We start from the raw sequence: 54,985 nt of genomic DNA, 5'->3' as shown, positions 1-54,985 counted from the left end.
ATTTCTTCGAAAGTCATAAGATCGACGTGATGCATTATAAAGCACTGTCTTTCCCTATCCGAAAGATCGCGCATCACCTCATCAATCCGAAGCCTATCATTATCGGAAAGCCCTTTAATGGTTGTATCTCGTTCGATCGTATAACCAGCATTTTTGGAGTTGTAGGCTTCAATCCATTTCGGATCCCAAAGTACCTTTCGATACCGGCGTTCAATTCCCCGTTTGCTTCCCGGCCGTCTGCCGGTAGATAACCAGTTAAGAGCAAGGTTAACGTCAGTTATTGAGTCCGTAAGGCTCTCGCGCTCCCCTTCATCTGTACTCAGCGTTCTAAGCGCTCTGAGCGTCCTATATGCTTGTCGATAGCTTGCGGGCGAAGCTTCATAGATCAATTTGTTGTTCTTCCCCATCCCGCATCCCCCGCTTCCATTCAGCTATCTTTTTCTTGGCCCTTGAAATGCATGTTGATACCGTTGTTTTTGCGACTCCGATCGTATCGGCCGCTCCAGCAAATGAGAATCCTTCCCCGTATACCGCAATAAAGCATTCCCTTTCCCGTCTGGAGAGTAAACTCATGATTTCGTTCAATAGCGCGGTTTGCTCGTTGGATGGTCCCTGCTCCACGGAATCGTACATATTCTCCCGAAATAGTCCATTCAGTATCTTCGGCTCCATGAGGATGATTCGTTGCCACATTGATCGTCGTTCGATCGGCCGACGCGGTTTCTTAAAATGTCCGTCTTTCATGTAATCTATAGTCCATGAACAGTTATGGATCATTTCCTGAATGGTTTCCCTGTCCGCCGTGATCGTGCTAAGTGTGCGGAGCGCCCGCAAACCTCTACGTGTCCGTTTATAACTTTCTATTAAGTCCTGCAAGCGCCCCGCCCCCTAATCTCTAGTCCCGCCGTAGTCGAATGATCCATCCAATATCTCTTGCCGCAAGTTTCCGAGTACCTTGGCCGTTCGTTCATCGTCCTTCTTGCTCTCGATCTCAATACAAGTTTGCAAGTGTTCAACGATTTGCTGCTTGTCCACTTGCATCTATAGACCTCCCGCCTCTGGATCGTCATTTAGTTCCATTCCGGTAATGGCTTCGATTTGATCGACATCGATATAATTCAAAGTTTTTTTTCCTTCATGGTTCATCCAACTGATTTCTTCAAGCTTTCCGGTAATGCCCTTTCGATATTCAAACTCATTTGTTTCGATCTCAACGACGTTTCCCGACTTCAAGTAGATTACAACTCGATGCATCCTATAACCCTCCCATACCTAGCTGCAAGAGCATCATATTAAGCGTGAACTTGTCTAAATTAAGCCGACGCGCCAGTTCTTTCCGGGGTATGCGGTCATAATGTAACCGGATGTAGTCCTCGTACCCGTCTGGAATAATGACCTTCATCATCCCGTCTTTATCCTTCAGCGTCCCGGCAGTGTCATCCAATATTTCGTAATAGTCCAATAAAATATCGTATCCCGGTTTACCTGGTACTGGCCGTATTATTGCTGATTTCTCTACCAGCCTGCCGATGATTTTACCTATTGTTCGCTTACTCATTCCGGCTTTAACTGCCATTTGTTGTTGAGTCATCTTGAGACGAATGAGTTCAATTACTGTTGATTCTACTTTTGTAAGAATCATAGCTTCACCCGCTTTTTATTGAAATCATCCACTGAAATAATCGCGGTTCGCGGGTGGTATTTCTGATTGTCCCGGTAGCTCGCCTTCTTTTCTGTTTCCCTCGCGATCACCTTCATGTCCTTAAGCAATTTGTCGTTATTCGAACGGATAAAATCATATATAGGCTTCAAGACAAGGTTCTCGTCCTTGCATATCCGACGAGCTCGCCTATTTTCTCTGACATTCTTAACTAGTTGATAGCCTTCCGCAGCATTATAGGAGGTTAGTTCAATCATATGGTCCAAGTCCCCGCGCTCGCTATCATAACGGCTTACCGCTAAATCGTTCTGTTCAAATCTCTTAATCACAGCCTCAAAGATGAAGAGAATATTATCTGCAGCCGTTTCCGGATCAAAATGAAAGTCCTTACTCATGCCCCTCGCTCCCTCACTTTAGATTCACATTTCTTGTTGTATTTCTCTTTCAATAGGTTCGTAACGCCCTGCCAGCTCCTTGAGTAATTCCGTGACAGCGGCCATATGCGGCATTAAATATTTGTCCCGCGCCTCTTCATAGTCAGCCTGTGACGCCCATGACAGCCGCCCGGACGAATCAATGTCGGGTTTGAGCGTCCAACGATTTCCGTTTGATGTCCTGCCGACTTTCAATCGTGTGCCGCCACAACGAATGCCATTCAATACGCCGCACAATTCTTCGCTTTTCATAAAAGCCAGCTTCAAAAGAGTTGTCCATTGCTCTGTGTCCTGTTGAAGTTCTGGACGTGGATCTACTTCGATAAATGGCGGTTCTAACTGTGTCAGTCCGGGTGTTGTTTGTGAATCAGGAGTGGATTCAGGTTTCAATGCGGCCAAATCCGCCCGGAGCTTGTCCAAGTTCTTCTCAATTTTGGTCCGCTTCGGATCTTCTGGCTGTAACTTGTTTAGTTGTTCCTCACCCACAGCAATCCGATTAAGAGTATCTTGGTATTTGGCCGGCATCGTTTTCCCTCCTGCTTTATAAATCCCATTCATGTGCCTTAAATTCTTCTGCCAGCTCCCGGAGTGTTTTTACGTACTTGTTTAATGATTCCCGTTCTAACTGAGTCAAATTGGGAGATTGCAAGCAGGTTTCAGCAGCGGTAATGGATTCGAATATACCGTCATACGCCTCATTAGAATCAATTTCACCGACCAACACCTTACCGTTCCGTAACAGGTGAGCTAGTTGGTCCTCAGAAAGCCTATCAACCATCCGATCGATGTTATCTATCAAGAAGTCTTCATAGGCCAATGACATTGCTCCACCCGTTACCGCGAATCTGCAAGCCTGCAGCACTAGGGCTTTATACTTTTGCTTAAGCTCTCTCATCGGATGATCTCAGTCATGTACATTTTGTCTTTGTTAAAGCTTATCCAAAGTTTCTTGTTTTTCTCGCCACGCCGCGCTTTGGCAGAGGTCAATTTATGTGTCGTTCCTCGGGGCGCTTCGTTGTATTCCTCACCTTCCAGTGGTTCAAGGTACAATACACCGTCGCACTCGTTTGCTATCGCTCTGGCCCCTTGAAGCTTACCTTCTTCGGTCATTTGGCTGATGAGAAGCACCGCTGTATCAAGCTCCTGTGCAAGGCGCTTGCCCTCTTTAGCAATGTCCCGTAGAACTTGCCATTCCTGCTTGCCCTTGCTGTTCTCTAACTCCATACGACCGATGTAGTCAATAACGAGAAGGTCAAGGTTTCCGTATTTCATCTTGAACTGTCTCGCAAGTCCTCGGCTACGTTCCGGTGTGAGGATCGGCAGCGTGGAAATATAGATTCGTGACTCACAAAATAGATCGAAATATCTTCGCGCAGACCCTCTATCCCATGAGCTTAAACCACCGCCGTCTATTCCCTCGAAGCTTATTCCGGACATTGCTGCAACAAATCTAAAAACGATCTCGTTCTCATTCATCTCGGTATTTTGATAATAAGTCTTGTATTGCTGATGGATGCTTGCATGGCGAACTAGGTTCTGAGCGAGTGCCGTTTTCCCATCCCCGGTCCTGGCTGCGGCAACAATAAGATCACCGCCCCTTAATCCCCTAAACATTTGATCGAGCCCTGGAAACCCGTCAATCGATGGGACGCTGCCTGTTGCAATCTCTCGTGATAATTGGATGCCGTGAATTCGTTTATCGCTTGCTTGACGGCGCTCAAATTCTTCAGCGGCTTTTTGTCCTGATTCTTGCGGCGTGACAATCCGGTCCGTTCCCTCTTGGGTATGAGCCTTCATGATTTTTTGCTCGACGATTTCAGTGATTTCTTTCAACGGCCTATCGGTATCGCAAATATTCCAAATCTCCCGTGCAGCTATCTTGTAGGTTCTTCGGACAAACGTCTCATGGAGCTTTTTTATCCAGAAAGGGAACGTTGATTCGGAGATAGTAGTCGTTTGTAGCCCGTTCAACTTGGCAATGTCAATCTTGTTTCGCAACTCCTTATAAACCGTTGTAAAATCTGGCCTGCCTTGTTTAGATTGGAGATCGATCGTATTGAATATTTCGCGATAATCTCCGTCTTGGAAATGTTTTTCGCTGAGCCTTCCCAAACCTTCTTGCAATAGGGCTTCGGATAAGATCATCCCGGCCAGTACGTACAATTCCGATTCATAATCAACGCTCATGCGGTAATCCCCCCCTCATGTCTGCCGGGGGCTCAAGTGGAATAATACTATCGGGATCGAATGCCGCTCGAGATCGGCTGATTATGTCGTGAGGCGTTGGAGCAAACCGGCTTTCCTTGAAATGTTCATCAAGGTGCTTCTCAGCTTCCAAATATGTCATGCTTCCAAGAATCCGCCGCCATGTCTTAGGGGCTGTTGGTGAGGGTTGATAATTCGGTACACAATCCCGAATCGTCACAAGTAACATTCCTGCTTCCTTTTCTGTCAAAGTCTCATTCCTCCTTGAGATTCGCTAGAAATGCTTCACTATCGAACTGATTCGTTGATATCTTCCTAGTCATTCCAGTTAGAAGTTTTTGTTGCGCTTCAAGTTCCGACGTTTTCCGAACGATCCCGAATGTGTATTCCTCTTTGGCGCTTCGTTTGCTCTCGTTGTTCATATGCGTCCTAATGGCATATTCCACTTGAGCGGAAGAATACTTGCTGAAATAAAGCATGATTTTGTGAACGATCGTATCCGCTATTTGCTTTCCTTTTCTCGTTTCGCGAATGAATTCCAAATATGAATCTATGATTTCTAAAAGTTCAGGAGAGTAGATAGAGCGGAAATTGAAAATTTCGGCGGATATATCTTTACTATCTTTATCATTCTTTACATTCTTTAAATTCTTTACATTCTTGTTTGTATGTTTCTGTGTCGTTTCTCCGTCGTTTTCGTGTCGTTTCTCCGTCGTTTCTTCATCTTCTTCACCTTGATAAAACCCATATTTATCAATGGTTATGAGCGTCTTTTTGCTGTCGTTTTTTCTTGTTGCCATACCTTCGCTTTCGAGTACATCCAAAAATCGGCAAACTTTCGTATTACTCCACTTCCAACGCTCTTGTAATTTGCGAATTGAGGTTATAAAACTCCCTCTTTCAACATCGATTAACTGCCCATCGATCAATACTTTATTGTCCGAATGATTGGCATTTAATAGCAGATACTCCCACGCTTCATGTCTGCTGAATACACGAGATTCCGAATAAAAGGGATGATCCATTATTTGACGATGAAGTTTTATCCACCCTTTAGACATGTCTCCACCGCCTATCGAATCTCACTTAAATGTTTAAGCCCCGACATTCTTGATTGGAGAATTGCCTTATCTGATCGTGTTTTTGGGCAATCCAGGAAGCGAATGAGTGTATGATCTTCATATTCTGACTTGTCGGTTGCCCCGATGAAGTGCCACGCATTCTGGATTTCTTCATGGTTCCTCCAACGAACATAAAATCGAATATCTTTTTGAGAATCGAAAAGATGCGTTAACCAATGTTCCATATATAGTGTACGGCGCTTAAATTCACGCTTGCCAAAGTGCTTGTTTAGGTCGGAATAGAACCCTTTAGGTCTGTTAAGTTCCCTCATACCTCCCCACCACCTGTAGGCCCAAGAAGCGCCCTCACATCGTTCGCGAGACGAAGGCCCTCAGTAATACCAAGGCGAAATGCTGCCGATGTATCGGCTGATCTAGCGGCATTAATAGCTTCTTCCACAGGTACATATAGTTCATAACCCAATACTTTTTCAAGTATGGAAAGCGTGGCATTCAGCTCTTTATCCGCATCTATAACTCTAGGATCCAAATCTACTTTTTTCGCGACATCGTCCATAACTGCATTCATTCCCTTGGTCAAAAGAGACATCAGACACCCCTCCAAGCGTTCAGCCCGTCAAGGAAGCCGAGGCGGTAATAATGCTCCGAATTCCGTGTCTCATGTTCCGTCATATCTGAGGAAAGGGCGCTGTACGCCTTTTTTTGCTCAGGAGTTAGGGATTTAATGAATTCAGCTTCTGAATCAGTAACGCTGATTTGAAGCGGCGTTGTCGTTGGTGCAGACGATTCAAGATGATGGTCAAATGCAGACGTGATAGCTCTTTCAAATATTTTTGAAATTGAATTATTTCGCATGTAAGTTCCCCTTCGCGTTTAGTGTCCGCAAAGTCTCTCTTGTGCTAATGACTGAAATTATGTAGAATACTCGCATAAGAGAGCCTTTACGGCTTGAATCAGATGATCATCCTCGCGGCCCGGCCAAAGGTTTATGCGATGGATGATTTTTTTATGGCGTTATCGATAAGGACGGTTTCTTCCTGGTGCATACCCTTGGCAATCTTTAATAGTTCAACTGCCGCTTCTTCGGGTGAAGATTCTCCAGACGTTAAGTCAAAAGCCACCTTGATGATTGCAGCTTTTTCCTCGGCTACCGTGTAAAGCTTTAAGATTTCCCCAGTCATTTTACAACTCGCCTCCTTTTTTATATTTGCGAAGCTCCGCCTCTTCCAATTCGCAAAGCATTTCGACAACTTCCATTATTTCCTCAACAGCTTTTTCGCGTGTAAAAAACTGATCGGATGAAAGCGTTGATGCTGTTTGAATTAAGCGGTTTTTCATGTCTGAAGCAAACCCAACTCCTGATAAATCTCTCATTGGAAACGAGCCTCCTCACTTATATCCCGAATAGGGAGAATTTCTTGTCAAACTGGATAAAAATTATTCAAATATTATTCCTTAGTCGCACCCGGACGATTTTTGTACCATTCCTCAAATTCTTCACTCAAGCCCTTTTGCTCAACGAACGCGATATAATCGACGACGATATCCTTCAAGTCGCTTGCGAGTTCCAAAGCTTCGTTTGCTTTCACTTTGTAACTACCTCCTCATATTTTGATAGAATGGCTTCCCTCTCCGTCCGGAGTTCCTCAATCCGTTCCTTCAACAAATCCTTTTCACCGGCACTGTAGCCACCCGGAGAAAGGATAAGACTTTTAGCCAGTTTTATGTGCTCCTTCATAATCTGTTCAAGTCGCTGACCGTCAGGAGAATCATAGGCGTTAGTAACTGTGCGGTGGTTAAATAAGCGTTGTATTATCATTGCTTTGTATCCTCAATGTCAGGGTTAATGTGGGCACGATAATCGGCGTTAGCATCCCCAAGCAGTTCGGATAGCTTTTCCAATATTTCTGCCCGCTCTTCGAATCCTCTTGCGTTGTAATGTCTTCCTTCCGAATGCAATTCATGGCTCATATTTTTAGCTTTTTCTATCGAATGCTCAATTCCAAACGTGGCGTCAAGAACATCTTCAAATTCGATAGAGCGAATGAAAGTGATAAGGGCAGCTTCTTGAGGCGTAAGCTCGATATCCGAGGGAATGTTTTTCGGGTCCAAACCATAATGAATTTCCTTGTAGTTCTTGGCTTCATCAATTCCTTCGGGAGAAATCACGTCGCTATTGAACCAAGCGGAATAATGATCACTTGCGATACAAATAAGAATTTGACAGTCGGAAATCTCTTTATAGAATGAGTGTATGCCGAGATCAAAACCCAAACTTAAATCACCCAGTTCGACAACCACAGCATCAGGGCCGCCTTGACGCTCGAAGTATTCAATAAGATCAACAGATTGCAAAGTTATTCCACATAGCGGATCCAAAGAAGCGTCTTGCTTAAATTCCATGCTGCATTTCACGCCGTACTTTTGCATGACTTCGAAAAGATGGACGATTTCACCAGAATTTGAATCTAGCATTTTAGTTACACCTGGTACTTGGGGTTCGAATTTCATTGATCATTTCTCCTTTGTATTTGGGTATTGTCTCGCTTCGCCTTTGCCATCAATCCGACTAGTATCGAATGGAACTTGTCTAGCACTCCCATCCGAACCATTACATCAATCCCCGTTGCCTTTCCCTTCAAAGTGCTTTCAGCGAAAGGTTTCCCAGTCTTGGCTATGCGCTCTTCATTGATGCGTTGACGTTCATTTTTCACTCGTCGCCGAACATCAATCCCGTATTGATCAAGCAGGATGTCATATATCTTGTTATAAGCTTGGTCATGTTCGATATGTGCCCATCTAGCTAAATCAGCAACCATGTCTTTAACTTTGGAAGCATCCGGGATCGCCGTTAGATTCTCGGTTAAAACGTTGAAACCACTGTTTAACACCGCAACCTCTTTTTTTAATTCTTTTTGCGCGAGTTCGGTTTTGATCATGAATTGGAGGATCGGACTCAAGTCGTCAATGTTCGCTGATTCCTTTGCTCGGAAATAACCATCAAGGATCTCTTCGTATTTATCCCATGCCATGTCATCATCGAAAATTTTTAGTATTTTGGCGTATCCTCGTTCCGATAAAAGATATACATTGTTCGCAGCGTTTAAAGCATTCTGCGTCAATATTCCGCTGTCGACCAAATCGACCGCAAATGAAGTACCTTTAACATCCATCAAATCGATACCATTTTTGAAGCGATCGCGATTATTGTTAACAGCTTCATTCACATGCTTTAGATCCTTACGGTGAATGTCTGAAACAGTCTTCGCCAGTATCGATTTCCTGTCCCTACCAAATCCTCCGGCAATATTCGGAACCTCGATTCCTGAAATAATGACCTTGCCGTTAATTGTTGGCTTGTCCACTCGCTCACCTTCCTTATAGGCTTGTCCTTACTGCCTTATGAAAGTAATCCAATTTGGTTGAAATTAGCAATTCTCAAAAATAGCGATTTTGCTTTTTTCTTACTGGAAAATCTTCTGTATCATCGTGATACATTTCGTTACAAAATGTCCATTTAAGATTTCCTTGTCCGTGTAGTCCGCCAAGTTCGGTGATAACTTCCAGTTGTGGATAAGTACGTTCTTACAAATCCTCGCGATTACGCTATCGTTCTTGTATTATTGAAAATGACTTTTCCTATTGGGCTACCTGTTCCCGCTCACGCTCATTGGAAGAGGTAATCAATCTCGCTTCGTACTCTAGCAGCCACTCCCGTTTGATTCTCCGCAATCTACCATTCTTGTAGCTTTTAAGTTCCCCCGTCTTTACCACAGCCTTAAGTTTGGTTTCCCCCATGTTGAGGTATGCCGCAGCCTCTGGGACGGAAAGGTTGTCCCGTAATTCGTATGTTGTCATTGAAGATACCTCTTTTCTATCAAGAAATTATTGTTCAATCCGTTTCTATTATTTGTCCGCAACTTGTATTTCCGTCATTTTAAGCATATTTAAATCAAGTTCCAAACAGACACCCAATCTCGATAAAGCATCAATACTGGGCGCATATCGACCATTTTCAATATCAGAAATATAATTACGAGACAATTTTGTTTCTGATGAAACTTCGTTCTGTCTTTTTTTCATAGCTTTTCTCTTGCCTTTGATAACTGCACCCAATGCTTTTTTATCAATCACTCTTATCACCTCCAGCACTTAAAATGTACAGTAATCACGACATTTTTGTAAATTAGCAAAATAGACCATTTTCAAGCATTTAGGTGCAAAGATGGCATTATATCTTGTATTCACGACTTTATGCTTAATAATACTTGTATTTCCGTCATTTAAGAACTTGTAAAGCCGACATAATACAAATATAATCGAATCAATAAGTCGGTTTATCCGACAATCGGAGGGAAAGCCGCAATGTCTATAGGAAAGAATGTTAAAATGTATCGCAAACAAAGAAAGCTTACTCAACACGAGTTAGCCGAAAAGGCTACGCTCTCCCGTTCATATTTGGCTGATTTAGAAGCGGACCGGTATAATCCAAGCGTCGACACTTTAAAAACAATAGCTGACGCCTTACAAATCCGTGTTCATGAACTACTAGATGAAGGGAATGAACAAATGCTATCCCCAAGAGAAGAACGTGATATAGCGACAAAATTAGAGTCCATGATGAGTGAGTTAGAAAGCGATGTAGCTCTTTCATTTCATGGAGAACCGATGGATGAAGAAGAACGTGAACTACTTCGGATTTCTCTTGAGAACTCTTTACGTTTGTCCAGACAAATGGCTAAAAAGAAATTCACCCCTAACAAATATCGTAATTAGCTTGGAGGACACGGGATGGGCTTTGTTCGTTTAGAAGTTCAACGCCTACTTAAGGCATACAAAACCAATGATCCTCTAACGATAGCAGCTCAGAAAAACATCACAGTTCTTTATGAGGTTCTTGGGCATAACACGTGGGGGTATTTTTCCTGCATGAATCGGATACCCATCATCCACGTCAATAATAAGTTAGGTGAATTCGAAACACGCTTTACAATCGCTCATGAGCTCGGCCACAGAATTCTGCACCCGAAGCTCAACACACCGTTCCTTCGTCGCAATACATTATTCTCGGTCGATCGAATAGAACGTCAAACTAATCGGTTTGCAATTTATCTACTAATCGGCCACGAACAGCCAGATATCGGCGAGTCTGTTGGATCATTCCTCAGTCGATGTGGCATTCCGGAAGAAATGTACAACTTTTACTCCTGACAAGCTTGGGGCATCCCGCCACAAGGCGGTTTCCTATATCCATTAACCGAACATACATTCCCATTGGAAGGAGGTGAAAACTAAATGGCGAAGAAGGTTAAAAACATCCGTGAGCGCGATGGTAAGTTCTACTTCCGCTACAGCATACCTGCAGAAGTGAACGGCAAGCTACGTCGCAAGCAAAAGGAAACAATCGGCTACGATACCCTGAAAGAAGCCGAAGATGAAGGTATCCGAATAAAAGCGAAATTGCTGCTGGGAACCTACATTGAGGAAAAGGAAAATCTATTATCTGAATGGGCTGACATATGGATTGAATCCTATGCAGCAACCGGAATAGTAAAAGATTCTACGGTAAAAGTTCGACGGGATAATCTAAAGCCAGCAAAAAGGTATTTTACCGGAATGAAGTTAAAAGATATTACCAACCTTCAATACCAGACATTCCTTTATGATCTAAAGACCATGAAACAAGTGAAAAATTCAAACCGCAAGAAGCCGGGATATACTCAGAAAACAATCCGAATGATTCACGAAGCAATGAGTATGATGTTTCGCGAAGCCGTCCAGATGAAAATCATCTCTGAGGACATCACTTTCGGAGCAAAAATGCCCGGCTTTCAACAAACAGTTGAAGAACTCGAAAATGAAGAAGAATTACCTGAGTTCATGGAAAAGGGACAACTCGCTCATTTCCTTCGGACGGCCAAAGCATTCGAGGACCCTCAGATATACCATGCATTAACTGTCCTGGCTTATACCGGCCTTCGGATCGGAGAACTGTGTGCCTTGAAAACGTCAGATATCGACGAAGTAAACAAGAAGGTTAGTATTACAAAGACGTTACACCTCAGAGGTGCTGTTGAAAATTTTAAACTTGGGACTCCTAAAACAAAAAGTTCGAGGCGTAAGGTTGATATCGGAAAGATTGCCCTCAAAGCATTCAGCTCGCAAGCAGCTTGGCGAAAGGAGTATAAATTTTCCGAATTACAAAACTATTACAAGAAAGCAGAGTTTGTATTCATAAACCATAAACAGTTCCCTGGAACGCCGTTATCCCCGAGGGAATTGAACAGGGACATGAAAATCATACTTGAACGCGCTGGGCTCTCTCCTGTACTCTCTCCGCATTCCTTGAGGCACACCTATACAAGCCTCATGGCAGAAGCCGGCGTCGAATTACCGGCCATCCAGCGTTTGCTAGGACACCAAAATGATGCTGTTACTCGCAGGGTTTATCTTCACATAACAGAACCGAAGAAACGAGAAGCTGTCGATCGTTTGGATGAACTCATGGAGGACTTAATATGAAATCGAAGTATCGTACCGAATCGAGTGTGGGGGGAATGTGGGGGAAAGCCGTGAAATCATTGATGTAACAAGGCATTACTGACATCATACACATATCCGTTATCGTATCCGGCACATCCTCCAAGCCGTTGGCATGAACCGATGTGATACTCCCCTCATGCCCGCGAGTGCATGCGCGTACGTAGATGTTCGCATCTTCATCCCTTATTTCCGCATGGCAAATCCGCTGAGGCGATTGGCGAAGCGCAAGCTTAAACGCCTGGCGCGGGCCATGTATGGGATCATCCTCATCGGATTCGTACTCCACGACGTTCTTGTCGGGGAAATCCCGGGCCAACATGAGCTCGTAACGGCTTTCGATCGTCACGATCCTCTCTTCATCGGGCATCGCCGATATTAAAGCTTTGATCAGGTGTGTTTTACCGGTATTCGTCGCTCCGATCACGACCATGTTAAATCGGCTTCGCACGATGACCAGCAGAAGCTCGCGAACGCGATCATCAATCGTTTGATACTTCGGCATGCATAACGTTTCTAAATTAAACCGTTTCACTGTGTACAAACGAATGGTCATCGTAGGCTGAGCGGTAAATCCAAAACCGGTCAAGGTGACCCGCGAACCGTCCAACAGGAGCACCTCCGCCCATCTTTTGCGCGGGTTGATCCTATCATTGTTGAACAGCACCAGGTTTTGCTGGATCCGTTCAACATGGCTAAGCTCCTGAAACCGATAAGGCGAAGCTACGGCTCTTCCGTCCCGCACTTCGAATATCCGGGTACCGACCACTTGAACCTCCTCCAAGCCTTCGCGATTTCGCAGAACAAGCTCCAGTACGTTCATTCCGATGACTTCCGCGAACAAAGCCTCGGCTAAAGTAGCATAAGGTAGGCCTCCGAAGGAAAGGTGCTGAAGCCGTTTCTTAATGATCCAATCGGAGATGACGGCAAGCATCTCAGCCCGCTCCTGCGGAAAGCCGATGACCGCCCGGTTCAGCTTCTCGGCATAACGCCGGCGTTCCTCTTCGCTCCAACCGCGGGGAGCCGCAAGCATATGGCGAACTTCTTCCGCATAAGCCTGCAGGTTATTCAATCCATCGGGCTTATCGCCGGTAGTTGCCGCTGCCTTGACGGATAAGTTTTGCAAGTTCGCTGCATAGGCAGTAGAAGAAAACCGTTTGCCCGTAACTTCAGCGCTCATCCCCCCCTCCGCCTGTGCACCATCAAGCGACGCAGCCAAGGCCGATCCGTCTTCTGCAGCCTTTGCGACCAATTCATCTTCGCGAGCAAGGGATTCGCAACCGCATCGAAAGCTGCCGCATTTCTTTCCTCAGAAGCCAGCCACTCGTCCAACCTGCCGCTATCCAGCTGCAAATGAACGCTTTCGGTTAAGCGCAATTCCGTATAATCGGTACACCCGGCTTCCTTGCGAATCTCCTTCATCCGAAACCCTCCCGTCGATCGATTATTATTATGCAGCAGCACCAATTGAAACTGCTCCGGCAACATCCCGAATTGCGACCCGACTTGACCGGTCCAACGATGGATGTCCTCTTGGAAGTGACTCAAACTGTCGGTGGTGACAAGAAACCGGTCATCGGCTTCCCTCATTGCGCAAACGGTAGCCGCATTGTCCCAATAAGCGCTCACGTCGGCGATCGTTAGATCGAACGCCTCTCGGGACGCAGCAAGTAATTGCTGCATGTCCTCCGGCTCGTAATATTCGGCCTGCTCTCTGGCCATATTGCCGAATAAGACGTGCAGTCCGCCGAGCTTAGGAGAACGGAATGAGTATTGGCGCAATTTATCCCCGGTCAGCGTACCCGCCCGAAGCTCGGGGCGCACTCCGTCCAATGTAACGTCAGGCTTGTCCACCCCGAGGTACAAGTGGGTTTTGGCGCTTTTCAAATTGAGACATAAATAACCGACCTTCCTGCCTGTCTGCGCAGCTATGCGATAAGCCGTACCGAAAGCCGTCAAAGAGGTTCCGATATTCGGCGTAGAGCCTGCGAATGCCGCTAATCTTCCCGACATTATTGTTCATCCTCCTTAATAGAAGAAGCTTGGAAGGCAATAATCAGCTTCGCGGTTCCGCCTTTGCAAGCGGAATCCATTGTAAGCCATTGCGCTTCCGTCAAATTCAAATTGATGGAGTCGATCGTGCCGTTGGCATCCCGTCTGGAAGCGTACATTCCTTCTTTGTCATCGTTAGCCATGGAGAGCACATTCGGATTTTTCGGATTATCGATCTCCAAGTTTGCCGCCGTCTTGACGCCAGCAACCCTGATCGGATCGGGATACAGCTTGCGCGAAGCGGTCGTCTCATCCGACAAATAAACCGTGACCTCATCCCCTGCTCGAATGCCGCTGGAAACCGACTTCACATATTCCCTCGGAATTTGGAAAGTGGATTGTCCGCTGCCGGGCAGTAGGCGATATTTATCGACCTTCCACCTTAACAACGGCTCTCCGCTACCAAGCGGCACCGAGGTTTCCAGTCCGATCGCTTCCGCCATATCCGTCATCATCTCCGGCAACACTGCCGCGCGCGGCAAGGGAATGATCTTCAGATGCTCGGCACCGAGTTGGGTCCCCGTCGCGATAAATTGCTTGGGGACAACAACTTCTACCGTCTCTTGCAATTTAATTTGCCTTAATTGAAGCAAGTAGACGCCATACACGAGTATCCCTGATATTACCGCAGCCGATAAACTGATTACGGCCTGTCTACGCCGATTCATCGATCCACCCTCATCTCTCCGGAAAATAAAAAACGCAGGCGCAAGAGGTTTCCCTCCATCGCCTGCGTTCTTCGCAGTCAAATCTTATAAACATTAGCCTGTATGGGCTTGACAACGATCACTATATCAAATCCAAATACGTCTGTAAATACTTTTTTTTACAATTTACCGCAAAACTTGCCTTTTATCTAACAAAAGGGTTCTCGCGCCGTTCATCTCCGATGGTCGTTTCCGGTCCATGTCCGGGCAGCACGAGTACGGATTCCGGGAGAACGTAAAGCTTCTCGCGAATAGAACGGAATAACTGATCCTGATTGCCGCCAGGTAAATCCGTCCGACCTACTGATCGATGAAATAACGCATCCCCGGCAAATAGAAGGTCGCCGACCAGAAGGCTGACGCTTCCCGGAGAATGACCCGGCGTGTGCTTCACATGAAACGTTTCTCCAATGAACTCCAGCGCTTGCCCATCCTCGAAATGATGGTCCGGCAAGGCCGTCGTGATCGGCGGCGTAACGTCCGCCCAGCGGTTGGAACCGTTTTTCCCGGCATCGGTTAGCCAGTCTTTCTCCAGTGCATGAAGATAAACGGGGCAGCCATACTTGTTGCGTAAAGCATCCACTCCGCCGATATGGTCGAAATGAGCGTGAGTAAGCAATATGGCTTCAACCTTTAGCCCGTCAAGCTTGCGCATAAGCGCTCCATCGGCAGTTCCCGGATCGATGACAATGGCATGCGTCCGTTCCGTGTTCACGACCACGTAAGCATTCGTCTGAAGAGCCCCTAACGAAAATCTCTGAAAAGTCAGCATCGTCTATTCGACCTCAAACGCCGGACAAAATGTCGCGTATTTCCTGCAAAATAATCGTTTGGTACCCTGTATCTTCACCGTAGCGACGTCCCATCTCTTGCCGGGCTACCGTGATTTTCTCCTGATAATCCGGCGCTTCCCTGTCCGGGTTCGCTGCTTTGAAAGCATTCATGACTTCTTGAACGTGCTTCGGACGAGCTCCCCACTTGCCAAGCAAATGTCCGCCCGTGTCCGTGAACAGAACGACCGGAATCGCGCGCCCGCCCATCGTCAAATGCTGGTCCATCAGATCTAAATGCTGCTCCATGATCAACACTTCGGTCGGTATACCCGCCTTTTCCATAGCCTGAAAGACAACCGGCACATTGCGCACGACATCTCCGCACCAATCGGCGGCTATGATCAAGCAACGCAGATCGTCGCGGTTGTTCAACGATTCGTAAAACTCTTCCAGCTCCGCATCATTCCATTGGAATTGATTATACCAGGAAGAAAACGCGTCTTCGTTTTTGGTCATGCTTTCCACGAATTGACGGGGTGAAAGGCCTTGATTTAATTTACTGGCTAGCAATTGGCTCATGCGTAAATCCCCTCTCATGTTCCGGTTATGTAGCTTATTTTAGATGCTTTTGCCTCTCTTGCGCAAATATTGGTACAGGAAATAAGCAACTAAAAGCGCAATGGCGATCAGGATGATCGGTTGGACGTACTTGGCCGCCTCGCCTTTGATATTCTCCCAATTTTCGCCAAGCGACGAACCTAACCAAACGAATAGAATTGACCACGGGATAGAAGCAAGCACCGTCAGCAATGTAAATTGGCTTAGCTTCATACGAGCCATTCCCGCCGGTATGGAAACGACCTGACGCATAACCGGTACGAAACGGCCTGTAAATACGATAACGGGACCGTACTTGGCAAACCATTTTTCCGCGATATCGACGTGCTTAGGCTTCAAGTGCAAAAATTTCCCGAACTTGTCCAGGAAAGGCCTGCCTCCATAACGTCCGATCGCATAAAGCAACCATTGCTGGAGAATCGCGCCGATCGTTCCGCAGATTACTGCGCCAAGGAAAGTAATATCTCCTTTGTAAACGAGGTAGCCGGCATACGCTAACACGATTTCGCTTGGAATGACTTCAATGGCAAGACCGATAATAATGCCCCAATAACCCAAGCTCTCTATCCATACGAGAATTTGGGACAACCATTCGTGCAACGTATCCATCATGGCTAAAACCCACTTTCTATCCCTTAATAACCGTTTCTATTCTAGCATACGTCAACGCCCTTCTTCCAGTTATGCGAACAGATAGGAAAATCATCGCGGGCTTGTCATGCCGGGACGGGCCCGCGCATACACTGCGATAGGTGGACAAAGTTGAAGAGGAGAGAGCGGCATGAGTAAAATCGTTATTCTAAACAGGAAAAAGATTCAATTCTACACGATTCTAGCAGTTGTCGTTATTCTGGCCGGCGCTTATTTCGGTTGGCAGCAGACCAAGCCAACGTTGGCGCCCGCGGGAGAAAACACGCAGGTCATTCAACTGGTGACAGGGGAATTCACGGCTACGTCCGACAGCGGCAAAAAGCTGGAATCGTACGTTTTTTACCCGGGTACGGTCATCGTCCATAAAGGCCAGCCGGTCGAGCTTCGCATTTCCGGGGTAAATGGGCAGTCTCATCCTTTCGTCATCGAAGGTCTAGATGTTTCCGGCGAGATCCACAAAGGAAAAACAACGATTGTTCGGTTCACGCCGAAGGAAGCGGGTGTATACTCCATCATCTGCCAAACCCACTCCGATCCGAAATCGGGCGGGCCTATGGTTGGCTATCTAGTCGTGCAGTAACCTGTGACCTCCTCTTTCTCCCCTGCATAGGGTATGGGAAGAGAGGTTGGGTGACGCCCGATGAAAATGTTTCAGGAAAAGCATGCCGCCCCGCTCCCTACTCCCCGCAGCATTCGCAGGGCTTGCGGCAATGAGTTGTACCGTACCGTAAAAAGGTTAAAGTTGCACATTCCCGCTCCCCTGGTGAAGCAAGCCGAACAATTATACGTAGACCGGGTCATCGGCAACCTCATGTGGATCGCGGAAAATCGCAGCAACCGCAAAGCTTTGGCCGACTGGTGGGACGATGAAATCAGCGAGGAAATCGCGGCATTGTGGAACGTGGACCGGGTAAAGCTCATGCAAGCTTTCCGCGATGCTTTTGGCGGGTAGCGCAGCAAAAAACGGAGACCGCTTATGGCGCGTCTCCGTTTTTGTTGCATGCATAGGCTCGCATCGCATTAGCCGATAATCGCGAAAGTAAGACGGGCAAAGATCGGGCTACTGCTCGTACTACGGGAACGATTGGATATTTTAGGGAGAATGATGCGGGACTTTTTGGAATCTCCTAGGAGAGGTTTTCTGTGTTGGACAGCCATTGGATCACTTCTTTGTCACGTTTGCTTCAATGTATGTGACAGCAGAGCTCGTCATCACGGACATCCTCCCAATCCCGCGTCCATTTTTCCGGTTTTTCCTCGAATGTCTTGCAGTGAAGCGGCTGGATTAGAGATTCGGCAAGCTGTTAAGAAGCTCGCGCGCCTGCTCCTGCCAGTCCTCGTCGCCTTCGTCGATGACTTCCCGCAAGAGGATTCCCGCTTCATCTGTTCGCGACAGCAGGATTAAGCATTGGGCGGCATGCAGCTTGGACGCTATGGTCAGCCTGAATTTCTTGCCATTGGCCGGATTACGCATAGCAGTAACTTGACGGTCGAGCGCTCGGTATTGCTCGAACATAGACATCGTCGCTTCAGCGGCCTCGCGCGCTTGCTCCGCGTCCCCGCCCTCTTGGCGAGCCTTCGCCAAGCTCGCCATAGCCGCGATCGCGGCGGTTTGCCCCTCGCGGCTAAAGCGCTCGAGCCGCAACGCCTCGCGCAAGCGGCTGCGCGCTTGCGCAACATCGCCAAGCTCGGCATAAGCTATGCCGAGCTTCAAGAGCAGCGGCGGGGCCTGCGGTTCATACCGCAGCCCCGCCTCCAGCAGGCTCGCCTGCTCCTGCAATGGCAGGAGCGGCGCGAGCTCTAGGCGAATCCGCGACCACGCGGGATTCGCCTCAAGCGCCGCGCGCAGCTGCGCTTCGCGCGCGGCAGGCGTCGCCGCCGATGCGGCGGCGGCGCGGGCGCTTTGGGCGGCGTCGGATCGCCACGCCGCCCAAAGCGCTATCATAGCGCTGCCGACAAGCAGCAGCGCAAGCCCTAGGCGGCCGATCGGTCGCCAAGCTCCCGAGAGGATAGCTGCCCTCTCCTCCGAAGGAGCAATATGCAACATAAACCAAGCAAGCAACAGCAGCCATACGAACCCATATGACCAATCGAAATCAACCGCGGCATGAATGAGCAAAACCGCAGCCGGGGCAACCGCGGCCTTCCGGTGCTTCCCTATTTTCGACAAATATACGATTATCATGATCAGCAGCAGCGATAACCCAACCAGTCCCGTATCGAGCGCGATTTCGATATAGCCGCTATGAACTTCATTGCCTACATACGGCTGGCTTTGATATAAACCAAACAACATTCGCCAGCTCTCCCCGCCATATCCTAGCCAAGGAGAATGCTTGAACATTTCCCAAGCGTCCGCATAGAACAGCTTTCGCGAGGCTACCGTTCCATAATGACCGGCAATCCGCGCTCCGGCGCTTCCGAACGCGGCCCATGCGGCGACCGCCATTCCCGATCCGGCGACGATCCATGAAACAGCCAGCCACGCTCTATTTTCGATAGAGTTTAATCCATTGCCGCTAGCTTTCCGATTCTGATAGATTATAAGTCCAATGAGCACAATTGTTCCAGCAAGCGCACTTGCAACAGATATCCAGAATTGTCCGCTAGCCCATGTTTGATACTTGACCACGCCTTCGAATTCATTTACCGCTTCCATCCAATTCCATGCAGCCTTAGCCATAAGCGCGGATCCGATCGCCGTAATGCCTGATATAAGCAGCAGTTTCCTACGGCCTGGGCGGTCTGCAAGGAGGAAAGCCAAAAAGAGTCCCAGCGCTAATGCGACGACAGCCCCTCGGGATTCCGTTAGCAAGATAGCTCCTCCGTAAGGTATGACCGTCGCGGCCGCCAACCACGAATATCCTTTATGCTTTCCGGAGCTTGTCCATGCTTGGAGCTGCATCAATAAAAATGCAGCCATTACGGCACCGTATGCGTTAGGATATTGCATAAAGCCGGCTAAACGCGCTCCGGTCGCCGATAATTCCGCATCATTGAATTTGAGCACGATTTCCGTGAAGGAAGTCCAGCCATACCAGCCCGCCCAGCCGCCGGCAAGCAGCAATAAACCTGCGGACTGAATGGCGGCCAAGCCCCAAACCCTGCTCTCCGGCTTGCGCCATAATCCCCATAGCAGCAAGGTCCACGAGCTATAAGCTAACCAACGCAGCATGGCATCGATCGTTCCTTTGACGGAAGCGGGTCCAAGCGACAACTCCAAAGCATATACGGCAAACATCCCGAAGGGCAGCAGCGCCCATAGCGGAATTGCTCCAACACGCCGATTCACCGAATGAAACACTATCCAAACGATCAATCCAATATACAAAAATGCCTCCAGCCGATAGAAATCATTCTCGAAAAACATTCCGTAACGATACGCCGACCATCCGAGAACTGCGGCAACTCCCAAGGCGATCAACAAAGATTTGGTTAAGCCATTCGTCACTAATCCAGGCATGACTTTATCCACCTCCCAGCTCATCGCACACTAAACGCAAAAAAACAGGCCGCATTTACGGGCCTGTCGATTGTCCACTCGCTTCATCCTCTTAACCTGCCCGATGTGACTCATTGTAACATGAATCCCTTGTTTCCAGAACGTTATATTCCGTTACCGCTCAGCCGTTAAAAGTACGCTTACTGACTAGGTCCCTCCGAGTTTGCGCATGCTTCTCGACCTGTTGACGAAGAATCAAAGCTCTTAACGGGCGCAACATTTCCGGTTCCAGTACTCGCATCTTGGCACCGCAATGCAGAACATCCTCATGACGCTCGCGACGGACGATTTCAAGCTCGCAGCTGAACCCGAAGCCGATTTCTACCATTGCCTTCAAGCGAGAGTTCGGCAACAAATGAGGCGCGTCTTGACCCGAAAAGCTGATTCCCGAAATGCTGATATCATGAACGATAAAAGGTTTCGCATTTTCCGGAACGAATTCTTCGCCATTTTCATTAAACACGTGCACGATTTGAGCTTTGCCGGTTATTTCGACCCGCGGGTGCTCCCGCCTCTCCTTAAAACGCTTGACTACATCGGGTGGCTGCAGAAGGGCGATCGCCCCTTCGTATTTGGCGAATACGACCGAAGGCATCGATTGAATACCTATCGGGGAATATATCGTCAGTTTTACCGTTTCCCCCAACTCAAACTGATCGTACTCATGAATCTCGACTTCAAACAGTTCGCCTTCTAAGTTGGTCATTACGCCGGTCGTCACGAAGTTTTTCCCTTCTACTACGGTTCGGCAGTGAAGCAACGCGTTTAGGGGAAGCAGTTCATTTTCCCGATCCGACTTTATGTTCCTGGTATCTCCGTTTTGAGTCATGCCCGCCAAACCACCTTTCTAGCCTTGTAGCCCATAAAAAAAGGCAGCTCCCGATCGGAAGCAGCCTGATTTGCCTAATGAATCCCTGCAAGGGATTAATCGGCAGCCAGGCTGTCATCGTCCTTGCGAACATTAGACCCTGTAGCTTTGCGTCCTTGCTTTTCAGCAAGTTTGCCTTGTTCGAATTTTTGTTTTCTGTTGAAGAGATTGTATCACATTATGTTTTCATCCGTCACCTTTAGGGCTGACCCTATCGGCGGATACCTTGCTTCACCGTGCCATGACGACACGATTCCGTCCCTCGTTCTTTGCTTTGTACAATGCCGAATCCGCGCTGGAGAACACTTCGCGCAAGTATTCCTTCGGATCGTCGAAGCTTAAATCCTCGCTTGATTCCGAAAGAACGCCCATGCTGATCGTTACGTGGACCTTTTCCGTTCCGGCGTCCACCCAATTGTCCCCGACGGCTAACATGATTCTTTCCGCCAACAGCTCCGATTGCTCGCGATTCGTATGCGGCAAATAGATCGTGAACTCTTCTCCTCCGTACCTCGCCAAAATATCCGTCCTCCGAAGTTTTGTCCGTACGATATCGGCGGTGCTTCGAATGACTTCATCGCCTACGAGGTGTCCGTATTTGTCGTTAATCTGCTTGAAATGATCGATGTCGAAGAGAAATATGGAGAACGGAATTTGGTATCTCATATTGAGCAGTACTTCATGCTCAAGCTGCTGCATGAGGTACCTGCGATTAAAGCAGCCGGTGAGGCCGTCCGTTACGGCCATTTGCTCGAGCTTCTGATTGACGCGGAACAGCTCTTCCTGAATTGTGATCAATTCCAAATTACGTTCATGCAGAGCTTCGTTCTTGCGGTTCATCTCCACAACCAGCTTGCGCAGCTCCGTTACGTCATGAAACGTAATGATACGTCCCAGCAATGTTTTGCGGTCGTCCAGCACCGGCGAAATCTGAATCGATACGTGTCGCCCGGCGTTTTCGTGCAAGGAAAACTCCATCTGCATTTTCTCGTACGGATGATGCAAATAGCGATACAAAAACTCGTACACTTCCCCTTGCGTCTGCAATGGGGCGAGAAACTTCTCCATTTCGAACGTTTCGCCTTTGGCCGACTGCACGAACGGAGAAGCGCCGCGATTGACCTCCAGCACTTTGCCGTTCTCATCCACGACGATAATACCCGTAGTCATATGTTCGAAGATATCCCGTTGCGCCATGCTAAGAATATCAAACATACCGAAGCGGTAAATGGCAATGACGAAGCACAAGTCCGATAATAAAATTCCAGACGCCAGCAACCCGGGAACTACAGGAAGCCATTGGGCAAGCAGCACATTGACGAGCACGTCGAGAAGCCCGAACCCCGTCAGCACGAACATTCCGATCAAAGCGGTTGCCAGCTGTTTCCTCTGGTTGATGGAACTGACGGTTTTGAGAGCGTGGAACATATTCATCAAAGCGGTGAAGAAGTAGGTGAATTGAATGAGCACGAGCAGCCAGAATAAAGGGCCGTAAATGCGGTCAAGGTAATTGCCCGCTACCGGAGACATGAAGAGCTCATGGGGATTCCAAAGCGCTCCAATAATACACAGTAATGCAGGCAGGATGTAGATAAATATTCGCCCTGCCCTTAGCTGCTCGACCCGACCCGTAAGGAAAAAAACAAAAACGAGCCATCCAGGACCGAGCATTCCCATCGCGACGAAAGACATATTAATGAAAAATAACTGGACGCCGGAAAAATCGGTCATTTTGACGGCAAATTGACCGAGCGGCCAAAGCATCATTATAAAATGAAAGACCAAATACACTTTGTGAGTTTGAGTAATCCGATTAAACGCGATAACGCTTACGAATAAAATAAACAACAATACGAACAGGGTAAAATCCGTCCACGGAAATGCCAAGTCATTCACCTTTTCACAGAATGGCTATAATCAGAAAATGGAGACAGGCTATGCTTGATTTTACCATAATGTAGCTTTTTCCGACAATAACAATACTATTAAATGGCATTATTTTATTCGAAATTAACGCAAAATTAAGGACTTTTGTACCTGTTTTTCGTGACTTTTGACATAATCATTTCGTTTTATTTTCCATAAAAGGGGAAACACCCATAAAGTCCCTGAATTGTTCATATTCATGTTTTAATTGATCGTTGTCGGTTTTATGACCTTTAACGGCACGAATGAGAATATTTTTAGGTGTATGCTCCAAATCGATGAACTCGAGCAGCTGCGTCCGATATCCCGCCAGCTCAAGAAGATTTGCCCGAATAGCGTCCGTTACCAAAGCGGAAAAACGTTCCTTGAGAATACCGTGCTTCAGCAACGGTTTCAGCAGCGGTTGCGAAAGCTGACGAAACAATTCATGCTGACAGCAGGGGACGGACAAAATTACGCTTGCTTCCCAGCCTATCGCTTTGAGCAGCGCAGCATCGGTTGCCGTATCGCATGCGTGAAGCGTGACGACCATATCAACGGAAGTGTGCCCTTCAAATTGAGCTATATCTCCAACGGAGAAAGACAGGTTATCCCATCCCAGCTCAAGGGCGAGCTTAGAGCAGGTTGAAATGACGTCTTGTTTCAGGTCCAAACCGATAATTCGGACCGGAAGCCGCTCTTTAATGGCTAACAGATGGTAGAGGGCAAACGTAAGATACGACTTGCCGCAGCCGAAATCCACGACCGTCAGTTCTTTGCCCCGCGGAAGATCCGGGATCACATCCGACACCATCTCAAGAAACCGATTGATTTGCCGGAATTTATCGTACTTCGCTTTGACGACGCGCCCTTCGGCGGTCATGACACCAAGAGAAATTAAGAAAGGCACGGGCTCCCCATCCGGAAGCACGTACGCTTTATTGCGGTTATGCTGTTGAGGAACGGCTTCTCTTTTCGATTCCTTGGCATGCGTAATGAGAGACAGCTGCCCCTTCTTATTGGCCAAAACTTGAACGTCGGCGTCCGGAGTTTTGAACAAAGCTTGCTTGTACCGTTCCATCGTCGATTGAAGCTGTTCCTTCACCTTCTCCGGAGACACGTTCTCATGAAATACTTTGTTATTCTGATGACGCTCGAATTGATAGAAAAGACCGGTTTTCAGTTTAATCGGACGTACCGTGAGCTTTCTTGGCGTATCGTCGTCTTTGCGCCGCGGCGCACTGAAGGATGCTTGAATGAGCTGACCTTCCGTTGCGATCTCCTCCAGCAAATCGAGCCATTCCCCAGGTTGGGCCTTACCGTTCATTAAGCATTCTCCTTCATTAAAGCGCCCCATTGCCTGCGCCCTTCTTCCATTTCGTTGCGCGGCAATCCGCCTGATTCGAGTACAGAGTCGTCATAAGCCGATAACCTCTCGTAGAAGGTAAAGCCCTCCTCCGCGGAGACGGCTTCATCTTCCTGCAGCTCGTACAGTAAATTTTCCGCTTCCGCGAGTTGTCCATTGGATTCATGCCATTGCCACAAGGCCAATTTCGTATCGACACCGAGTTCATAGGGGGATAGAGCCGCAAGCAATTGTTCGACGCGTTTGCGAACATCCCACCCTTCGAACTCCATATCATTCCGAAGTATGTATAGATTTAGACGCAATGCCTTCGCATAACGCGGAACGCTCAGCTCCGTTTGTCCGAGGTCCGAGAGAAGCTCTGCTTCTTCCTGCAGCATTGCCGCGACGACGGCAACGGATTCGGCATTGGGCGAGCCCGTAACCGAGAGCATGGACAACAGATCCTCGTCCGACAAGCCCATGGCTAGACGGGAACGGAGCCTTAGCTCCCTCCCTAGAAACTCGTCTATGAGATCAATAGCTTCCTGCTGCTTATGCTGCTCCCGCAATCGCATTGCCTTAGCGAGCACGAGCCCTGCTTGCGTAATTAGTCTGACTAAGTAATCGCGTTCAAACACTGTCTTTCACCCGTTTCTGTTCCAGAAAAGTACCGATCGCGCCCGCGAATGCCTGCGGATCTTCCATCATTCCCATATGGGCAACACCTTCAAGGGTGATCGCGGTAACATTGATTTTGGATACCGGGAATCTCTTCTCCGGCGGGATTACGCCATCTAATTGTCCGGCAAGCAGAAGAATGGGCAGGTCAAGCTTCTCCAGCACATAACCGCGATCCGGTCTTTCCCTCATGCCAAGAGCACAGCCCACGGCTCCGTCAGCCGAAGTCTCGTAACCGATTTCTTTGGCCTTCCGCAATAGTTCGGGCTTGTCCGTGCGGCTGCTGTCCGCGAATAGCTTCGGTATCAAATCATCCACGAACGCTGCGATTCCTTTGGTCCTGATCGTGTCCGCCGCTTTCAGGCGATTGGCTTGCGCGGCCTCGCCGTCCGGGAAAGAGGTGGAATGCGCCAAGCCGAGCGCGAGCAGCCGCTCAGGGTACTTGTCCGCGAAGGCCAACGCTATGTAACCGCCTAAGGAATGACCGATCAAATTCACCCGGGACAATTTTAGTTCATCCAGCAAAGCAGCTAAATCATCCGCTAGTTGCTCCATCGTATATACGCCTTCGCTCGCAGACGAAGCGCCATGCCCGCGTAAATCCGGTGCAATAACGCGGCCTTGAGCGGCTAGCAGCGGCATCGCTTCATCCCAATAACGATGGCTCCCGCAATACCCGTGCAGCAGAACGATCGGGTGACCGCTTCCGGCTTCCTCATATGCGATTGTCGTACCGGTAGAAAGTTTAACTTTTATCATCTGAATCATCCTTTCTTATATCGCCCATTATTAGATGTTAAATTAGCCATTGCTTGCTTATCGCATTCGAAATCTCTCTAGCCATTCCCATAACCTTGTACAGCGAGGTGGACTGCAACGTCCAATAGGGCTTTAAGCTTGCGGCGTTTACGACTCCCGCGATACTATAAGCTCCAACGGCTGGAAAACCTCTGTTTACGGATTGGGCGGGAATGAGGGGTCCTTTTCTGACCAAGTACGCTCCTACGTTATCGGGTCGACCCAAGCACGCATCCACGGCAACGATCGTACCCATTTCTTCCATCGCGGGAACAAGCTGCGGCAAGCGGTCCGCGTCGCAAGGACGCTGCAAGGTGCCGATGACGCGGGTAATTCCATGTTCCTTAAGCATCGTTCCGACCCAAGGTCCAAGGCTGTCGCCTGTTGAGCGATCCGTTCCAATGCATAAGAATGTCAATTCGTCCTTAGGGTGGATAGAAGTGATTTGACTCATAAAATCAAGCAATCCCGCGGCGTCCACCCGCTCCGCTGTCTGCGATTTCCGGTCAAGCATGCAATCCTCCCCCACGCAACGAAAAGCGGTCTTGCCCGCGTTGCAATTCATTGTCATATGCGACTTCCGACATCTTTCCGGCATCTTCTTTCAGGTTACCATTCCCTCATAAGGAATGCTACTTATGCGTTTCATCGATGCGATAGACGGCGAAGCCGTTTTACTTGGCGGCATTCCTCCCCTCTATGGTACAATAACGTCATCCCTATACCTATACCCGTAAGAGAGGAAGTCGACCTATGGACTTAAGCCAGCCGACACAACAAAACGTTGAATATATGATCGAGGCCATCAAAACCAAGCTGCGCATGGCAACGGGAGCGGCAATGCAGGCATCCAGCTTCACCAGCGACAAATACGAGGACCTTAAAGACATTTACGACATGGTAGCTTCCAAAGATAGATTCAGCATTAGCGAAGTCGAAGCGCTAGTATCCGAACTGGGTAAATTGCGTTCTTGAAATCAGATTGCTTAACGGCATCGTACGGCACGGACTGCTATTGCAGTCTGTGCTTTTTTTGTTTGAATCGAAGTTGTCGCGTCGCTGAAATATGGTTGCGTTTCCATCGATAATAATGATCGTAGTCATGAAAAAGGCTGAATAACTCGTTCTGCCGCGGTGCTGTTATGATGATTAACAAATACGGACCGGGAGGCGAAAAAGATGTTGATTCATGACTACACTGCCTATAAAATATGGGAAAGCGATCAGCGTGAACGCGAGTTGGAATTAGCTAGACGGATTGGCGGGTCGGGCATCAAGGTCTCTACCCTCCCTGTCTTTTGGCTGATCGCGCTTGCGTCAAAGCTATCGAACCTTAACCGGTAAAATAGTTCTTGTTCGTGAAGGGGCGGTGAAGCAGCGTGGATTTAATTTACATGAAGTCTTTCCTGGAGGTCGCGCGCTGTCAAAGCTTCACGAAAGCGGCGGAAAACCTAGGATACGTGCAGTCGAGCGTGACCGCGCAAATTCAAAAGCTGGAAAGCGAGTACGGAGTCGTGTTGTTTGAGCGTTTCGGACGAACGATGCGGCTTACATCCGCGGGCGAGCAGCTTCGCGACACCTTCGTCAGGATATTGGAAATATACGACGATTCCAAACGGTTAATCGCAAGGCAGGCAAAAGGAAATTTAGAAATCGGGACGATCGAATCGCTGATGGCGTTTTTCCTGCCTCCCGTTTTTCACCGCTTCTTGCAAAGCTTCCCTGAGATCAACCTTCAGGTCAATGAGATTAACGAAGCCAACATCCTGCAATCCATTAGATCGGGCCTCTTGGACCTAGGCATTCTGCTAGACCGTCCGATCGTCGACGACGATATCGAATCGATCGCGATTCGGAAAGAACCCCTTGTTCTGGTCGCCAAGCCTGAACATCCGTTGTGTTCTGCGGATCAGGTAAGCATCGCGGAGCTGGATGGTCAATTCCTGATCGTGACGGAGCAGGGATGCACGTATCGGGCGGCTTTCGAACGGCTGCTCGGCCAGCATGGAGTCACCTATCATATCCATCACGAGTTCGGCAGCCTTGAAGCCATTAAACAGTGCGTCGGCTACGGACTCGGAATCGCGCTCGTGCCGCACATTGCGGTAACCCGCGAGTTAACTGATCGGCGACTGGTCGCTTTGCCGTTTACTCATCCGGACATCACTTTCTTCACGCAAATCGTTCACCATAAGAAAAAGTGGCTAAACCCCGCGGTCCGTCATCTGATCGAGCTGCTCACAGAGACGGGAAACACAACTTTGGCGTCTGCACAGTCTTCGTAGCATGGACTAAAGCTTAAAAAGCAAATCCCACCCGATTATCACTGGGTGGGATTTGCTTTTTCGAAGCGGTTACTTCCGAACGTAAGGCTGCAACAGAGCGACAGCATCATTCAGCGCTATTTTCCTAAGCTCCAGTCCTTTAACGACCTGCCATGATTCCACGTGCTCAACGGTATGTCCGGATTCTACTTCTTGCAGTTCGCCGAGCGTCTCCAATTCCAACATCAAACTGTTCGTATACAGCTCGAACGACACGCCGAAGTCGGGGTAAGTTCCGCCCACAACGGGCTCATAACTTTTAATGAACGTATCGCCATGATTGCTGTAAGCAGCCCATCCCGCTTCGTTATCGCTTCCGAATTTGTAAGGGGAAGGCCCCTCTCCCTGATCGACCACCAATTCCGACTCGGTAAATGAAATACGGGAATCGTTCAACCGGTTATAAGGCCACAAGATGAATCGGCGATTCGGCAAAAGCCCGTTGTTGGACCCCGTCATCGGAACGACTGCACGCCCTCCTGCCCCCATAACCGACAATGCCCACGGCGCGAAAGTAATTGGCCAAGCGCCATTATTGGTCACTCGATGCACGACCTTGATTCCTGTCCCGGATGGATCGAGCTGAACCTCGATCTCTTTCGTAATCTGATTCCAACGCTCTTGAGCGGACCGTAAAACGATGGCAAAATCGCCGATTCGTTCCCAAGCGACAGGCTCGTTATCGGGATACGTCGTCCGAGGTATCCGTTCGGGGCTCGTCCATAACCGATGGCCGCCATAGATGTTCCAGCTGCCACCGCCAACAGGTGCGAAGGCATCCCCGCCCTGGGTGATTTCGGAGTCGCTATCCTCGAAAAAAAGATTGTTCCCGCCTTGCGAAGAAAGATGAATAATACGAGGACCGTATTCCAACGTAGCAAGCAATTCGACGCTGCCATTACTCAAGGAAACGCAACGCCCCCACTTGTCATGCTTTATTTCCCGTATCAAAATCGATGACATAAAATTTGTCCTCTCCCTCTTGGAATCATAGAAATGTTTACCCGTTTAGATTAACGAAGATGCCGTAAGAAATCGCCTAAACGCTGCCCGGCCGCTTATATCGCCTTTATACACGCCGGCATCCTTCAGCACCGCGTGGAATTTATCGCCCACGTCGGCTTGCAACAACAATTGAACGGCGGCTTCGGAGCCATCCGTGCCATAGAGGTCCACTAGCGTCCACACCCAATCCGCATGTTTGTTCAGGGGGTGCTCCGGTGCGGCAATCGCCGTTTCATCGTAAGACGTATGTCCGGTCAGGATATCGGCGATCAGTCCCAATTCAACCTGCAGTCGACCCGGCAATACCGCAAGTCCCATGACTTCAATGAGGCCGATGTTTTCTTTTTTGATATGATGAAGCTCTTGATGAGGGTGGAAAATGCCGTCAGGATGTTCGGAGCTCGTCCGGTTGTTTCGCAGAACGAGGTCCAGCTCGTAGACGCCATTATCTTTGAATCTGGCGATAGGCGTTATCGTATTGTGCTCTACCTGTCCGCCCTCTTTGTCGCTGAACGCGAGAATTCCTACGGAAGAATCGCTGTAAGCTCGCCATTTCGCCAACGTATGGGCCGCTACTCTAAGGAGCGCCGCGCGATTATTGGACTGCAGACGCAGCACGGACATCGGCCATTGGACGATACCGATCTTCACCTCCGGCTCTTGCGAACAAACCTGCCAATCGAGCACGGCCGCAGTCTCCATAGGAAACACATGCCGTCCCGCTTGGAAATGGTCATGGTTTAATATCGACCCGCCTACGATCGGCAAATCCGCATTGGAGCCGATAAAATAGTGCGGGAACTGTTCGACGAAATCGAGCAGCCTAGAGAAGGTGGCCGGCGATATTTTCATCGGGATGTGTTCACCGCAGAAGACGATGCTATGCTCGTTATAGTAAACGTAAGGCGAATATTGGAAAAACCATGGCTCGTTCTGCAGCGTTACCGGTACAATACGCAAGTTCTGCCGCGCAGGATGGTCGGGGCGTCCCGCATATCCGACATTCTCTTTGCACAATAGACACTTGGGGTAATTGGACTGCGGAAGTGCTTTGAGTAAGGCGATTTCCCTAGGGTCCTTCTCCGGCTTGGATAAGTTGACCGTGATTTCCAAGTTGCCGTCCGCCGTGCGATGTTTCCAGTAACCGTTCTTCTTGATGCGGTCCATGCGAATGTAGTTGGAATCGATATTCAACTTGTAGAACCAGTCCGTTGCGCCGACAACACCCCGTTCGCGCGTCAATTGTTGGAATCGCCGATCGGTTTCCGATGGTCTTGGCATCAGCAGCCCCATGATGCGGGCATCGAAAAGATCTCGAAACATCAGCGTGTCATCCGGCAGCAAACGCAGATCGACAGCCGCATCCAGCAAAGGCTCGAGAAGAGGAACAGGGCTTGCCGGAAGCGAATCGGCGTCAATCGCAGCAGTGACGCCTTCCGCGGGTTCTTTCAGGTGGTATAAATCCAGTAAAGCATTACGCGCTGCTTCTATATCCAAGGATTCGATAAGTCTATTATAATGCGCGAACGCGATAAGCCTCTCGATTGAGAGCGATAGCGATTTCTCGGATGATTCAGACGGGATGGATGTTGTTTCCTTCATTCCTTGACCTCCCAATTACTTCTCATAACCGTTCGGATGCTGGCGATGCCAATTCCACGAACTGGTGACGATGTCTTCCAGCTTCTCGCGGCGCGGCGCCCAACCGAGCTCTTTGCGTGCGCGGTCCGAGGAAGCGATTAGAACCGCGGGATCCCCTGCGCGTCGAGGTTCGATCTTAGCCGGAATCGGATGGCCAGTTACTTGTCTGGACACATCTATAACCTGCTTAACGGAGTAACCGTTGCCGCTTCCTAGATTGTAGATCGCGCTATCTTCGCCTTTGCGAAGCCGCTCAAGCGCAAGGATGTGCGCATCCGCCAAATCGCTGACGTGAACGTAATCGCGAATGCACGTGCCGTCGTCGGTCGGGTAATCTTCACCGAAGACGGAGATGTACTCGCGTTGGCCTAACGCCACTTGCAGAACTAGAGGGACCAAATGGCTTTCCGGACTATGGTCCTCGCCGATACGACCCGATTCGTGAGCACCGGCCGCGTTAAAGTAACGCAGCGACACGAACTTGATTCCGTGGGCAACGTCGAACCAACGGATCATTTTCTCCATCGCAAGCTTCGTTTCTCCGTAAGCATTCGTCGGCAAAGTACGGTCGTATTCGTCGATCGGTACCCGCTCGGGTTCGCCGTATGTGGCAGCCGTAGAGGAAAATACAATACGGGGTACGCCAGCCTTCTGCATTTGCTCCAAGAGACATAAAGTGCCGTATACGTTATTGTGATAATACTTGCCCGGATCCTTCATGCTTTCTCCGACCAAAGAGTTCGCAGCGAAATGAATGACCCCGTCGATGTCGTTCTCCTGAAAGACTTTCGCTACAAAGTCCGCGTCGCGCAGATCTCCCTCGTACAGCTTTCCTCCGAGAACCGCGTCTTTATGACCCTGATATAAATTATCGATGATAACAACCTGCTCGCCCTTTTCCAATAAAGCCGCTACCGCATGGGAACCGATATAACCCGCACCGCCCGTAACAAGTACCACCATCGTTTAAACCTCCCCTTTCAGTTCGCGCACACCGTCGCCGATGTTGCACACGTAGAAATCCGGATGTAAACCCGTTGCCGCTTCATACTTGCTGCCTACGTCCGCGATAAACCGCTCGACGGAATCTTGATGCACAAGCGACACCGTACAACCTCCGAAACCCGCTCCCGTCATACGCGAGCCCAGCACACCCGGAACGGAACGCGCCGCATCTACCATCGTATCCAATTCGATGCCTGTCACTTCGTACAGGTCGCGAAGCGAATCATGGGAAGCGTTCATCAGGAGGCCGAATGCAGCCAGGTCGTTATGCTTCAAAACTTCCATCGAAAGCGAAACGCGGTGAATCTCTTCCACGACGTGGCGCGCACGGCGGCGTACGGTTTCATCTTTGATCAAATGCTCATTCGCCCGATACTGCTCCAGCGTTAATTGACCGAGCAAAGTTAGCTCAGGAAAGGCTTGTTTTAAATCTTGTACCGCTTGCTCGCATTGAGACCGGCGTTCGTTATATTTGGAATCTACGAGCCTGCGGCGTTTGTTCGTATTTCCGATTACGAGCTTGTAAACGCCGGATTGGAAAGGGACCAACTCATATTTCAAGGTATCGCAATCAAGCAAAATCGCATGATCTTTACGGCCGTTAGCGACCGCGAATTGATCCATGATGCCGCTTTTGACGCCGATAAATTCATTTTCCGCATGCTGGGACCAAAGAGCGATTTGCACGGTATCCGTTGGCTTGCCTTCCATGACAAGGAGAGCATACGCCGTTACGACTTCTATTGAAGCTGAAGAAGATAAACCCGCACCGTTCGGAATCTCTCCGTGAAAGAGAAGATTATAACCTTGGCTTAGATAGATGTCTCTCTGAGCTAGCTCCCAGACGATGCCTTTCGGATAATTCGCCCAGTCGTCTTCCTCCGAGAAAGTAACGTTATCGATCGAAGTTTCCTTGGTCAGCGGGAAATTCGTCGATGCAAACCCGAGCTTGCGATCGTCCCGTGGAGCGATGAGCAGCGTAGTTCCGAACGTTAATGCCGCCGGAAAAACGGAGCCGCCGTTATAATCCGTATGTTCTCCTATTAGATTAACACGGCCTGGCGCTTGAAATATTTTGATTATTTCTTCGTTGCTGCCGAACTGCTGTACGAACTTCCGTTTCAATTCTTGTAGCTGTGCCATCTCGGTTTCATCTCTCCTTGGAATGTCCATGTTTACTATCAGTATATCGAATGTTGTCCCGATTACGAAATGGCGTGAAATGCTTTCCATATGGAGAAATGTGACTTTTGCAAAAGAACTCAATTGTGATTCATGGTACAATCAGGGTAAAAAGGCTTCGGTATAAGGAGAGCATCCCATGAGCAAATCCGCTACCTACCGCGTCGTATCCAATCCTGTCAGCTTTAATGCCCGAGAGTTAACCGTCTTATTCGCGGGTGAAAGCCAAACAAAACCTCAACATCGAATCGGACCTAAAGTGGTCGATTATTATTTGCTGCACTATGTGATCTCCGGAAAAGGAAGGTTCCGTACTGGGGAATTCGAAGCCGAGCTAACCGCTGGGGACAGCTTTCTCATTCATCCTAGCCAGCTGTTTCATTATGTATCGGACGAGGTTGATCCTTGGCGTTATCGCTGGGTTGCTTTTGCCGGTACGTTATCCGATTCTCTCATAGCGGAAGCCGGTCTCGGTCCGGATCTTCCGATCGTCCATTCCGGAGGGAACAAGAGCCCTGGCGAGCGCTGCCGCTCCATCTACGAAGCTTTTCGCGGACGCGGAAGCTCGGCTTCTCTCGTTGCATCCGGCCATTTGCATTTGCTGTTCGCCAGTCTGCATGAAGCCGTATCCGAAGGTACGATTTCGCAGGTCCGCCCGGATACGCACAGCGAAGAGTTGGTGCGTCAGGTCGTCGGGTATTTGTCCACCCAATACGCCGAGCCTGTCACCATCCAAGGAATGGCCGAGACGCTCGGTTATAACCGCGCTTATTTGTCCCGGCTTTTCAAGCAGCATACAAGCATCTCCCCCATCACCTTCCTAACGAAGCTGAGGGTCGATCACGGAAGACGGCTGCTGCGGGAGCGGCCTGAGCTAACGGTAGAACAAATCGCGTCTTCCGTCGGGTTCCAGGACGCGCTCTATTTCTCCAAACAATTCCGACGCTTGTACGACCAATCGCCCAGCGATTATCGGGTGACGGTGGGGAAAGCTTTGAAGTAAAGATTTGGGCAGGTTGCTGCTTAGCAGCAACGCGATTCTGAAGGCACTTTTTTGGCCCTCGTGCTCGGTGTGCGATTGGTTTTGGCGCAATGAAGGCACTTTTTTGGCCTTCGTGCTCGGTGTGCGATTGGTTTTGGCGAAATGAAGGCACTTTTTTGGCCTTCGTGCTAGGTGCGCGATTGGTTCTGGCAAAATGAAGGCACTTTTTTGGCCCTCGTACTTCATTTGCAGCCACTAACCAATAGAGAATAAGCAGTAACACCGGGCAGTTAGCTACCGTAGAGCGCTCCAAAGTAACATTATCTGTAAAATGTACGGCTACGACTTACTGCGTGCACCTAAGGGTCATCCCATCAGCCTTCTTCTGCTACACGCCCCTGCAACTCCAACTCAACTTCCCATCGCCCGGCGATTTCTTTAGCGTCATTGAAAAACTCCGTTGGAAACGTCGCCTGAAGCCGGCGGTTGGTTTCGTCCGATATTCCGCCGCCAATCCGATCAAGAACGGACATCGCAATGTAGGGCCATGCGATTTCCGTACCATCCGTTACCGCAATCGAAACGCCCAACCGTTCCTTCCGTAATCCCAACGCAAACACGCCATGCGCTCCGCTCTTAGCCACCACGTTCGGATCGGATAATAGCAAGCTGGCCAGGCGGTTGCGTCCTTCCACGTATTCCGGGAAAGCGTTCATCGCGCCTGTAATCCTAATTGCTGCAGCGGCAGCTTCATGATCTTCCGCAAGCTCGGGGCAGGCAAGCCGTCCATAAATAAAACCAAGTCGCCATAACGGCATCGCCGCAACCGGAAATCCGCAGCCGTCCTTGCCTACCGTTACTTGCTCGCCTTCTGCATCTGCCCACAGCTTAATGCGTCGGAGTATCTCTTTCTGGGCGGGGTGATCTGCATGGATGTAACCTTCCAACGGCCAGCCCTTCAGCTTGCACCAGGCAAGGACGCCTAGGTGTTTGCCCGCGCATGTGTGAAACAGCTTCCTCGGTTTGCCTCCACCCGACAAGTATTCATCCCTCGCTTGCCGTCCGACGGGCAATCCCGGCTGAATCGCCAACAAGGATTCATCCAAGCCAGTAAGGCTAACGATTTCCTCCAAAGCCGCCATCTGCTCCCGGCTTCCCCGATGCGATGCCGCCAGCAAAGCCAAATGGCGATCTTCGAAGCCATAAGCCTCAGCCGCCCCATCGAGCAAAGAAGCCATAGCCTGAACAGGCTTGGCGGTAGAACGAACGTAAGCCGGAGCATGAACGTCGCCGAGCGAATAGATCACCTTTCCATCCTCCGCCGACACGACGCATACTCTGCCCCGATGGACATTTTCCACTAACCCGCCTCTATTCATAATGACTAACGGGGCATCCTTCGGCATCTCTTTCGTTTCCATCTATCGTTGTCTCCTTCGTTTCTGCGCATACGGCACAAAAATCCCGACGAAACCGTCAGGATTTTTATTTGCTATTATCTATTTATTCGCCTCAATAGCCAGCTCCAACCTTCTCTTCTTCGCGTTCCCGCGACGACTCATTTTCCCCCGCGAAATTAATCGCATCCGAAAGGAGATACAGCGGGCGCCTCTTCGATTCTTCATAGGTACGGCCGATATACTCGCCAAGCACGCCGAGCAGCGATAAAGTGATGCCGTGGAACAGCAGGCTTATGGCGATGAGCGATGTCCAGCCTTGGGTAGTCGTATCGGTAAAGAAACGTTGATACAGTACGATAAACAGATAGATGAAACCGATCGCCGACAAAACGAATCCGAGCACGCTGGCGATTTTGAGCGGTTTGGTGGAGAACGATGTCATGGCGTCGAGCGATAATTTGATCATTTTGCGCAGCGGATACTTGGTTTCCCCAGCGAACCTTTCATCGCGAACGTAATCGACGGACGTTTGCTTAAACCCCGCCCAGCTAACCATTCCTCGTATAAACCGGCTTCGCTCCCGCATGGAAGTCAGCGCATCGCAAACCTTGCGATCCATAAGCCGGAAATCGCCCGTATCCACGGGAATATTAACGGACGTCATCGATCGCAGAAGCCTGTAGAACATGGCGGCCGTCATTTTCTTGAACCAAGACTCACCCTTGCGTTCGATCCGCTTGCCATAGACGACGTCATATCCTTCGCGCCAACGGGCAACCATGTCGACAATCAGCTCTGGCGGATCCTGCAAATCCGCATCGATCAAAACGACCGTTCTCCCGCTCGAATGATCCATGCCTGCGGTTACAGCGATCTGATGGCCGAAATTGCGAGAAAACTCCACCAGCTTCACGTTATGATCCGCCGCGCACATGCCGCGTACGATATTGGACGTTTTGTCCCGGCTGCCATCGTTCACGAACACGATTTCATACGTTTCTCCTATCGTATCTAGAACCGTTTTCAGGCGGCGATAAGTAACTTCGATAACTTCTTCTTCGTTGTACATCGGAACGACAACGGAAAGAAAACATTGTTTCTGCATGCGTACAACCCCTTTCTAGAACCCCCAGCTCGGCAGCCACCGTATCGCCAGGTTCATCCACTCCCGACTAATCGTGATGCCCGTATAGATCGGATAAAACCAAATGAACAACGCCGCGGCTGCGACAACAAACCATACGGTAAACCGACGTCCATCGCGATAATGCTCCTCGATCCAGCGCAGCATCCACACGATAGACAAGATAAGCAGCGGAACCATCGGAAAATAATGATAAAGGAACGTAATGCTTCGCGGAGCGATCATCCACGGAACGTAAAAAGACAAGTACGCGACGGCCAACGTAAGCACGATTCGGTCTCTCCGCCGCCATCCCAGCCACCATGACGCAAGCATAGCCAGAAGTCCTCCCCACCAAATAAGAGGATTGCCGATTGCCGCGATGCTCTGCGCGTCGCCCTTCACCAGATCCTTGCCGCCATAATACCAAACCGGTCTTATCATTAACGGCCATGTATACCACTTCGAAGAGTACGGATGCTTTTCCTTAACCCCTTTATGGTAATGGTACATGTTTTTCTGGTACTGCCATAAATCTTTATAGCTGTCTTCCGCTTTCGTCGCCTTAAGATAAGGCGCGTACGAAGCCGTGTAAACCCCTACGGGAACGGCTATGAACAAAATAAGGCAAGCCATGAGCGTCAGAACGAGGCGACGGCCATAATCGTAATCACCGTTTCCCCGGGCCTCTCGCCAGCGACGCGCAAGCGCGAAAACGAGCAAACCGGCAAGTCCGGCCCCGCCATATAAGTAATTCCATTTCACCGCAGCGGCCGCTCCGAAGAACAAACCGCTTAGCGCAAGGTACCCGAAGCTTCGCCGGAAGCCCCCGCCGCGCCATGCGATTTCACCGTAGCGATGCATCGCATAGAACATGATGATCGTGAAAGTAACCCCGATAATATCTACGTTCGCCATTCGGGAATGAACGAGATGGAAGCCTTCAAGCACGAGAAGCAGCGTAGCAATGAAAGCATACCGGGTTCGTTCGAACATCCCTCTAGCCGCCCAATAGAAAATCGGTACCATCAGCGTTCCGAACACCCCAGCCATGAAACGCCAGCCGTAAGGCGTCATATCAAACATTTTAACGCCGATCGCAAGTATTACTTTTCCTAAAGGCGGATGCGTATTCTCATACGGTTCCATCATCTGAATGAATTCGTAAGCGGTACGCCCGTGATAGATTTCATCGAAATACATCCCGTTGCGGTAGTCCGGACGATAAGGAGCCCACTGCTGCTCATCGAAAACCTCATAGCCGCTTCCTTCGGAGGCTGCTCCAATTTCGCTGCCTTTCTGGATATTATTAACCGGAACCGGCACCGTAACTCCCTTGGTGAAAAATGCCGCTTCATATAAACGGTACCCTGTGCTCTCCGTCGTAAACCTCATGTAACGCGCTTTAACCGTCTTCTCTTCAAGCTTCCATGTGAACACGCGGTTCGTCTTATGCTCGATCTTTACATAGAGTTCCCAATTTTGCCCGTCTTCCGACGATTCAATTTTCGTGTCTCCCTTAGCCCCGGGGCCTTCGTACAAGTTAAGGCGATCAATCGTGCGCAGCTCTCCGAAATCGGCCGTGAAAGATTCGCCCACCTTATCGGGCTTCCAGAAAGTTTGGGGAGCAGAGCGATTTCCAAGATCGGTAAAAGCCGTCAAAGCGGCAATTAAAGTTAAGATCAGAACCAATACGATATCAAGCGGTCCCCATTGCCGCCCCCCTCGATAACGAACGGATACTTTCCCCCATTGTATCGGGCCGGTTCTGACGTCATTGCTCAAGTTCATGTCCGTCCTCGCTTTCGCCTTGTTGTCCGAAATTTTTCCTGTCCTTATTGTAGTCGAAAGCGCCGTCCTCTGGAAAGAGCGCGTTTCATTTTGTCATGAGCGGGTAATTTACATCAAGGATGAATTAAATTGAATTGAACAAGGAGGAAATACAAATGGCTGAAACTCGTGGAACACTGAAAGGCGCTTTAATCGGAGGAGTGATAGGAGCTGTCGCAGCACTTCTGCTCGCACCCAAATCCGGGCGTGAATTACGCGGCGACATCCGAGATCGTTATACCGACATGCAGGATCGCACCAAACGGATGTTGACGGATGTCGGTAACAGAACCCAAGAAATGGCCAAGCAAGTCGGTCAGCAAGCCTCCGGTATTTTGGATAAAACGCGTTCCGCCGTCTCAACCGCCAAAGAAGAAGTGCAATCTTGGAAAGACGACAATAAATCGGAATCGAAGGATGAGCAGAAATTTAACTAACGCCCGTTCTCCGGCAACAATAACAGGCCGCCCCGGCGATCGCTCGCCGGAGGTTGGCCTATGTTGATTATGAAGGGAGAAGGTAGACATGAAATCCAAACAAATCATGTTAATAAGCGGTTCGGAAATGAGGATCAAGGAATCTTTATCCCAAGCAGGTTTCATCCGTGATTTCAGCCATCAATCCACTTATCGGACGGAATTAGACTCTCCGCAAGGCGTATACATTTTTCAAATCCCCTACGAGGAGTCGGATGGAACGCTTACTCTTTACGGAGAGACCGCTTTCTTCGACGGGATTTCGGACTCCGACGTACCGGAAAATATCCAAATCGCAGCTCTGGAGAGATGGTACGCACTCCGAGTCCGATTAGGCAATACGGAATCGCAAGTCTATTCACCGGATAGAGGGGACCGCAGACCGTCCGCTCCTATACCCTCTAGACCCGTTGAAATAGCTTGGAACGGCTCGATGGTTCAAGACTTCGCGGATATGAAGCGGCTAGGCCGGGATATGGACCGAATGAAGACGGAACAGCAGCTTAATGATGAAGGATTAGTTAATGATCCGATACAATACTGACGATATGAAGCATGCATATGTTCCAGTCATTGATAATCCCACTCCTTACAATAAGGATTGGGATTTTTCTACATTCGCGCTATATACAAAAACCGGTGCCCTATAACTAGGGCACCGGAGGGTTTTATAATGCTTCGTGTTGCAGACATTCTCTGTCGAGCAGCTCTCTCATCGCGTCCATGCTCAGTTCCTTCTCGAGCAGCTCAGGCACGGGGATAGACTGCATCCCTTCCTTCTGAAAATTGGAGTTCTCTAAATGGTAGCCATACTCCTTGATAAGGGTATACGCTTTGCAGAAGTTTTCAGCCGCATCGACAGCCCTGCCAAATGATACATATTCGGCGAGCTTGTTTCCGAAGCTGAGCGGATTAACCCGGGATCCGATCGTTAGATGGAACCCTTCCTCCTTCTCCAAAACAAAGATGTCGCTTTCCGAGCATGGGATCCGATATTTGACTGTCATGATCTCCAACTCCTTTACGGAAAAATACGACTTCCGGTAAGGATTATTACACACTCTAGAAGGAGATGAAACGGTCGGTTTCGGATTATTATTCCTGTTCCTCGAGCCGATGAACGAGCTGTTTTAACTTGTCGATCGCTCGCTTCTGGATACGGGATATGCTCATCTGCGAAACGCCGAGCTCGTCGGCAATCGCTCTTTGCGAAAGCCCGCTCTCGAATACCATAAGCAGCACCTGCCGCTCTTCGGGCTTCAAATGATCCATAGCCTCTTGAAGGTCGAGTCTTCTTTCCAAAGCAGCGAAATCATCAACCGGGGAACCAATCAGTTCGCCAAGTACGGCCGTATTCTCTTCATCCGATATCGGGGTATCCAACGAAACGTAATGGTATAAGTCTCGGCCGGCCAATATCTCCAGCGTTTCTTCCGTATCTAATCCGAGATGCTGGGCGATTTCGTCGATATTAGGGGAACGTTCCAGCTTGCTCATCAGTTCGTCGATGGCCTGCTGAACGACAAGCCCCTTCTCTTTGATCCTGCGGGGAACTTGGATGTACCAAGATTTGTCCCTTAAATAGTTTTTCATATGCCCGATGATGCTCTTCATCGCATAAGGCTCGAAGGGCATGCCTAAAGCGGGATCGAATTGCTTGAGCAACCGAAATAACGACATTTGACCAACCTGGAATAGGTCATCGTACAGATCCGGACGGTTGCGCGACATTTTGATAGCCGCCATCTTAACCATCGGTTCGTAATTACGAATCAGCTTGTCTGCTAAGCTGCTGTCAAGCGTTTTCTGATATTCGAGCAGTATCTCGATCGCGTCGTCGGGCAGACGCGCGGAAGAGGATAGGCTCATGCGGTTTCTTCGGATTTTATCCGTTTCTTCGTTAATGTGACTGCCGTTCCGCCATCGTGCTGCACTTCCACACGGTCCATTAGAGCTTGCATCAAGTAAAGCCCTAATCCGCCCGACTGGATTTCATCAATGGATTTACCGTGCAGGGAAGGCGTCGCTTGATTTTCCGCAATCTTAAAGCTTCGGCCGAAATCTCGCACCGTAATGGATAACTCATCCGCATTCGTAACGAACTGCACTTCGACATTGCCGTCATCCCCGCCGTATGCATGCAGTACCGCGTTATTGCAAGCCTCGGAAACGGCTACCTTCATATCCTCGATATCCTCGAACGTAAATTTCATTTTACTTGCAATCCCATATAAGGTAAGCCGAACCAAGTCGACGTATTCCGGCAATGCGGGAACCGATAACGTTACGTTTCTTTCTTTTGTCATAGGAGTCTCTCCTCATTCCTCTCTTAACTTATAGATTATTCGGCTTTGGCCAGAAAAGGGGTAATGCCCGTCATATCGAACAGTTTGCGAATATGGGTCGGAACATGCTCCACATCGAATGGAGCGTTCCGTGCATGCCGGGCTTTGACTACGGAAATCAGAATACCGATGCCCGTGCTGTCAATGTATTTCAAATCTTGAAGATTCAAGGTTAATCGGCGATCGGCTAATTCGATCAGCGGCTCCATTGCCGCCCGCATTTGCGTAGCGACCTCCAGATCGAATTCACCGCCTACGAATACGATGGTTTGATTATCTCGATTCTCTGTACGAAGGGTAAATTTATTCGGTACCATAGCCATCTCTCCTCTACTCCTGCATGGATCGTATTGAAGCTCATATGACTGCTCTAATTTTGTTATAACCCGTTTTTCCGGCGATTGAAACATGAAAAAGCTTCCGGGGCCGAAAAGTTTCAGGAAGCTATTCCGGTGGTAATCGGTGTTGTCGACCCCGCAGCAGGTAAGCGAGTTATATTCCGAAGAAAGGGGGTTCTCCATGAGCGATCGGAACTTAGACTTTCAATTATCTTTTTCGGAATCCTGTATTTCATCGTGAAGTATATTTTCCCCTGGTTTAAGTAAATCGTAACAAGGAAGCTTCCGGGTAAACGCCTGGAAGCTTTCTTGCCATGCATATATCCCGGCGATCCGATTCATTGGAGGCAAACCATGAGTTTACACTTCGGAACCTTGTACTGGCCAAGCACTTATCCTGATCCCGTCCGTTATCCCCGATTAAGCGAGCGCAAAAAGACCCGTGCCGTCATTATCGGCGGGGGAATGTCGGGAGTCACATGCGGTTACATACTGGCTACGAGCGGCATCGATGCAATCCTTATCGAGCAGAATACAATTGCATCCGGAAGCACGGCTTCCAATACCGGATTGCTTCAATACTCGAACGACACGATGTTAAGCGAATTCGCGAAAAGTATTGGAGAAGAAGCCGCTGTGCTCTTCTATCGTGCCTGCAAGCAGGCTGCGGAGCATTTATGCGGCATAGCCGAAGGCCTGCGCAGGAAAGTCGATTTCAAGCGCCGCAGCAGCCTCTATAGCGCGTCCGTACCCGAGGATGTTGCTTCCCTGCGCCGGGAGTACGAGATGCTGCACCGTAAAGGGTTCGGCGTGGAGTGGTGGGACGAGGATCGGATCGCCCGACACTTTCCTTTTCACCATTATGCGGCTATCGTCACGAGAGGGGATGCGGAAGTAAACCCCTATTTATTCGTTCATTCCTTAGCCGAGGAAGCCCATCTTAGCGGACTGATAATCCATGAAAAAACGTCGATGCTGTCGGTCAAACCTTCAACGAGCGGGTATCGGGTAACTACGGACGAGGGGGAAGTCGAGGCCGAGCATATCATCTATGCCGTCGGTTACGTTCCCGAGAAAGCCGGCGGGAAATGGGTACGAGCCCAGATGAACCGCACATATGCCATCGTCACCGACCCGATCGCTTCCTTATCGGACTGGCATGAACGGAATATGATTTGGGAGACGGCAAGACCCTATTTGTACCTTCGAACTACAGCCGACAATCGCATTATCGCAGGAGGGCTGGATGAAAATATTCGCCAGCCCGTTTTGACGGAGCAGGAGCTTCATGCCCATTCGATGAGATTACTGTCCGAGCTTCACAAGCTGTTCCCGGGACTATCCCCGCAAATCCGTTACGAATGGTGCGCGACCTTCGGGGAGTCCGTGGACGGCTTGCCGTGGATTGGGGAGGATCCAGACCGCCCCGGTCAACATTATTGTTTGGGCTACGGAGGAAACGGCACGATCTACAGTATGCTAGGCGCGCAGATTATTCGCGATCATCTTCTTGGCGTGAACAACCCGATCGCCTCCATCGTTCGGCCCGATCGTGTTATCCGCAGTCCGTATAGTATGTAGAACTAGAATGTGAGGAATAGATGGGCTTTTAAAATGGATACAAAAAAGCCCCAGTTTGAATGCCGGAGGGAGCTGGGGATGGATTCGATTATGCCGTAACCTTGGCGGTCTGAGGAACTTTAAATGAGTAAGAAAAACAGTTGCGCCATCCTTGGGACCGTGAAACACGTTTATATCGAGCGATTCCCCGCCATCGTACCAATCTTCACATGAATTAACCTGATTTTCCGCTTAACTCCTGCCATTGCACCTAACTTCTCATAAATTAACTTGATTTTCCGCTAAACTCCTGCCATTGCACCCAACTTCTCATGAATTCTCCTGATTTTCCGCTTAACTCCTACCTTCGCACCCAACTTCTCATGAATTAGCCGGATTTTCCGCTTAACTCCCACCTTTGCACCCAACTTCTCATGAAATAACCTGATTTTCCGCTTAACTCCCCACCATCGTACCCATCTTCACATGAAAAAACCTGATTTTCCGTTTGTCTACTCCTGAAGACAGCATCACCGGACTTCATAGCGAAAATCTACGGCCGATTCCAAGATAGCTCACGGTTTTATTTTTCTTATCAGCCAAGAAAACCGGCTTTGCCGTTTTCGGGAAGGAATGTGCCATCCTTATACGCCGTCATCGACCTTTCCGCCACTGTAATATGGTGCGAAGGCCAAAAAACTGCCCTCACCACCTTGAACCTCAGCATTGAGACTTCGCCAAGGCCAAAAAACTGCCCTCACCACCTTGAACCTCAGCGTCGAGACTTCGCCAAGGCCAAAAAACTGCCCTCACCACCTTGAACCACAGCGTTGCATCTTCGCGAAGGCCAAAAAACTGCCCAAGTGGCGATGCCACCCTCGAATTTTATACTGACTGTAAAATAAAAAACGTCAGGACAAAATCTCCTAACGTTCCTTGTTAAACAGCTTCTTCATGGTTCCATTAATGAACGATATCGGACGCGCCAGCGTGCTTGAGCAACGAAGAGGCGTTAATCTCCGAATCCGCGTCAGCAACAAGCAGATAACTGCCGGACTCTACCGCTTCTCCGCACTTCTTGGCCGCCTCGCCAGGAATTCCGATATCCTTCAGCACTTCCTCGCTGCTAAGTCCGTCTTCGGAATCGTATCCGGCGACAATCACGCTTGCCGTTCCGATCCCCATTAGCGTATTTCCTACGGGGTACCCCGTAACGCTCGGCGCAACTCCAATCGGGAATATGCGATCTTCCCCGTCAAGCTCGCGAGTTTCCTGAATCTCATATAACTCCTCGATATGAACGTCTCCATTGGAAGCCAGAATCGGCGCGCCTTCCCTATTTCCCACAACTACACGAATTTCGTCTTTGTCTACTCCCGCTTCCCGAAGCAGCCGTATGGCTTCCAATACTTCCTCTTCTTTATTGAATATACCTACGGTCACAGCCATGTAAGACACTCCTTTCGCGCATAGCCTTGTATGGACGTACATACTAGGTATACCCTGAAAAAGGTGCTTTGAACCGACATCGACGGATCTCAACCGTATAATCTAACGTAACTTACGAAAGATCCGATGCTGATCGTTCCGGGTCTCGTATCGTTCCGCCAACGGCGTGAACGAAATCGATTCCTTGCCTCCAACGACGAGGAACCCTTCCCGCGCTAAGCTATCGTAGAGAAGCTTGTGAACCTGGCTCCTGAGCTGGGAGTTGAAATAAATCATGACGTTACGACACATAATGACATGAAACTCATTAAAAGAACGATCGGTCACGAGGTTATGGCGCGCGATCACGATATTGCGGCGCAGAAAAGGCTTTAACCTTACGATTCCTTGATCGGAGTCGTAATAATCCGAGAAAGATTGCATTCCACCGGCCGCTTGATAATTTTTCGTATATTGCTTCATCTTTTCTAGTGGAATGATGCCTTCTTTCGCTTTTTGCAACGCGCTCTCGTTAATGTCGGTCGCATAAATGCGTGTCTTATCGAGCACCCCTTCTTCATGCAATAGAATCGACATGGAGTGGACTTCCTCGCCCGTAGAACAGCCGGCATGCCATATTCGAATATAGGGGAGTTTGCGAAGCAACGGAATCACGTCCCTCCTTAAGGCAAGGAACGTGTCCGGATCGCGAAACATTTCCGTGACGGGGATGACAAGATCGCCTATTAGACGATGAAAGGCTTCCGTGTGATGCATGACCCTTTCCTGCAAGGATGAAACAGTAGATAGCCCTTCCATTTGAATCCGATGCCAAATCCGGCGACGAATGGATGCGAAGGCGTAATTGCGAAAATCATAACCGTACCTTCTATAAATTCCTTCCAGCAGCAAAGCGATTTCGATTTTCTCCAATCCGCCGTCCGAGGGTCCATGCGTTATCATCGATACAACCACACTCTAATTAAGGATAGGAGTTGGTCCGTATTGATCGGTTTCGTTATGTAGTCCGATGCTCCGGCCTCGATGCATTTATTCCGGTCGTCCATCATCGCTTTCGCAGTCAACGCGATAATGGGAATGGAGTTCCAATCGGCATTTTCCCGTATAAGCCTCATCGCTTCGTAACCGTCCATTTCCGGCATCATGATATCCATGAGCACCAAATCAATGCCCGTTTCCGTCTTTAATTTGTTCAACGCCTCGCGCCCGTTTTCCGCGTAAACGACTTTCATTTGCTGATGCTCCAGCACGCTGGATAACGCGAAAACATTACGAACGTCGTCGTCTACAAGCAGAATTTTTTTGTTCTCGAAAGTCGCTTCCCGCTCATGCAATAACCCATTATCTACACTGCTCGGCGGATCGACACCGATTACCGATTCGGAAGCTGCCGCCGTTAAATCGAAAGAATGAGGCTGCAAATCCGCCGTTACATCCTCACTGGACGACGTAACTTCAGGAATTCGATCCGGTAGAATGAGCGTAAAAGTGCTTCCCTTACCTAGCTCCGTCTCCAGATGAATCCATCCTCCCAACAACTGGGCGAGCTCTCTGCTAATCGTTAAACCTAGACCCGTTCCGCCGTACTTGCGGCTTGTCGTGCCGTCCGCTTGACGGAATGCTTCGAAAATGTGCTCGCTCTTCTCGTGAGGAATACCGATTCCGCTATCGTTCACCGAGAAAGCGAAATAATGAATTTCGTCTCTTCTCGCCGAAGAATTCAATTCCATTTCGTTCGGCTTCCGTATCGTTAAAGTAACCGATCCGTTATCCGTGAATTTAATCGCATTGGACAGGAGATTACGCATAATTTGTTTCAGCCGATGCCCATCCGTCCAGATCGCCTCGGGAATATCGTCGCCGCGGCGGATATAAAGCGATAACCTTTTTGCCGATGCCATCGGCGTATACATGTGGTCCAGGAAGATGGTAAGGTCATCCAGCACCATCCATTCCGGATGAATATCCATTTTACCCGCGTCGATCTTGGATAAATCCAATATTTCATCGATCATCTTAAGCAGATCGTTACCGGAGAGATGGATCGTTTGCATGTACTCGCGCTGTTTATCGGTCAAATTGCCTTCTTTGTTCTCGGAGAGAAATTCCGACAAAATAAGCAAGCTATTCAACGGCGTTCTTAATTCGTGAGACATATTGGCGAGAAACTCGGACTTGTACTTACTCGTTAAAGCCAGCTGAATCGCTTGGCGTTCAAGCTCTGAGTTGGCCTGCGCAATTTGTCTGTTCTGCGATTCAACACGATTAATATGCTCTTCCAAGGCGCGCGTCTTGATCGTCAGCTCCTCGTTCGCATGTTCTAGCTCTTCCCACTGCTGCTGCAGCCGTTGTTCGGAGTTTCTCAATTCGTTTTGCTGGCTTTCAAGCTTATCGTTCGTCTCCCTCAGCTCTTCCTGTTGGCAAATCAACTCTTCGGACTGTGCTTGCAGTTCCTCGGTCATAGCCTGTGATTCCCTCAGGAGCTCTTCGACGAGCTGGCGGGAGCGAATGTTGTTAAGTATCGTTCCGAGCTTGTCGCATAAAGAAAAGAGCAGTTCCCGATTTTCCGAATCGAATCCCGTTGTGGAGGCAAGTTCAACGACGCCAATGGCTTCATCTTCATATAAAATAGGTTGAATGATCAGAGCTTTCGCCTCTGTCGTGCCAAGACCGGAACCCATTCTCACGTACCCTGCAGGCAGTTCGTTCATAACGATAGCTTTGGCATCTTTATAAGATTGTCCGATCAGACCTTCTCCCGACTGAATAACCGAAGGAGCGGCAGAAGCATCGGATTGCTCGCCTAGAACAGCGTATGTGCCGGACAGCTCAAGCCGTACGCCTCCGGAAGCAGGATCGTTCAAATACAGGAGCCCATAGGAGGCGCCCAGAACGGGAGCAAATTCCGATATAAACGATTGCGCGACAACCTTGGGGTCAGAGCCCTGCTGCAGCAACTCCGTCACTCTGGCTATTTGGCCGTTCATCCGTCCCTGACGCTGTTGAATGCCGGATAATAAAGCTTCCCGTTCATTTTTAACTTGAAGATCAAGCGCGATTCGCTTAAAAATTCTCGCTAAATCGCCCAACTCGTCCTGTGACTTGATATCGAATCGGGTGAACCCGCGCAGGCGCCCTTTACCGAAACGGTCCGCCATTTTTCCGAGCAAATCAAGTCCCTTCGTAATGCTTGGAAACACCCATAGGACGATCGCCAAACCGAGCAATAAACCTGCGATAGTCAGAAAGGCAACCATCTGTACGGACCTGCCGTACAATTTCCGGGAATCTTCCATTTCCTGCTTTAAGAAGTTTTCCTGGGTTTTCACAAGACCGTCCATCGAATCGATAACTTGTCGTTGTTCGATTCGGAGTTTGTCTGCATAAAGCTTCTTGGCTTGTTCCACTTCGCCTTTATTGATTAATTCGATAAACTCCTTAAGCGATTTCGTATAGCCTTGAGCCGTTTTCAATATTCCATCCATTATGCCTTGTTCGAAATCGCTGAGTTCAAGACCGGACAATGCTTTGAACTGTTTAGCCGCATTCGTCAGCCTCGAGGTGATCTCGTCGACCCCCTCTTTGGGATTTTGATCGCCTATCATAATATCGTTCATAATGCGGCCGGAGGAGTTGATTTCCCCCCGAACGGCAAGCGCAACCTTAACCTTCTCGAATCGATTTTCGTAAAAATGATTCATTGTTTGGTTCATTTGACTTAAACGCTCATAGCCGAACGAAGTGATTCCGAGCAGAAGGAGTAGAAGCATTGAAAATCCGATGCTCAATTTGGTTTTAATTTTCACGCTTGGAGCCTCCCGGCATGACTTCGACTCTTACCAAACAGCGATCATCCGATCGTCCGTCCAACGGCTTGCAGTCAATAAGCTGCTTTAAGCTCTCTTCATCCTTCTTGATCTGGTAGAGGAAAGCCGTTAGCTGCTCCAATTGCGCCTCGTCCTCCCCTTGAAAGGGGCCAAGTATGCCATCGGTGAACAAATATAGGGAATCCCCCGGTGACAGGGTAATGATGCGGGATGCGATTTCCAACGAATCGAACATCCCGAGCGGAGGCATGCTCACGGACAGCTTCTCCGGAAGCGATTCATCGGCATGGTAAAGCAATCCCGGGGGATGACCGGCATTCGCGTATTCAATCTTTCTCTGCTCCAAATCAAGGGTCACGTAAATGCCCGTACAATAATAATGAATTAGCTCATTCTCCCATTGAAGTCCCATCAGCCGGCGATTGAGCTCGGTAAATACCCTTTGGGGAGACCATAACGTCCTCATTGATTCCTTGAGAATCGAAGCGATGAACATGCTGACGAGCGAAGAGGAAATCCCATGTCCCATCGCATCAATGACCGCGATCGCCCAACGATTGTCATCGATTTTGTGCCAAGCGTACAAATCGCCGGCCAGAGCCTCCGATGCTTGGAAATACGCCTGAATCCGGACATCCTCATCATCCACTTGATCCGGCAGCACAGACTCTTGAACTTGGCGCGCAAGCAGAAGCTCTTGCCGCATCCGGGAATCCCGCTCCTTGTGCCAATCCAGCTCGCGCTTCAACTTAAGCGCCGAGCGAATTCGCGCAAGCAGCTCGGTTTTATTAATCGGCTTGGTCACGAAATCAATCGCGCCCGCGTCCAGAGCTTCCGCAAGCTTGCGCGAATCCCCTATTGCCGTAACCATAATGACGGGTATGTCTTTATAGCGGACGTTGGCTTGCAGCTTTCGGCAAGCTTCGATCCCGTCCATCGCGGGCATCATCAGATCTAACAAAATCAAATCGATTTGCGGGGTCGCGATCGCGTTTCCATCGCCGTGATTTTTGAGCAATTCAAACATTTCTTTGGCAGAATAAGCTGCGCGAAAATCGTTGTATCCCGCTCTTTTTAACATTTCCTGAATAACCATGACGTTCATGGCATTATCGTCCACGATTAATACAGCCATCTTATCTTTGTCTCCTCGGTGAAATCGCGTAATTGGCAGAGCTCAAGCAACAAACGCGAATAAGGAATGAGCGGCGCAATTCCACCCTCATTCCTTATTCCCATTTGCTCCCGAGCTTAATGGCGGGCCATTACTAATACTTTACCATTATCCAACTCCGCTTCATACTTGCTTGCTTCGTACGGGTTGAATCCCATCGCTTCGATCTTGTGACGAAGAGTGTCTCCGCGGGTTCGGAACAGATTGGCTATCGCATCGAACATGCCTTCTTCAGGCACGCCGATTTTATTCGCATCCGCCGCTTCCGCCAATCGATCCGTCCGATCTCTTTCGTGCGCCAGAACGTATATTTCTTTTTCCGTGTACCCTTGGCGATGCAGATCATTCACGACGTCAAAAGCTTCCAGTCCGTTGTTTACGAGTTTAGCGTAGGCTTTCATGGCTTCCTCCTCCTTATTCGTAGCTTGCTTACTATTAAACTGTGCCTAGTCTATTGAAACAACAACTTTGTTAACGAAACTTCGATAGTTCCGCTCATAAATCCGTGAAAAGATCCAACGAAACAAGCTTCCCTTGGTCATCGACAAATACTTTCAGCGCTTCCTCTCCCCGTAGAACTCCCCATCCGTCATCCGCCTCGAAATCGGGTTTTCCGAGCATAAGCTGCAATTCTTCTTTCACCATCGGTATGTCTTTACCATCTACGTTCGTCTTTTTTGCGGCTGCCGACACTTCGACATAGGAAACCGCTCCCCCGCAAAATCCGACGTTTCTTCCTTCCTTATAATGCCAAGTCTCGCAACCGCTCTGCCATTCATCGGGAACGATTTTTCCGGGGGTTCCCCATATTCCCGTTACTTCTCCCGTTTTATCGCCAAGCTCTATTCCATCCAATTGCCACTGGTCAGGTACGGGCTCTGAATACACGACAACTGCAGGAACGGCAGCTGCGGGTGGAGAACCCCCGTTAATGATCGAGGAAAGCAATAGGAGCCATGATAACAACATCTCAGATTTCCTCCTTCGTATAGGAATGAGATTGTTCTCTTTGCTTCCAACCTTTCTGTATGCCCATCAAGACGCGGGAACCTAATACCGCCCATTGCATCCAGGAAGGAGACGCGCTCCCGTTTTCAATGGAGGCTGCTTGCTTTTTAATGGAATGCGTAATCGATTTGGTCGCTTCCCGCGCCGTACCGGTTACTTCGCTTAGCATTATGCCGACATCCTGCACGGCGTCGAACAAAGGATCCGTCGATTGCAGCTTTCCTCTAATATCGTCTGCGACATCATTTATGCTTTCCGCTAATTTCTTTACTTCTCCTTGCAGTCCTTCGACAGTTTCCTTCACTTCTTGCATCGCGGATTGGGCGGTCATTAGCGAACGCTGCGCCGTTCTTAATAAAGAGACCAGAAACACGCATAGAACGACAAAAGCTATCACGGCAATCATTATACTCCAGGTCATGATGTCGTTGTTTTCCAATGGGCAGCCCTCCGTTTCTAACTTAATCGGTGTAAGTTAAAGTTACCCGTTCACCGGTTGCCCCGAAACAACTTCCCGATAAAGAATTTCTTGATTTTGTTTATCGTTTCCCTCTTCACCGGACGTCGCAGCAAGGTTTGAATATCCGATCGTTGACTGTGCTATCGGACAACCCATCTGGATATTTGTTGCAGTATATTCCTTTTTCAGGTAAAGTAGGCTTTAGCGTAATCCTTCTGGCTCCTCTTCAACTTAACCAACGGGGTAAGCTCATGTGATGAACGAATCAGAACGTCGCCGCCTACTTTCCTGAAAAAGAACCTCTAATCGATACAGACGCTTCCCTACGCTTTCGCGAATTGGGAAGCGTCGTTTTTTTTCCGGAGGTGATTGAAAATTCGTTGTTTGCGTTAAAAGGTAGTCAGTTAGCCCTGCGGGGAACATATCAAATAATCGGAGGTTGATCCTATCATGAAAGCCTTATTTCTCGCCGGCGGTTTAGGTACTAGGTTGCGTCCACTTACGGAACATCTTCCGAAGCCGATGGCTCTGGTGGGTAATCGACCTTGGCTAGAGCATTTGCTCCTTCATTACCGGGATCAAGGCGTCAACGAAATCGTCGTTGCCGTCAAACACTACCGCGAACTGATCGAAAGCCACCTCGGTGACGGTTCCAAATACGGTGTCCGCATTGATTATGCCATAGAAAAAGAATTGCTCGGCACCGCCGGCGCGATCAAAAATGCCGAGCACCTGCTTGGCGACCGGTTTATTGTCGTTAACGCGGATATTATCCACCAAGTCGATCTCTCGTCCGCTATGAAGTTTCATGAAGGCCACGGCGGCGCCATAACGATTTGTTTAACGGAAGTGGAAGACCCCTCGCATTACGGAGTCGTCGAGCAGACGCATACCGGCCAAATTACGCGTTTCATCGAAAAACCAAAAAAAGAAGAAGCACCGTCAAATCGGATCAATGCCGGCATATACATTATGGAGCGGAGAGCGCTCGATTACGTGCCGACCGGCAAACCGGTATCGATAGAGAAAGAAACATTCCCTCTCCTAATCGAGAACGGCAGCGGAATTTACGGCCATCCCATTAACGGCTATTGGATGGACATGGGCACGAAGGAGCGTTATCGCCAGCTTCATTGGGATTTGCTCGATCGCCGTTTCCCGGTCAAAATCGACGGCAAAGAAATGGAGGATAAAGGTATTTGGATCGGAGACAATGTCCGGGTCGGTCAAGGCGTGCTGTTCATTCCCCCGGTCATGATCGGAGATGATGTAACGATCGGAGACCGCGCGATTATCGGTCCATACGCGGTCGTAGGCAAAGGAAGTCGAATTGGCGAACAAGTGCGCTTGTCCAACTCTATCCTGTGGGATAGGTGCAAGATTCGCGCCGGCGCCCAATTGAATGAATGCATTTTCGGATCCGGCATGCAGGTCGGTCCCCACATTTTGCACGAAGCTGTTTGCAATCGTATCTTGGAGGTGCAACGCCGATGAATACTCGTCTTCCTCAGGTCGCTTATGTTAGTACTTATATTCCCAAAAAATGCGGACTTGCTACTTACACGCACCATTTGCGCGAGGCGATCACCCATGCCAAAGGAAATCGGTCGATTGATCCCGTCATAACCCTGTGCAATCCCGAAGAAATGTTAGATTACCGGGAGCCTTGGATGCTTCCTCTTATTAAACAAGACCGGGATGATTACAGAAGAGTAGCCGAGGCGATCAATCAGAGCTCGGTTGACATCGTTTCCCTGCAACATGAATTCGGAATATTCGGTGGTGAAGCCGGCTCTCATATTTTGGATTTACTGCGTCACGTGAAAAAACCGGTTGTCACGACCTTCCATACCGTATTTGAGCATCCTGTAGCGCCTTATTCCGATGTTCAGAAGGAAATTGCGCATTGGAGCGACCAATTACTTGTCATGAACCGTAAAGGGATCGGATATTTGCATGATAACTTCGGGGTCCCGCTTGAGAAAATAACGTTTATTCCCCACGGCACGCCCGTGCCGAACCGTTCGGACCGCATAAACGTCAGGCGGAATGCAGGTTGGGATAATCGCAAGGTGTTGTTCACATTCGGATTGCTTGGGCGCAGCAAGGGAATAGAGTTAATTTTGCGTTCATTGGCTTCTGCCGTTCAAGCCGTCCCGGAATTGCTGTACGTCATCGCAGGCCAAACGCACCCGGAAGTACGCAAGCATGAAGGCGAAGCTTATCGCGAGGAATTGATGACCATGATTGCCGAGCTTGGACTCGAGCATCATGTGCAATGGATTAATCGATACGTGCCTGAGGACGAATTAGTGTCCCTCATTTCCGCGTGCGATTTATATGTAACCCCCTATCCGGGCATGGGGCAAATCACGAGCGGAACGTTGGCCTATGCGGCAGGATTGGGCAAACCTATTCTGTCTACTCCGTATGTGTATGCCAAAGATTTGGTGCAGGGCTATGATGAGATGCTTCTTCCGTTTGGAGATGTCGAGGCTTGGAGCTCCAAGCTGATCGAATTGTTTACTTATCCCGGCATGTTGAACGATTGGGAACGGGTCATGTCTGAAATCGGGCGAAGTATGCATTGGCCGCATGTGGGGGCGCAACACCTGCGGTTGTTCCAACAAGTCATTACGGAACAAAGGGACAAAATTGCCGATGTCGGCTAATGATACAGTCGTCCGTCCGGAGGCACCGCCATCTTTCGCCCACTTGCGCCGCCTAACGGATGACACCGGATTGCTGGAACATGCTCTCGGACGCATTCCCCGACGACGCGAGGGCTATACGACCGATGATAATGCACGGGCGTTATGGACCGTGACAGAATGGCTTTCTTTCGGCCCCGATGCGGTGAGTTCGGAAGATCGAAATGAACTTAACCGCTTGGCCGACATCTATATCGCGTTTATGCTGTGGACGCAGAACGACGACGGTTGGTGGTTGAATAATTTTTCGTACGACCGGACGCTTGAGCCGGAGGGAATTTCTCACGATTGCCAGGGCCGTTCGATATGGTCCTGCGCGGATGCATGGATCCGTCTGGAAGGTCCTCACCGTGAAACGGCGAGGGTGATCATCGAGAAGTCCATGCCGACGTTATATCGCATTGATTCGCTTCGGGGTCAAGCTTTTGCGATGGCTGCTTGCGCCCACCTGCTTGAAGCCTCGCAGAAGGGACAGATCGATCTTCCCGCGGATATGGCGAGAGAGCTGAACTATCATTTGCTCCGCTTGGAAAGTTTGTTAAACGGTGCTTTCCGACATTTCTTCGATGACAACTGGCGTTGGTTCGAGCCTGCCATGACTTATAGCAACGGAGTTCTCCCTTGGGCGATGTTGCGGACTTATCGATTTACCCGACGTGCGGAAAGCTTACGGACGGGATTGGAAAGCCTTGCTTATTTACTCGAAGTGATGACGACCGAGGAAGGCTGGCTGCGGCCGATAGGCAATGAAGGCTGGTGTACGTCCGAAACCGTCAGCCGGTGGGATCAGCAGCCTCTGGAGATGTTTAAACTCGCGCTTGCTCTCGAGGAAGCCGCGTTGGCCATTGAAATTTCCGAGGCCGAAGCGGATCTTAGCGCTCGTTTGGTAGGAAGCGCCAGAGGAAAAGGAGGCTACGACTCTCGATCAGAGGATAATCATGCTTTGGTACAACATGGAGCAGTAGGCGTCTCTGGCTTAAGTTCAGGAAATAACGTGAAATATCGTGCCGTACGCGATCGTTGCCTGGCGTGGTATTACGGGGATAACGACTTGCAAGTCACCGTCGTCGACCCGAATGACGGCAGCTGCTGCGACGGCTTAACGCAATATGGCCCCAACATCAACTGCGGCGCGGAAGCGACGATATCCTATCTGATGACGGAAGCGCTGTGCCGAAGAGGATAAAATGTAAAGATGAGGCTGTCCCATAAGTAAGCTTATGGGCAGCTTCTTTACTGTTTCTATCGATTATGGTTTTTGCGGGGGTGTATCTCCTTCCGGTTGCTGTTGGAATCGTGAAATCTGAATAGGTAAACTCGTAAC

General features: G+C 49.2%; 67 protein-coding genes and 1 riboswitch (1 of these 68 cut by a window edge). Of the genes, 15 read left to right on the top strand and 52 right to left on the bottom strand.

Going from position 1 to position 54,985, the window contains the following annotated elements; genetic code table 11:
- The 21 genes from K7P76_RS30060 to K7P76_RS29965 all read right to left on the bottom strand — a co-directional run.
- Positions 1–407, bottom strand: the 5' portion of a protein-coding gene (locus K7P76_RS30060; protein WP_232189795.1) for a sigma factor-like helix-turn-helix DNA-binding protein. Its footprint begins 103 nt before the window's first position; the window shows 407 of its 510 coding nt (coding positions 1–407); the start codon lies at positions 405–407; the stop codon falls past the left edge of the window.
- On the bottom strand, positions 379–876 hold the full coding sequence (locus tag K7P76_RS30055) for a sigma factor-like helix-turn-helix DNA-binding protein (RefSeq protein WP_232189794.1): 498 nt from the start codon (positions 874–876) through the stop codon (positions 379–381). Before K7P76_RS30055 ends, K7P76_RS30060 begins: the two co-directional genes overlap by 29 nt.
- 12 nt (positions 877–888) lie before the next feature.
- Positions 889–1,041 (bottom strand): hypothetical protein, encoded by a 153-nt coding sequence (locus tag K7P76_RS30050; RefSeq protein WP_232189793.1) that lies wholly within the window; start codon positions 1,039–1,041, stop codon positions 889–891.
- Complete coding sequence (locus tag K7P76_RS30045) at positions 1,042–1,254, bottom strand: hypothetical protein (protein WP_232189792.1); 213 nt, start codon at positions 1,252–1,254, stop codon at positions 1,042–1,044.
- Position 1,255: 1 nt separating this feature from the next.
- Positions 1,256–1,558 (bottom strand): hypothetical protein, encoded by a 303-nt coding sequence (locus K7P76_RS30040; protein WP_232189791.1) that lies wholly within the window; start codon positions 1,556–1,558, stop codon positions 1,256–1,258.
- Positions 1,559–1,638: 80 nt separating this feature from the next.
- Complete coding sequence (locus tag K7P76_RS30035) at positions 1,639–2,055, bottom strand: hypothetical protein (protein ID WP_232189790.1); 417 nt, start codon at positions 2,053–2,055, stop codon at positions 1,639–1,641.
- A 24-nt stretch (positions 2,056–2,079) separates the two neighbouring features.
- Positions 2,080–2,619, bottom strand: a complete 540-nt coding sequence (locus K7P76_RS30030; RefSeq protein ID WP_232189789.1) for a hypothetical protein — start codon at positions 2,617–2,619, stop codon at positions 2,080–2,082.
- A 16-nt stretch (positions 2,620–2,635) separates the two neighbouring features.
- A complete protein-coding gene (locus tag K7P76_RS30025) occupies positions 2,636–2,989 on the bottom strand; it encodes a hypothetical protein (protein ID WP_232189788.1) in 354 nt (117 codons plus the stop codon).
- Positions 2,986–4,281 carry a replicative DNA helicase gene (locus K7P76_RS30020; protein WP_232189787.1) on the bottom strand — a complete coding sequence of 432 codons (1,296 nt, stop codon included), beginning with the start codon at positions 4,279–4,281 and terminating at the stop codon, positions 2,986–2,988. The genes K7P76_RS30025 and K7P76_RS30020 overlap by 4 nt, the downstream gene beginning before the upstream one ends.
- Positions 4,271–4,549 (bottom strand): replicative helicase loader/inhibitor, encoded by a 279-nt coding sequence (locus tag K7P76_RS33870; protein ID WP_490166411.1) that lies wholly within the window; start codon positions 4,547–4,549, stop codon positions 4,271–4,273. The genes K7P76_RS30020 and K7P76_RS33870 overlap by 11 nt, the downstream gene beginning before the upstream one ends.
- A 4-nt stretch (positions 4,550–4,553) precedes the next feature.
- The gene (locus K7P76_RS30015; protein WP_232189786.1) at positions 4,554–5,360 is read right to left on the bottom strand and encodes a Replication protein O; all 807 of its coding nucleotides are present in this window, start codon (positions 5,358–5,360) and stop codon (positions 4,554–4,556) included.
- 328 nt (positions 5,361–5,688) lie between these two features.
- The gene (locus K7P76_RS30010; RefSeq protein ID WP_232189785.1) at positions 5,689–5,970 is read right to left on the bottom strand and encodes a hypothetical protein; all 282 of its coding nucleotides are present in this window, start codon (positions 5,968–5,970) and stop codon (positions 5,689–5,691) included.
- The gene (locus K7P76_RS30005) at positions 5,970–6,236 is read right to left on the bottom strand and encodes a hypothetical protein (RefSeq protein ID WP_232189784.1); all 267 of its coding nucleotides are present in this window, start codon (positions 6,234–6,236) and stop codon (positions 5,970–5,972) included. Before K7P76_RS30005 ends, K7P76_RS30010 begins: the two co-directional genes overlap by 1 nt.
- Positions 6,237–6,367: 131 nt before the next feature.
- Positions 6,368–6,562 carry a hypothetical protein gene (locus tag K7P76_RS30000; protein WP_232189783.1) on the bottom strand — a complete coding sequence of 65 codons (195 nt, stop codon included), beginning with the start codon at positions 6,560–6,562 and terminating at the stop codon, positions 6,368–6,370.
- Position 6,563: 1 nt separating this feature from the next.
- Complete coding sequence (locus K7P76_RS29995; protein ID WP_232189782.1) at positions 6,564–6,755, bottom strand: hypothetical protein; 192 nt, start codon at positions 6,753–6,755, stop codon at positions 6,564–6,566.
- A 74-nt stretch (positions 6,756–6,829) separates the two neighbouring features.
- Positions 6,830–6,970: a hypothetical protein gene (locus tag K7P76_RS29990; RefSeq protein ID WP_232189781.1), complete on the bottom strand. Its 141-nt coding sequence runs from the start codon at positions 6,968–6,970 to the stop codon at positions 6,830–6,832.
- Positions 6,967–7,200: a hypothetical protein gene (locus K7P76_RS29985; protein ID WP_232189780.1), complete on the bottom strand. Its 234-nt coding sequence runs from the start codon at positions 7,198–7,200 to the stop codon at positions 6,967–6,969. Before K7P76_RS29985 ends, K7P76_RS29990 begins: the two co-directional genes overlap by 4 nt.
- Entirely contained in the window at positions 7,197–7,892 is a 696-nt protein-coding gene (locus K7P76_RS29980) for a hypothetical protein (RefSeq protein ID WP_232189779.1), read from the bottom strand. Before K7P76_RS29980 ends, K7P76_RS29985 begins: the two co-directional genes overlap by 4 nt.
- Positions 7,889–8,746, bottom strand: a complete 858-nt coding sequence (locus K7P76_RS29975) for an ORF6N domain-containing protein (protein WP_232189778.1) — start codon at positions 8,744–8,746, stop codon at positions 7,889–7,891. Before K7P76_RS29975 ends, K7P76_RS29980 begins: the two co-directional genes overlap by 4 nt.
- A gap of 274 nt (positions 8,747–9,020) precedes the next feature.
- Positions 9,021–9,239 (bottom strand): helix-turn-helix domain-containing protein, encoded by a 219-nt coding sequence (locus K7P76_RS29970; RefSeq protein WP_232189777.1) that lies wholly within the window; start codon positions 9,237–9,239, stop codon positions 9,021–9,023.
- A gap of 48 nt (positions 9,240–9,287) precedes the next feature.
- The gene (locus tag K7P76_RS29965) at positions 9,288–9,515 is read right to left on the bottom strand and encodes a helix-turn-helix domain-containing protein (protein ID WP_232189776.1); all 228 of its coding nucleotides are present in this window, start codon (positions 9,513–9,515) and stop codon (positions 9,288–9,290) included.
- A 231-nt stretch (positions 9,516–9,746) separates the two neighbouring features.
- Between K7P76_RS29965 and K7P76_RS29960 the strand changes: the two genes are divergently transcribed.
- The 3 genes from K7P76_RS29960 to K7P76_RS29950 all read left to right on the top strand — a co-directional run bounded on the left by K7P76_RS29960 (position 9,747) and on the right by K7P76_RS29950 (position 11,903).
- Positions 9,747–10,157, top strand: a complete 411-nt coding sequence (locus K7P76_RS29960) for a helix-turn-helix domain-containing protein (RefSeq protein WP_232189775.1) — start codon at positions 9,747–9,749, stop codon at positions 10,155–10,157.
- A 15-nt stretch (positions 10,158–10,172) separates the two neighbouring features.
- Complete coding sequence (locus K7P76_RS29955; RefSeq protein ID WP_232189774.1) at positions 10,173–10,592, top strand: ImmA/IrrE family metallo-endopeptidase; 420 nt, start codon at positions 10,173–10,175, stop codon at positions 10,590–10,592.
- Positions 10,593–10,676: 84 nt separating this feature from the next.
- A complete protein-coding gene (locus K7P76_RS29950; protein WP_232189773.1) occupies positions 10,677–11,903 on the top strand; it encodes a tyrosine-type recombinase/integrase in 1,227 nt (408 codons plus the stop codon).
- On the opposite strand, the gene K7P76_RS29945 is transcribed toward K7P76_RS29950, so the two are convergent.
- From K7P76_RS29945 to uptA, 6 genes are all read right to left on the bottom strand, one after another.
- Positions 11,884–13,101: an ATPase, T2SS/T4P/T4SS family gene (locus tag K7P76_RS29945; RefSeq protein ID WP_232189772.1), complete on the bottom strand. Its 1,218-nt coding sequence runs from the start codon at positions 13,099–13,101 to the stop codon at positions 11,884–11,886. The genes K7P76_RS29950 and K7P76_RS29945 overlap by 20 nt on opposite strands.
- Positions 13,098–13,934 (bottom strand): CpaE/TadZ family protein, encoded by an 837-nt coding sequence (locus K7P76_RS29940; protein WP_232189771.1) that lies wholly within the window; start codon positions 13,932–13,934, stop codon positions 13,098–13,100. Before K7P76_RS29940 ends, K7P76_RS29945 begins: the two co-directional genes overlap by 4 nt.
- Complete coding sequence (locus K7P76_RS29935) at positions 13,934–14,641, bottom strand: SAF domain-containing protein (RefSeq protein ID WP_232189770.1); 708 nt, start codon at positions 14,639–14,641, stop codon at positions 13,934–13,936. Before K7P76_RS29935 ends, K7P76_RS29940 begins: the two co-directional genes overlap by 1 nt.
- A 184-nt stretch (positions 14,642–14,825) precedes the next feature.
- Entirely contained in the window at positions 14,826–15,452 is a 627-nt protein-coding gene (locus tag K7P76_RS29930) for an MBL fold metallo-hydrolase (RefSeq protein ID WP_232189769.1), read from the bottom strand.
- A 13-nt stretch (positions 15,453–15,465) separates the two neighbouring features.
- Positions 15,466–16,032 carry a thioredoxin family protein gene (locus K7P76_RS29925; protein ID WP_232189768.1) on the bottom strand — a complete coding sequence of 189 codons (567 nt, stop codon included), beginning with the start codon at positions 16,030–16,032 and terminating at the stop codon, positions 15,466–15,468.
- A 39-nt stretch (positions 16,033–16,071) separates the two neighbouring features.
- Positions 16,072–16,683: an undecaprenyl phosphate transporter UptA gene (gene uptA, locus K7P76_RS29920; protein WP_232189767.1), complete on the bottom strand. Its 612-nt coding sequence runs from the start codon at positions 16,681–16,683 to the stop codon at positions 16,072–16,074.
- 169 nt (positions 16,684–16,852) lie between these two features.
- On the opposite strand from uptA, the gene K7P76_RS29915 reads away from it, so the two are divergent.
- Both K7P76_RS29915 and K7P76_RS29910 read left to right on the top strand, forming a co-directional pair.
- Complete coding sequence (locus K7P76_RS29915) at positions 16,853–17,302, top strand: cupredoxin domain-containing protein (protein ID WP_232189766.1); 450 nt, start codon at positions 16,853–16,855, stop codon at positions 17,300–17,302.
- Between the two features lie 60 nt (positions 17,303–17,362).
- Entirely contained in the window at positions 17,363–17,674 is a 312-nt protein-coding gene (locus tag K7P76_RS29910) for a dehydrogenase (protein WP_232189765.1), read from the top strand.
- Positions 17,675–18,007: 333 nt separating this feature from the next.
- Here the strand turns inward: K7P76_RS29910 and K7P76_RS29905 are convergent, their stop codons facing one another.
- The 7 genes from K7P76_RS29905 to yyaC form a co-directional block, all read right to left on the bottom strand.
- The gene (locus K7P76_RS29905) at positions 18,008–20,185 is read right to left on the bottom strand and encodes an O-antigen ligase family protein (RefSeq protein WP_232189764.1); all 2,178 of its coding nucleotides are present in this window, start codon (positions 20,183–20,185) and stop codon (positions 18,008–18,010) included.
- 160 nt (positions 20,186–20,345) lie between these two features.
- On the bottom strand, positions 20,346–21,053 hold the full coding sequence (locus tag K7P76_RS29900) for a PilZ domain-containing protein (protein ID WP_232189763.1): 708 nt from the start codon (positions 21,051–21,053) through the stop codon (positions 20,346–20,348).
- Positions 21,054–21,151: 98 nt separating this feature from the next.
- A riboswitch (cyclic di-GMP riboswitch) is annotated at positions 21,152–21,239 on the bottom strand.
- Between the two features lie 84 nt (positions 21,240–21,323).
- Positions 21,324–22,979 carry a histidine kinase N-terminal 7TM domain-containing diguanylate cyclase gene (locus tag K7P76_RS29895; RefSeq protein WP_232189762.1) on the bottom strand — a complete coding sequence of 552 codons (1,656 nt, stop codon included), beginning with the start codon at positions 22,977–22,979 and terminating at the stop codon, positions 21,324–21,326.
- Between the two features lie 175 nt (positions 22,980–23,154).
- Positions 23,155–24,324 carry a class I SAM-dependent methyltransferase gene (locus K7P76_RS29890; RefSeq protein ID WP_232189761.1) on the bottom strand — a complete coding sequence of 390 codons (1,170 nt, stop codon included), beginning with the start codon at positions 24,322–24,324 and terminating at the stop codon, positions 23,155–23,157.
- Positions 24,324–24,983: a DUF6483 family protein gene (locus K7P76_RS29885; protein ID WP_232189760.1), complete on the bottom strand. Its 660-nt coding sequence runs from the start codon at positions 24,981–24,983 to the stop codon at positions 24,324–24,326. The genes K7P76_RS29890 and K7P76_RS29885 overlap by 1 nt, the downstream gene beginning before the upstream one ends.
- Positions 24,976–25,782, bottom strand: a complete 807-nt coding sequence (locus tag K7P76_RS29880) for an alpha/beta fold hydrolase (RefSeq protein WP_232189759.1) — start codon at positions 25,780–25,782, stop codon at positions 24,976–24,978. Before K7P76_RS29880 ends, K7P76_RS29885 begins: the two co-directional genes overlap by 8 nt.
- Positions 25,783–25,819: 37 nt before the next feature.
- Entirely contained in the window at positions 25,820–26,335 is a 516-nt protein-coding gene (gene yyaC, locus K7P76_RS29875; RefSeq protein ID WP_232189758.1) for a spore protease YyaC, read from the bottom strand.
- A 239-nt stretch (positions 26,336–26,574) separates the two neighbouring features.
- Between yyaC and K7P76_RS29870 the strand changes: the two genes are divergently transcribed.
- The 3 genes from K7P76_RS29870 to K7P76_RS29860 all read left to right on the top strand — a co-directional run bounded on the left by K7P76_RS29870 (position 26,575) and on the right by K7P76_RS29860 (position 28,106).
- Entirely contained in the window at positions 26,575–26,796 is a 222-nt protein-coding gene (locus tag K7P76_RS29870) for a DUF1128 domain-containing protein (RefSeq protein WP_232189757.1), read from the top strand.
- A 204-nt stretch (positions 26,797–27,000) separates the two neighbouring features.
- Entirely contained in the window at positions 27,001–27,165 is a 165-nt protein-coding gene (locus tag K7P76_RS29865; RefSeq protein ID WP_232189756.1) for a hypothetical protein, read from the top strand.
- Positions 27,166–27,200: 35 nt separating this feature from the next.
- On the top strand, positions 27,201–28,106 hold the full coding sequence (locus tag K7P76_RS29860) for a LysR family transcriptional regulator (RefSeq protein ID WP_232189755.1): 906 nt from the start codon (positions 27,201–27,203) through the stop codon (positions 28,104–28,106).
- 69 nt (positions 28,107–28,175) lie between these two features.
- On the opposite strand, the gene K7P76_RS29855 is transcribed toward K7P76_RS29860, so the two are convergent.
- Genes K7P76_RS29855 through K7P76_RS29840 form a run of 4 tightly spaced genes read right to left on the bottom strand, consistent with a single transcriptional unit; the run spans position 28,176 to position 32,939 of the window.
- On the bottom strand, positions 28,176–29,108 hold the full coding sequence (locus K7P76_RS29855) for a hypothetical protein (RefSeq protein ID WP_232189754.1): 933 nt from the start codon (positions 29,106–29,108) through the stop codon (positions 28,176–28,178).
- 45 nt (positions 29,109–29,153) lie between these two features.
- Positions 29,154–30,752 (bottom strand): UDP-glucose--hexose-1-phosphate uridylyltransferase, encoded by a 1,599-nt coding sequence (locus K7P76_RS29850; RefSeq protein ID WP_232189753.1) that lies wholly within the window; start codon positions 30,750–30,752, stop codon positions 29,154–29,156.
- Between the two features lie 15 nt (positions 30,753–30,767).
- Positions 30,768–31,754, bottom strand: coding sequence for a UDP-glucose 4-epimerase GalE (gene galE, locus K7P76_RS29845; RefSeq protein WP_232189752.1), 987 nt, complete (start codon positions 31,752–31,754; stop codon positions 30,768–30,770).
- Between the two features lie 3 nt (positions 31,755–31,757).
- On the bottom strand, positions 31,758–32,939 hold the full coding sequence (locus tag K7P76_RS29840) for a galactokinase (protein ID WP_232189751.1): 1,182 nt from the start codon (positions 32,937–32,939) through the stop codon (positions 31,758–31,760).
- A gap of 178 nt (positions 32,940–33,117) precedes the next feature.
- Between K7P76_RS29840 and K7P76_RS29835 the strand changes: the two genes are divergently transcribed.
- Positions 33,118–33,981 carry an AraC family transcriptional regulator gene (locus K7P76_RS29835; RefSeq protein ID WP_232189750.1) on the top strand — a complete coding sequence of 288 codons (864 nt, stop codon included), beginning with the start codon at positions 33,118–33,120 and terminating at the stop codon, positions 33,979–33,981.
- A gap of 353 nt (positions 33,982–34,334) precedes the next feature.
- Here the strand turns inward: K7P76_RS29835 and K7P76_RS29830 are convergent, their stop codons facing one another.
- The 3 genes from K7P76_RS29830 to K7P76_RS29820 all read right to left on the bottom strand — a co-directional run bounded on the left by K7P76_RS29830 (position 34,335) and on the right by K7P76_RS29820 (position 38,274).
- On the bottom strand, positions 34,335–35,381 hold the full coding sequence (locus K7P76_RS29830) for an asparaginase (RefSeq protein ID WP_232189749.1): 1,047 nt from the start codon (positions 35,379–35,381) through the stop codon (positions 34,335–34,337).
- Positions 35,382–35,472: 91 nt separating this feature from the next.
- Positions 35,473–36,465, bottom strand: a complete 993-nt coding sequence (locus K7P76_RS29825) for a glycosyltransferase family 2 protein (protein ID WP_232189748.1) — start codon at positions 36,463–36,465, stop codon at positions 35,473–35,475.
- 15 nt (positions 36,466–36,480) lie between these two features.
- Positions 36,481–38,274 (bottom strand): phospholipid carrier-dependent glycosyltransferase, encoded by a 1,794-nt coding sequence (locus K7P76_RS29820; protein WP_232189747.1) that lies wholly within the window; start codon positions 38,272–38,274, stop codon positions 36,481–36,483.
- A 155-nt stretch (positions 38,275–38,429) separates the two neighbouring features.
- On the opposite strand from K7P76_RS29820, the gene K7P76_RS29815 reads away from it, so the two are divergent.
- Both K7P76_RS29815 and K7P76_RS29810 read left to right on the top strand, forming a co-directional pair.
- Entirely contained in the window at positions 38,430–38,750 is a 321-nt protein-coding gene (locus tag K7P76_RS29815) for a YtxH domain-containing protein (RefSeq protein WP_232189746.1), read from the top strand.
- An 88-nt stretch (positions 38,751–38,838) separates the two neighbouring features.
- Positions 38,839–39,333 carry a hypothetical protein gene (locus K7P76_RS29810; protein ID WP_232189745.1) on the top strand — a complete coding sequence of 165 codons (495 nt, stop codon included), beginning with the start codon at positions 38,839–38,841 and terminating at the stop codon, positions 39,331–39,333.
- 124 nt (positions 39,334–39,457) lie between these two features.
- On the opposite strand, the gene K7P76_RS29805 is transcribed toward K7P76_RS29810, so the two are convergent.
- From K7P76_RS29805 to K7P76_RS29790, 4 genes are all read right to left on the bottom strand, one after another.
- Positions 39,458–39,796 carry a hypothetical protein gene (locus K7P76_RS29805; RefSeq protein WP_232189744.1) on the bottom strand — a complete coding sequence of 113 codons (339 nt, stop codon included), beginning with the start codon at positions 39,794–39,796 and terminating at the stop codon, positions 39,458–39,460.
- 88 nt (positions 39,797–39,884) lie between these two features.
- Positions 39,885–40,658 carry a sigma-70 family RNA polymerase sigma factor gene (locus K7P76_RS29800; RefSeq protein ID WP_232189743.1) on the bottom strand — a complete coding sequence of 258 codons (774 nt, stop codon included), beginning with the start codon at positions 40,656–40,658 and terminating at the stop codon, positions 39,885–39,887.
- A complete protein-coding gene (rsbW, locus tag K7P76_RS29795) occupies positions 40,655–41,095 on the bottom strand; it encodes an anti-sigma B factor RsbW (RefSeq protein ID WP_232189742.1) in 441 nt (146 codons plus the stop codon). Before rsbW ends, K7P76_RS29800 begins: the two co-directional genes overlap by 4 nt.
- 35 nt (positions 41,096–41,130) lie before the next feature.
- Positions 41,131–41,457 (bottom strand): STAS domain-containing protein, encoded by a 327-nt coding sequence (locus K7P76_RS29790; RefSeq protein ID WP_232189741.1) that lies wholly within the window; start codon positions 41,455–41,457, stop codon positions 41,131–41,133.
- Positions 41,458–41,826: 369 nt separating this feature from the next.
- On the opposite strand from K7P76_RS29790, the gene K7P76_RS29785 reads away from it, so the two are divergent.
- On the top strand, positions 41,827–43,053 hold the full coding sequence (locus K7P76_RS29785) for an NAD(P)/FAD-dependent oxidoreductase (protein WP_232189740.1): 1,227 nt from the start codon (positions 41,827–41,829) through the stop codon (positions 43,051–43,053).
- Positions 43,054–43,995: 942 nt separating this feature from the next.
- Here the strand turns inward: K7P76_RS29785 and K7P76_RS29780 are convergent.
- The 7 genes from K7P76_RS29780 to K7P76_RS29750 form a co-directional block, all read right to left on the bottom strand.
- Entirely contained in the window at positions 43,996–44,481 is a 486-nt protein-coding gene (locus K7P76_RS29780) for a general stress protein (protein WP_232189739.1), read from the bottom strand.
- Positions 44,482–44,583: 102 nt separating this feature from the next.
- Complete coding sequence (locus K7P76_RS29775) at positions 44,584–45,423, bottom strand: CheR family methyltransferase (protein WP_232189738.1); 840 nt, start codon at positions 45,421–45,423, stop codon at positions 44,584–44,586.
- A complete protein-coding gene (locus tag K7P76_RS29770) occupies positions 45,420–48,287 on the bottom strand; it encodes a response regulator (protein WP_232189737.1) in 2,868 nt (955 codons plus the stop codon). Before K7P76_RS29770 ends, K7P76_RS29775 begins: the two co-directional genes overlap by 4 nt.
- Positions 48,277–49,443, bottom strand: a complete 1,167-nt coding sequence (locus K7P76_RS29765; protein ID WP_232189736.1) for a SpoIIE family protein phosphatase — start codon at positions 49,441–49,443, stop codon at positions 48,277–48,279. Before K7P76_RS29765 ends, K7P76_RS29770 begins: the two co-directional genes overlap by 11 nt.
- A 116-nt stretch (positions 49,444–49,559) precedes the next feature.
- On the bottom strand, positions 49,560–49,883 hold the full coding sequence (locus tag K7P76_RS29760; protein WP_232189735.1) for a YflT domain-containing protein: 324 nt from the start codon (positions 49,881–49,883) through the stop codon (positions 49,560–49,562).
- Positions 49,884–49,977: 94 nt separating this feature from the next.
- On the bottom strand, positions 49,978–50,451 hold the full coding sequence (locus K7P76_RS29755; RefSeq protein ID WP_232189734.1) for a hypothetical protein: 474 nt from the start codon (positions 50,449–50,451) through the stop codon (positions 49,978–49,980).
- Between the two features lies 1 nt (position 50,452).
- A complete protein-coding gene (locus K7P76_RS29750) occupies positions 50,453–50,929 on the bottom strand; it encodes a DUF948 domain-containing protein (RefSeq protein ID WP_232189733.1) in 477 nt (158 codons plus the stop codon).
- A 471-nt stretch (positions 50,930–51,400) separates the two neighbouring features.
- Between K7P76_RS29750 and K7P76_RS29745 the strand changes: the two genes are divergently transcribed.
- From K7P76_RS29745 to K7P76_RS29735, 3 genes are read left to right on the top strand one after another with little or no spacing between them, the layout of a single operon-like run.
- Complete coding sequence (locus K7P76_RS29745; protein WP_232189732.1) at positions 51,401–52,444, top strand: nucleotidyltransferase family protein; 1,044 nt, start codon at positions 51,401–51,403, stop codon at positions 52,442–52,444.
- The gene (locus tag K7P76_RS29740; protein WP_232189731.1) at positions 52,441–53,622 is read left to right on the top strand and encodes a glycosyltransferase family 4 protein; all 1,182 of its coding nucleotides are present in this window, start codon (positions 52,441–52,443) and stop codon (positions 53,620–53,622) included. The genes K7P76_RS29745 and K7P76_RS29740 overlap by 4 nt, the downstream gene beginning before the upstream one ends.
- Positions 53,612–54,847: a hypothetical protein gene (locus K7P76_RS29735; protein ID WP_232189730.1), complete on the top strand. Its 1,236-nt coding sequence runs from the start codon at positions 53,612–53,614 to the stop codon at positions 54,845–54,847. Before K7P76_RS29740 ends, K7P76_RS29735 begins: the two co-directional genes overlap by 11 nt.
- Positions 54,848–54,985 lie beyond the last annotated feature (138 nt).

The sequence above is a fragment of the Cohnella silvisoli genome, from assembly GCF_021190915.1.
GTDB lineage: Bacteria > Bacillota > Bacilli > Paenibacillales > Paenibacillaceae > Cohnella > Cohnella silvisoli.
This window is presented reverse-complemented; position numbering and strand designations above follow the sequence as displayed.

Excerpts from the sequence above, each read along its gene's own strand:
- K7P76_RS30050 (WP_232189793.1), bottom strand. The coding sequence starts at position 1,041 with ATGCAAGTGGACAAGCAGCAAATCGTTGAACACTTGCAAACTTGTATT.
- K7P76_RS30045 (WP_232189792.1), bottom strand. The coding sequence starts at position 1,254 with ATGCATCGAGTTGTAATCTACTTGAAGTCGGGAAACGTCGTTGAGATC.
- K7P76_RS30040 (WP_232189791.1), bottom strand. The coding sequence starts at position 1,558 with ATGAGTAAGCGAACAATAGGTAAAATCATCGGCAGGCTGGTAGAGAAA.
- K7P76_RS30035 (WP_232189790.1), bottom strand. The coding sequence starts at position 2,055 with ATGAGTAAGGACTTTCATTTTGATCCGGAAACGGCTGCAGATAATATT.
- K7P76_RS30030 (WP_232189789.1), bottom strand. The coding sequence starts at position 2,619 with ATGCCGGCCAAATACCAAGATACTCTTAATCGGATTGCTGTGGGTGAG.
- K7P76_RS30025 (WP_232189788.1), bottom strand. The coding sequence starts at position 2,989 with ATGAGAGAGCTTAAGCAAAAGTATAAAGCCCTAGTGCTGCAGGCTTGC.
- K7P76_RS30020 (WP_232189787.1), bottom strand. The coding sequence starts at position 4,281 with ATGAGCGTTGATTATGAATCGGAATTGTACGTACTGGCCGGGATGATC.
- K7P76_RS30015 (WP_232189786.1), bottom strand. The coding sequence starts at position 5,360 with ATGTCTAAAGGGTGGATAAAACTTCATCGTCAAATAATGGATCATCCC.
- K7P76_RS30010 (WP_232189785.1), bottom strand. The coding sequence starts at position 5,970 with ATGTCTCTTTTGACCAAGGGAATGAATGCAGTTATGGACGATGTCGCG.
- K7P76_RS30005 (WP_232189784.1), bottom strand. The coding sequence starts at position 6,236 with ATGCGAAATAATTCAATTTCAAAAATATTTGAAAGAGCTATCACGTCT.
- K7P76_RS30000 (WP_232189783.1), bottom strand. The coding sequence starts at position 6,562 with ATGACTGGGGAAATCTTAAAGCTTTACACGGTAGCCGAGGAAAAAGCT.
- K7P76_RS29995 (WP_232189782.1), bottom strand. The coding sequence starts at position 6,755 with ATGAGAGATTTATCAGGAGTTGGGTTTGCTTCAGACATGAAAAACCGC.
- K7P76_RS29985 (WP_232189780.1), bottom strand. The coding sequence starts at position 7,200 with ATGATAATACAACGCTTATTTAACCACCGCACAGTTACTAACGCCTAT.
- K7P76_RS29980 (WP_232189779.1), bottom strand. The coding sequence starts at position 7,892 with ATGAAATTCGAACCCCAAGTACCAGGTGTAACTAAAATGCTAGATTCA.
- K7P76_RS29970 (WP_232189777.1), bottom strand. The coding sequence starts at position 9,239 with ATGACAACATACGAATTACGGGACAACCTTTCCGTCCCAGAGGCTGCG.
- K7P76_RS29960 (WP_232189775.1), top strand. The coding sequence starts at position 9,747 with ATGTCTATAGGAAAGAATGTTAAAATGTATCGCAAACAAAGAAAGCTT.
- K7P76_RS29955 (WP_232189774.1), top strand. The coding sequence starts at position 10,173 with ATGGGCTTTGTTCGTTTAGAAGTTCAACGCCTACTTAAGGCATACAAA.
- K7P76_RS29950 (WP_232189773.1), top strand. The coding sequence starts at position 10,677 with ATGGCGAAGAAGGTTAAAAACATCCGTGAGCGCGATGGTAAGTTCTAC.
- K7P76_RS29945 (WP_232189772.1), bottom strand. The coding sequence starts at position 13,101 with ATGAGCGCTGAAGTTACGGGCAAACGGTTTTCTTCTACTGCCTATGCA.
- K7P76_RS29940 (WP_232189771.1), bottom strand. The coding sequence starts at position 13,934 with ATGTCGGGAAGATTAGCGGCATTCGCAGGCTCTACGCCGAATATCGGA.
- K7P76_RS29935 (WP_232189770.1), bottom strand. The coding sequence starts at position 14,641 with ATGAATCGGCGTAGACAGGCCGTAATCAGTTTATCGGCTGCGGTAATA.
- K7P76_RS29930 (WP_232189769.1), bottom strand. The coding sequence starts at position 15,452 with ATGCTGACTTTTCAGAGATTTTCGTTAGGGGCTCTTCAGACGAATGCT.
- K7P76_RS29925 (WP_232189768.1), bottom strand. The coding sequence starts at position 16,032 with ATGAGCCAATTGCTAGCCAGTAAATTAAATCAAGGCCTTTCACCCCGT.
- uptA (WP_232189767.1), bottom strand. The coding sequence starts at position 16,683 with ATGATGGATACGTTGCACGAATGGTTGTCCCAAATTCTCGTATGGATA.
- K7P76_RS29915 (WP_232189766.1), top strand. The coding sequence starts at position 16,853 with ATGAGTAAAATCGTTATTCTAAACAGGAAAAAGATTCAATTCTACACG.
- K7P76_RS29910 (WP_232189765.1), top strand. The coding sequence starts at position 17,363 with ATGAAAATGTTTCAGGAAAAGCATGCCGCCCCGCTCCCTACTCCCCGC.
- K7P76_RS29905 (WP_232189764.1), bottom strand. The coding sequence starts at position 20,185 with ATGCCTGGATTAGTGACGAATGGCTTAACCAAATCTTTGTTGATCGCC.
- K7P76_RS29900 (WP_232189763.1), bottom strand. The coding sequence starts at position 21,053 with ATGACTCAAAACGGAGATACCAGGAACATAAAGTCGGATCGGGAAAAT.
- K7P76_RS29890 (WP_232189761.1), bottom strand. The coding sequence starts at position 24,324 with ATGAACGGTAAGGCCCAACCTGGGGAATGGCTCGATTTGCTGGAGGAG.
- K7P76_RS29880 (WP_232189759.1), bottom strand. The coding sequence starts at position 25,782 with ATGATAAAAGTTAAACTTTCTACCGGTACGACAATCGCATATGAGGAA.
- yyaC (WP_232189758.1), bottom strand. The coding sequence starts at position 26,335 with ATGCTTGACCGGAAATCGCAGACAGCGGAGCGGGTGGACGCCGCGGGA.
- K7P76_RS29870 (WP_232189757.1), top strand. The coding sequence starts at position 26,575 with ATGGACTTAAGCCAGCCGACACAACAAAACGTTGAATATATGATCGAG.
- K7P76_RS29865 (WP_232189756.1), top strand. The coding sequence starts at position 27,001 with ATGTTGATTCATGACTACACTGCCTATAAAATATGGGAAAGCGATCAG.
- K7P76_RS29855 (WP_232189754.1), bottom strand. The coding sequence starts at position 29,108 with ATGTCATCGATTTTGATACGGGAAATAAAGCATGACAAGTGGGGGCGT.
- K7P76_RS29850 (WP_232189753.1), bottom strand. The coding sequence starts at position 30,752 with ATGAAGGAAACAACATCCATCCCGTCTGAATCATCCGAGAAATCGCTA.
- galE (WP_232189752.1), bottom strand. The coding sequence starts at position 31,754 with ATGGTGGTACTTGTTACGGGCGGTGCGGGTTATATCGGTTCCCATGCG.
- K7P76_RS29840 (WP_232189751.1), bottom strand. The coding sequence starts at position 32,939 with ATGGCACAGCTACAAGAATTGAAACGGAAGTTCGTACAGCAGTTCGGC.
- K7P76_RS29835 (WP_232189750.1), top strand. The coding sequence starts at position 33,118 with ATGAGCAAATCCGCTACCTACCGCGTCGTATCCAATCCTGTCAGCTTT.
- K7P76_RS29830 (WP_232189749.1), bottom strand. The coding sequence starts at position 35,381 with ATGGAAACGAAAGAGATGCCGAAGGATGCCCCGTTAGTCATTATGAAT.
- K7P76_RS29825 (WP_232189748.1), bottom strand. The coding sequence starts at position 36,465 with ATGCAGAAACAATGTTTTCTTTCCGTTGTCGTTCCGATGTACAACGAA.
- K7P76_RS29820 (WP_232189747.1), bottom strand. The coding sequence starts at position 38,274 with ATGAACTTGAGCAATGACGTCAGAACCGGCCCGATACAATGGGGGAAA.
- K7P76_RS29815 (WP_232189746.1), top strand. The coding sequence starts at position 38,430 with ATGGCTGAAACTCGTGGAACACTGAAAGGCGCTTTAATCGGAGGAGTG.
- K7P76_RS29810 (WP_232189745.1), top strand. The coding sequence starts at position 38,839 with ATGAAATCCAAACAAATCATGTTAATAAGCGGTTCGGAAATGAGGATC.
- K7P76_RS29805 (WP_232189744.1), bottom strand. The coding sequence starts at position 39,796 with ATGACAGTCAAATATCGGATCCCATGCTCGGAAAGCGACATCTTTGTT.
- K7P76_RS29800 (WP_232189743.1), bottom strand. The coding sequence starts at position 40,658 with ATGAGCCTATCCTCTTCCGCGCGTCTGCCCGACGACGCGATCGAGATA.
- rsbW (WP_232189742.1), bottom strand. The coding sequence starts at position 41,095 with ATGACAAAAGAAAGAAACGTAACGTTATCGGTTCCCGCATTGCCGGAA.
- K7P76_RS29790 (WP_232189741.1), bottom strand. The coding sequence starts at position 41,457 with ATGGCTATGGTACCGAATAAATTTACCCTTCGTACAGAGAATCGAGAT.
- K7P76_RS29785 (WP_232189740.1), top strand. The coding sequence starts at position 41,827 with ATGAGTTTACACTTCGGAACCTTGTACTGGCCAAGCACTTATCCTGAT.
- K7P76_RS29780 (WP_232189739.1), bottom strand. The coding sequence starts at position 44,481 with ATGGCTGTGACCGTAGGTATATTCAATAAAGAAGAGGAAGTATTGGAA.
- K7P76_RS29775 (WP_232189738.1), bottom strand. The coding sequence starts at position 45,423 with ATGATAACGCATGGACCCTCGGACGGCGGATTGGAGAAAATCGAAATC.
- K7P76_RS29765 (WP_232189736.1), bottom strand. The coding sequence starts at position 49,443 with ATGGCTGTATTAATCGTGGACGATAATGCCATGAACGTCATGGTTATT.
- K7P76_RS29760 (WP_232189735.1), bottom strand. The coding sequence starts at position 49,883 with ATGAAAGCCTACGCTAAACTCGTAAACAACGGACTGGAAGCTTTTGAC.
- K7P76_RS29755 (WP_232189734.1), bottom strand. The coding sequence starts at position 50,451 with ATGTTGTTATCATGGCTCCTATTGCTTTCCTCGATCATTAACGGGGGT.
- K7P76_RS29745 (WP_232189732.1), top strand. The coding sequence starts at position 51,401 with ATGAAAGCCTTATTTCTCGCCGGCGGTTTAGGTACTAGGTTGCGTCCA.
- K7P76_RS29740 (WP_232189731.1), top strand. The coding sequence starts at position 52,441 with ATGAATACTCGTCTTCCTCAGGTCGCTTATGTTAGTACTTATATTCCC.
- K7P76_RS29735 (WP_232189730.1), top strand. The coding sequence starts at position 53,612 with ATGTCGGCTAATGATACAGTCGTCCGTCCGGAGGCACCGCCATCTTTC.